This window comes from Senegalia sp. (in: firmicutes) (assembly GCF_052088025.1).
Taxonomy (GTDB): domain Bacteria; phylum Bacillota; class Clostridia; order Tissierellales; family SIT17; genus Anaeromonas.
This window is the reverse complement of sequence record NZ_JBQCYD010000010.1, coordinates 1-57,671: the sequence shown is the minus strand read 5'-3', so window position 1 is coordinate 57,671 and position 57,671 is coordinate 1. Positions and strand designations below refer to the sequence as shown.

Below are 57,671 nucleotides of genomic sequence, written 5' to 3'. Positions count from 1 at the left end.
TTTTAATGTATTTGGTAAAAAACAAGATCCTACATCGATATATGCAGCTGTAATACCTAAATTTGTGAAAGCGCTTATTAATGATAAAGCTCCTACAATACATGGAGATGGAAGACAATCTAGAGATTTCACTTACATTGAAAATGTAATACAGGCAAATTTAAAAGCCTGTTTAGCAGAAGAAGAAGCTTTTGGAGAAGTATTTAATATAGCATGTGGCGGTAGAGTATATCTTATTGATTTGTATAATAAAATTACAAATTTATTAGAAAAAAGTATTGAACCAAACTATGGGCCTTCGAGGCCAGGAGATGTGAAGCATTCTAATGCAGATATTAGTAAAGCTAAACAACTGTTAAATTATCAACCTGAGTATAGTATCGATATAGGGTTAAAGCTTGCTATAGATTGGTATATTCACAATTTATAATAATTTTATATTAAATTATCTAATAAAAGCATATTGGTTAATTCTCTCTTAATATAAAATTTTTACACATAAAATGAGGTGAAGGTTTGAAAAGAATATATTACGTTATGTACTATTTAATAGCTAAAAATTTACCAGAGTCAACATTAAAAGGCCACATAGTTAGACGATTTATAGCTCGTAAATTATTTAAGTATTGTGGAAAAAATGTAATGATTAGAAATGGTGTTGTTTTTGGTAATGGTAAAACTATTCAAATTGGAGAAAATTCACAGTTAGGAGTAAACGCTAGGATTATGTCTGCTAAAAGTGTGATTATAGGTAAGAACGTCTTAATGGGACCAGATGTAATAATCATGGACATAAATCACGCTTTTAAGGATAAAGAAGTTCCTATTATGTTTCAAGGCTATTCAGAATCTAAGGAAGTAAGAATAAAAGATGATGCATGGATTGGTGCTAGAGTAGTAATCCTTCCAGGAGTTACTATAGGCAGAGGTTCAATAATAGCGGCAGGTTCGATTGTAACTAAAGATGTACCGGATTATGCAATTTTTGGAGGCAATCCAGCTAAACTTATTAAGTATAGATAATCATACTAATTTTTCCATAATTAATAAATTAGAAAGAAGTGTTCACAATGTTATTAAACCTATACAATAAATATGAAAAAACATCTTCTAATATTCTAATAGTGGTAATTGGAGCCCTGATAGGAGTAGTGTCTTCAAGTAATTATTTAGTATACTTTATTATTTTGTTAATGATTACTCTAGGATCTATATATTTAATTAAAAGACCACTGCATATAGCAACTCTATATCTTTGTTCAATACCATTTTTTCCCATACAAATACTAGAACAACAATTATCGACATTATTAACACCGGTTATTTTCTTAGCTTTTATAGTCTCATTATTTAGAGAAAATGGCAAAGAAAAAATAAATTTTAAATATGTAGGTATTATAAATATATTTTTAATGTTAAACTTTTTAGGATTATTTCAATCTAGTAATATTCGATATTCTGCAATATTTATAATCAAATTAGTTATTTGTATAGGATTATACTATATAATTAGCAATTTTAATATAATTTCAAAATATGACGTTGAGAAAAATATTCATATTATCACAGGTACTATTATAATTGCTGCAAGTTTAATATTAGTGTTTTTGATTTATAAATATTTTTTTGTATTTAAAGTAGAGTATATTTCTATTAACACAGACTTTCCATCAAAAGAAGGAAGAAATCAGTTGGGTTTTTTTCTAGCTTTACTAGCACCTTATGCTATATATAGATTAATCAAAAACAAGTTAACAATAGAGAATTTTCTTATTAAGCTGAGTAGTTTAGTGCTAATTATAGGACTAGTATTGACTTTGTCTAGAGGGGCTTGGATATCTACAATTGTAGGATTATTAGCTATTATTGCAATAAGAAAAAATTATAAACTACTTATACTAATTATAATATTTAGTTTGATTATAGGGGTATTTATGCCAGATAGTGTTAGAGATAGATTTCTAAGTATATCTAACTTATTCTATAAGAATGAAGCTCAAATAGGCCAAGACTATAGTTCTACTACTGTAAGAAAAGAATTAGTTAAGATATCTCTTGATACAATACAATCTAATCAACTGAGAGGAATCGGACTTGGGAACTATTATATGATAACAAGAAGTATGGGCCTACATGATGTTGGAGTATCTCATAATGATTACTTGCAAATTGCTACAGAACTAGGAGTACCAGGGTTACTTGCTTTTCTTATCTTTTTATCGAGAATTATAAAAAGACTAGTAAATACTCCATTACAACATTATAAGGAGAGTAAGGATATTTATGAGCCAGTGCTTGCATCTATAGTTACATTATGTGTATATTTAATGCTAATTAATGCTTACAATAGTCCACTCATGTGGCTAATCCTCGGGATAGGGACACAATATATAAACTCTATACCTAAAGCTATTAAATTGAAATAGGAAAGGAGGATATGTATAGGATGGAATTAAGGGTAGTGCCATTTACTAAAAATGACTTAGATGACATAGTAAAAACTCACATACAATGTTTTCCAGAAAGTTTCTCATCAGAATTAGGATCAGGTTTTTTGAAATATATGTACTTATTTAGCATTGAAGATAAATATAGCATAAATCTTTTAGTTAAAGATGAAAGCAACAAGGTTATAGGATTTGTAGATGGGACTTGTAAGCCGAATGGTTATAATAGCAGGTTGCTCGATAAATACAAATATAGACTGATTTTTAATGCAGTTAAAAAGTGTATATTAAAGCCATCTTTAATAAATAAACTTATAAGCCAGAAAATGGGGAAAATAGCTAGATTTATGGGGATTTCACCCAAGATTAAAAATAAAATTGATTATTTTCATCATATAGAAGGGAAATGTAGTTCAATAAAATCAATTTGTGTAGCTCCCCAATATAAAGGAAAGAATATAGCAAAATTATTATTTAATAAATTTGAAATCAAGTCTACTGAAGTAGGATGTGAATATTTAATTTTATCAGTAAAAAAAGAAAATATAAGGGCAGTTAATTTTTACAAGAAAATGGGAATGGATTTACATTGGCAAGGCATCAACACAGAAGGAACATACTCACAAGGATATTTTAAAAAGTTAGGAGAAATAAAATGAGAGAATTAAATATTTACTACAGTATGACTTTTTACAAGTATGATTCTAAATATTATTGTAATGGTGCATTTGGAAGATTTTTAGATAGTTTAGCTAAGGAATATGATCATATAACAGTGTGTGTGCCTGTAAATAGAGATATAAAGAGTCTTAAATTAGATTATCAAATCAAATCTAATAATATAAAGTTTCAAGAGTTACCTAACTATAGAAATATGATAGGTTCTATAAGATATATGTTTGCATCAATTAAAAAGCTAATCAGATTTTCTAAAACTTGGACAAATGTTTATATCCGCTGGCCCTCACCCTATAGCTATATAGTATACTTGTTATCTAAGATAAGAAATACACCAACTACAGTTCATCTAGTAGGTGATACAAAAGCCATTGTTATGAAAGGTAATAAATATGAAGGGGTCATAAAGCTTGCAGCTATTTTATTGGCCAATCATCAAGAATGGGTTCTGAAAAAAATAATGAAAAAGTCTAAAGTTATTGCAAATGGCAGTGGACTTAGAAGACTTTATTCAAAAAATAGCAGTAAGGTAAAAGAGATTAGAACTAGTACATTTATGGAAAAAGAAATTTATTCAAGATATGATTCATGTGAGAAAGAAACATTAAAGCTATTATATGTAGGGTATTTAAGGCATGAGAAAGGTATTCAATACTTAATAAATGCTATAAAGATGATAATTAATAAAAATCTTCAACAAGACATTTATTTGTATTTAGTAGGAGATGGAGAAGAAAAAGAAAAGTTAAAAACTTTAGTTAAAGAGAAGGGATTAGAAAAAAGAATTATATTCAAAGGGTATGTGCCACTAGGGGAGATGTTATTTGAAATATACAGAGAATCAGATATATTTATTTTACCATCAATATCTGAAGGGACTCCTAGAGTACTGATTGAAGCTATGGCTAATGGAATGCCAGTTATCGCAACTGATGTTGGGGGTATTCCTTATACTATAAAAGATGGATATAATGGACTTTTAATTAAACCAGAGGAAAGTAATGAACTTTTTACTGCAATTACTCGAGTAATATTAGATAGAGAATTAAGAAAAAAACTAATATATAATGGATATAAATTTGCATATGAAAATACACTAGAAGCACATATAAATGAACTTGTTGAATGGGTGGAGGCGAAAAAGTGTGTGGAGAAAAATTAAAAATATTTTATTTTATCACTGGCCTATTCACTTAATTAATATAGTATTACTTTTATTGCCAGATTGTATGCCTGTAAATAAAGTGAGAGGGACATTAATGAAACCTTTTTTCAAAAGATGTGGAAGAAACTTACAAGTATGTTCGAATGTATATTTTACACATATAGAAAACATTAGTGTAGGTGATAATGTATTCATAGGGAGAAATTCATGGATTGGTGGATATGGAGAAGTGATAATAAGTGATAATGTAATGATAGGGCCAGGTGTTTTAATAGCTAGTGCTAACCATAAATATACAAATGAAACAATTAGGTTTGGAGGATATGAACAAAGTACTATACAAATAGGGAAAGAAGTCTGGGTTGGAGGAAACACGTCTATATTACCAGGCGTAAATATCATAAACAATACTGTTGTAGCTGCTGGATCGGTAGTTAACAAATCTAATTTAACACCTTACAGTCTTATTGGAGGAGTACCAGCAAAGGAACTAAAGAAAAGTATTTAGAAGTTTAAATTATATCTATATAGGAGGCGATTATGTTCTTTCCATATGTATCGATAATCATTCCAGTATATAATGAAGAAAAGTATATTGAAGAATGTATAAGAAGTTTAGATAATCAAAGTTATCCTAAGGATAAGTTAGAAATTTTAGTAGTTGATGGAATGTCAACCGATAGAACTCTAGAAAAAGTTAATAAATTAAGTAATGAGTTGAATATAAATATAAAGGTAATTGAGAATACAAAACGAATTGCTCCAACTGCAATGAATTTAGGGATTAAGAATTCAACAGGCGATATTATTATTAGAATAGATGGACATGCATATGCACATAGTGATTTTATCTCTACAAGCGTAAAACTACTTAGAGAAAAAGAAGTAGCATGTGTAGGAGGACCTATTGAGACAATTAGCCAAAATTTTGTTGGAGAGTCGATTGCATTGGCTATGGCTTGCCCTTTTGGTGTAGGGAATTCTTTATTCAGGTATAGTAAAAAAGAAAAGTATGTGGACACATTAGCATTTGGTGCATATAAGAGAGAAGTTTTTGAAAAAATTGGATGCTTTGATGAGGAACTAGTTAGAAATCAAGATGATGAATTAAATTTTAGATTAATTAAAAGTGGTGAAAAGATATTATTAAGCCCTAAGATTAAATCTTATTATTACAGTAGATCCTCACTCAAAAAGTTGTGGAAGCAGTATTTTCAATATGGATATTGGAAAGTTAGAGTTATTCAAAAACATAAGATGCCTTCATCGATTAGGCAATTAGTACCTATGACATTTGTAATATCATTATTAGGTAGTGTTATTTTAAGTTTAGTTAATGAATTAGGAATTAAAATACTACTTGCAATTACTCTTACCTATTTAGCTAGTTCACTATTTTTTAGTGTGAAGATATCTTATAATAAAACTCCTAGATTTATTGCTATATTACCTATAATATTTTTTATACTACATTTTTCATATGGATTAGGGTTTATAAATGGTATTATAGACTTTCTTATTAGGAAAAAACTAGTAAATAATTTTCATATAAGTAGATAATTTAATCAGTAAAAAGCAGTTTGATAGAAGTATATTATTAGAAATAATTAAACGAATTAGATAGAGGTAATTAAATAAAACTAAATTTTCTTTATTAAAATTGATAGTGAGGAATAATTAAATGAAAAAAACAGCATTAGTTTTAATGTTACTAACTATAGTTTCAAAATTAATTGGATTTTATAGGGATATTACACTATCATATTTTTATGGAGCATCTAGCATAAGTGATGCATACCTTATATCTCTTACTATACCATTAACAATATTTTTGTTTATAGGAACAGGTATATCAACTAGTTATATACCTTTATTTAGTGATATTGAAAAAGAATTTGGACAAATACAAGCAAACAGGTTTACAAATAATTTAATTAACTTATTACTTATTTTATGTAGCCTCATAATTATTTTGGTATGGTTATTCTCAGTGCCAATAGTAAAGATTTTTGCAGTAGGATTTGATAGGCATACTCTAGATATGGCAGTTAACTTTACAAGAGTTAGCATATTAGGAATATATTTTACAGGAGTTTTATATATATTTAAAGGGTATTTACAAGTAAAAAATAACTTTGTAATTCCAGCTATTATAGGTCTACCTTTGAACTTTTTTACAATAATTTCTATAGTCCTTAGTTCTAAAAGTGATATTATGATACTATCAGTAGGAAGCGTTATAGCCACTGCTTCTGCATTATTAATACTGCTACCATCAATATACACTAACGGATATAAATATAATCTAGTATTAAATTTGAAAGATAAATATTTAAGGAAACTTATATATCTATCTATGCCTGTAATAATAGGAGTTTCGGTTAATCAAATAAATGTGCTTGTAGACAGAACTATAGCATCTCAAATAGCTGTAGGAGGAATATCAGCTCTAAATTACGCAAATAGACTTAACTTATTTATTCAAGGAATATTTGTAATGTCTATAGCAACTGTAATGTATCCAATGATTTCAAAAATGTCATCCGAAAAAAATATGGTTGGATTTAAAAAATCAGTAATAGAATCAATAAGTGGAATTAATCTATTAGTTATACCAGCTACAGTAGGATCTATGATATTTGCAAAACCAGTTATCAAATTGTTATTTGGTAGAGGAGCATTTGATGTTCAAGCAATTTCAATGACATCATATGCGTTATTCTTTTATTCCATAGGAATGATTGGTTTCGGCCTTAGAGAGGTACTATCTAGAGTGTTCTATTCTTTACAAGATACAAAGACTCCAATGATAAATGCAGCCATAGGCATGAGTTTAAATATTGTATTAAACTTTACTCTTTCAAAATACATGGGTATAGGTGGATTAGCATTAGCAACGAGTATAGCTGCAATATTCACTACTGGTCTTATGTTTATAAGTTTAAGAAAGAAAATAGGCCCATTCGGTATGAAGAACATTAGTATTTCATTTATAAAAATCTTATGTGCTTCATTAGTTATGGGGTTAATATCTAAACTAAGCTTTAATTATTTAACTACGATAATTAGTCAAAATTTTTCACTGCTAATATCAATTGCTTTAGGAGCAGTAACTTACTTTATTATCATATATTTTATGAATATAGAGGATGTGGATGTTATCGTAAATGCTATAAAAAGAAAGTTGAAGAGAAATAAAACACTTTAATAATAGAGATAGTCCCCCCTAAAAACTAGACAAAAAAATCATGTGAGAACTATCATTTTTCACATAAAAAGAAGCAAAAATTATACTAATAAAGTAGAGATAAGACTCTTAATAAGGATAATATGTCAGAAAAAGAAGTAAAAATGAATACAAAACAACTTATAATTTAAGTGTTTTTAGTGGGGTTTATTTTGAATTTTAAAACTAGACAAAAAAATCAGCTTCATATTATAGTTTTGGCCATAAAAAATGCCTGCTAAAATTGAGATTATAAGCAGTTTTAGAGCTGTTAGAGAGTGAAAAAAAGTGAAAGAAGTGTAAATGAATATGAAACTATTTAATTTACTTTAATAAGTTGGGAAAAGAGGTTAATAGACTGTTTTAATTATTAGGGATAAAATACAAATATTATATTAATTATAGGAGTTTTAAATTTTATGTTAATACAAGCAACAAAGAAATTATTAGATGAACTAAATATTAAGCCTGAATTACAGGCAAAAGAAGAGCCACTTTTTTCCTGGCATGCAAATGTCATTGCAGTTTACAGGAAAAAAGCGGTTGTGCTTATTAATGATAAAAACAATTATGTCATTGTTCTTCGAGGATTGAAATCAAAGGATTTTAAAAGCTTAGATGAACATATATTAAAGGCTATTCGTGATGCATTTAAAGGTGAATATATTAAGGATGAAGTCATAGATGAGTTTATAAATTATTCTAAGGATATAGTGTATTCAAAAACAAGTAGTAGATCTATAATATCAAAGCTAAATAATGCATGTAAAATTTTGCCTTATCATGAAGAATTACTAGAGGGTACATCTATCTATAAAAGTGCTATGAGTATAAAGGCAAGTCAATATTTAGTTGGTGATGGTAAGGGTGGATATATTACTCCTATTGAAGAGATGAAAAAAGATATTAATAACTTTTTTAGAGATAGAGAAAAAAAAGAATAATAATTTTAATGAAAAACTAGACAAAAAAACTAACTGTATGTTATAATTTTGACCATGGAAAATAATAAAAAATACTCACCAGAATTGAGAGCAGAAGCAGTTTTAGAGCTATTAGATGGAAAAAGAAAAGTAAAAGAAATTGTAAAACAGCTTGAGAAAACAAAACGTAAGCTGAATTTTTTAAAAAGAAGAGATTTTTGATAAAACTATAATTTAAATATTAATATAGTAACTTTTCCATCCTATTTCTATATATGAAGTAGGAGGTGGGAAAGATGAAATTTGAAGAATTAGAGAAATGTCATCAAGAATTCTTAATGTATTGTTTATGGAACTATATTAAAGGTAAGGTTAAGAGGCAACAAAGAGATCAAGTCATTGAACCAACATATGAAGAATATAAGGATTTCTTTGATGAGTTTGATGAGGAATATGAAATAGTTGATGGACTTCCAGAGTCAAATGCTTGTAACCCTTTTTCAGTAAAGTTTAAAGTGGTTTTAGAAGTAGATAAATAAAATAGCACCCCGGCTAGACTGGCTTCTCTTATAAATTGAGAAGAAGTCTAGCTGGGGTGCTTTGGTTTACTCATATTTACATATCTGTTCTTCTTTAATAACAGTCCTATTTTCTGTGTCCACTAGCATTATATATAAGTTAGCTCTTAAATTTATTGGTGGTCTTCTAAATAAAAAATCAAAAGCTTTCTCATTATCTATTACTAATGTAAATTTATCTGTAGGAGTTAATTCAAAAGTAAGAAGCCTACTATAGAAGTGATGGATTATTGGAAATGGCATAGAAGCTCGACCTCTGATAACTTGAAACTCAAAGAACCATTTTTTATAAACTTCATCTTCTAGACTAATCATAAGATCTGGAAATCGCATCATACCTTCTGGCTTTTCCATACTCCACTTAAATTCTTGATTCATTAAATATGAAATAACGATATTTGTTATGTCTTGTTCTATTTTTCTAATTTCTTCTCTTCTATTTTTAGGTGAGTACTCTTCTACCATATTTTCTTCTACAACGATATATCCTGCTGCGGACATCATATCTTTATAGGTAACATCATTATAGGCTTTATCTGCAAATTTAGATATGGTTTCAGGCGTAGGTGGTGCATCTATCATCTGTCTAAGGAATCTAGATATATGGGCTGCACTTACACTAGTTTCCTCAGCATATTTATTTATAGATCTATCACCTTTAGCTTTCTCAAGTAAAGCTGCAAAAACTTCTTTATTAAAATTTGTTTTTTTATTCATGTATTTCACCTCTTTATCATTTACTATATATACTATAATATATTAAACGTTGTTTATAGTCAATAAGAAATTGAAATAAATTTAAAATATTGCTTGTACTTATTATCTCGGTATGATATTATATTTATTAATAAAGATAGTAAATAGTTTATAAAGCTTAGGTTTTAGCCCTAGGTCTATATTTTTATATTTTTTTACTTACACTGTTTAGTATAAACAATAGTCAAAATGAAATACATTATAGACTATAGTCTATAAATAAAGAGGGGGATTCTAATGATAAGAAAAGAGATAAGAAAAAAAGTACAAGATAAAAAAGGTAAAACACATGATAAATTAGTTTGTACAACCTTAGTAAAAGAAGATAATATCTACATATCTATTAAAAATAAAGGTTTTGCAGACCCTGTTTTAGTGGACATGCTAGATTTAATAGCACCCTACACAGAAGAAGAAAATATAAGAGACATAAGAGCTAATATAAGTTCAATCTATAAAAAAATTAAAGATAAAGCTTCGTAAAAACAATCACAGAGCTGCTTGATGGCCAGATTGAAATGTAATTGTGAGAAATCACAGTGCATTTTAGTCTGGTCATTTTTTATTGTAAAAATAGAAAATATGTTCTAAATCCAATAGTAAGAATTGCTTTTTAAATCTATTTAAGTAGTAGAGAGCAAATTTTTTAAACATGTAAAAAACCCGCATATTTAAATTTTAATATATCAGTAAGCAGTCGAAAGGCTCACTTAATAAAAAAAAGGTGAGTTTTTTGGCTGATTGTTATGCCCTTTTCTCTCCGAGAGAGGGGTTAATTTTATGTCAAGAAAAGAGTACAGAATTCAAGGACAAAAAGTAACAGAGGAGCTATACAAGGAGTATTACAGAATGGATAGAAGACGCAGATACCTAGAAGATGATGTTAAAGCTGGAAGCATAGACATTGATATGGAAAAAGAAAAAGTAACTTTTAATCCAAACAAAGAGGATTCCTATGACAGATTAAAAGATGAAGGGGTTCAATTTGAGAATATACAAGCTGTGGAAGACATCGTATTTGATAAGGCAACTTTACTGATACTCACCGAAGCTTTAAAAGAGTTAGATGAAGAAGAAAAACAAATTATTGATAGTTTATATTATGACAAGTTATCTGCTAGGAAAACTGGAGAAAAGATAGGAAGATCCCATCAAACAGTAGGAAAGAAACGTGACAAGGCCTTACAAAAGCTAAAGAAACATTTTAATAAAAAAGGCTACCAAGATAGCTCTTTTACACGTTAATAAATAGAAAATAAAAAAACTTTCAAAAAAGGGTTACCAAAACACCTTTCAAATTGGCTAGTAAGTGAGGGGGAAAATAAATTTTTAAAAAAAGGTTACCAAAACCCTCTCCAAATTGGCTAATAAGTGAAGGGCTTTATTTAAAAATCGGAGGTGAGAAGATGCAAAGTGATAAAGAAGAAATGGTTGGTGTTCTTACAGCAATGAGCATTGTATCTAAAAGACTGGCAAAGCAACTACAAAAATTAGAGGAGGAGAGTAAACATGATGAAGAACAAGCATCTAGATGTAGTAAAAAATCTAAGGAACCTTGCAGACAGTATTGAAGTTTTAGCTGGGACTAGAGAAGAAGTAGAAGCACCAGAAAACATTAAAACTGAAACAAAACCTAAGAAAACAAAAATAACTTTTGAAGATCTTCGAGCAGTCCTTGCAGGTCTAACAAGAGAAGGAAAGCAGCAAGAAGTAAAAGAGCTCATAACAAAATATGGAGCTAAAAAGCTATCAGATGTTCCTGAAGAAAGATATTCTGAACTTCTAGATAAAGCGAGGGAACTTTAATGACACAGCATGCTCTTTTAGGGGCATCAAGTTCACATATTTGGGGTGCGTGTCCTCCAAGTGCAAGGCTTGGGGAGCATGAAGAGAACAAGTCAAGTATTTATGCAAAGGAAGGGACATTTGCACACAACCTATCAGAACTTAAGATACTCAGCCATTTAGGAGAAATATCAAAAGCAGACTTTAATAAAAAGCTAAAAGTCATGAAACAAAATGAGTTCTACACCAAAGAACTAGAAATGTATGTTGACGTTTATGTAGATTTTGCAATTGAAAAGATAAATGAACATAAAGCTGGAATGGTATTTGTAGAAAAGCGAGTCGACTACAGCTGTATATGCAAGGAAGGTTTTGGAACCTGTGACCTTTTAATATTAGATAAAGACACTATTGAAGTAGTAGATCTTAAGTTTGGAAAAGGACTAAAAGTAGATGCTAGAGATAATAGTCAGCTTAAGCTCTATGCTATAGGTGCAGTAGATAACTTCAACTTTATATTTGAAGCTAAAAAAGTAAGAATGACAATAGTCCAACCAAGACTAGATAACATTTCAACAGATGAAATAGAAGTAGAAGACCTACTGAATTGGGGCGAGAAGGAAGTAAAGCCTAAAGCAGACCTAGCTTATGAAGGTAAGGGAGAATTTAGTCCTGGAGAACATTGTAGGTTTTGTAGGGCCAAAAATAGATGTAGAGCTAGAGCAGAAGAAAACATGAAACTTGCAAAACTAGACTTTAAAGCTGCACCCCTTCTAACAGATTTAGAAGTAGTGATGGTATTAGAACAAATAGATGAATTAGTAAAATGGGCTAAGGATGTAGAAAAATACGCCTATAAAGAAGCAGTTAATAATGAAAAAGAGTGGCCAGGCTTTAAGCTTGTAGAAGGAAGAAGAACTAGAAGATATTCAAGTGAAGAACAAGTAGCTAAAAGGCTTCTTCAAGCAGGATATGAAGAAGAGAAGATATTCTCTAAGTCTTTACTAAGCCTAACAAAGCTCGAAAAAGAACTAGGTAAAAAAGACTTTGAAGAAATAATAGGTTCACTTATAGAAAGACCACCAGGCAAATTAAAACTGGTGAAAGATGATGATAAAAGAATAGAAGTGTCAAGTTCAGCAGAAATAGACTTTAAAAACTAAAAGGAGAGTAGATTATTATGACAAAGATAGTTACTGGAAAAGCGAGATTAAGTTATGCAAATTTATTTACACCAAAAGCAGGTATAGCTGGAGGAGATGAGAAGTATTCGGTTTCTCTAATAATACCAAAAGGAGACACAGCTACAATACAAAAAATAGAAAAGGCAATAGAGAAAGCTACCAAGGAAGGCGTATCAAGATATGGTACAAAGTTTGGTAAAAGTGCTAATTTCAGAATTCCTCTAAGAGATGGAGATATAGACAAACCAGATGATGCAGCTTATAAAAAGAGCTACTTTTTAAATGTAAATTCAAAGACTAAGCCAGGAGTAGTAGATAAAGATGTCAATCCAATATTAGATCCATCGGAAGTTTATTCAGGTTGCTATGGTAGAGCTAGTATAGTTGCATTTCCATATTCAGTTAATGGGTCAACTGGAGTAAGTTTTGCACTTCATAATATCCAAAAGTTAGAAGATGGAGAGCCTTTAGGTGGCAAGGCAAGAGCTGAAGATGACTTCTCGGCATTTGATGATGAAGACGACTTACTAGGGTAGTGGATATGAAAACTTTAGCAATAGATATTGAAACATATAGTAGTATAGACCTCAGAACTTCTGGGGTCTTCAGCTACACTGAAGCAGATGACTTTGAAATATTATTATTTGGATATGCATTTGATGAAGAGCCAATAAAAATAGTAGACCTAGTACAGGGAGAAAAAATACCCACTGATGTGATAGAAGCAGTAACAGATAAAGAAGTAATTAAAACCGCATTTAATGCAGCATTTGAAAGAGCATGTATATCAAAACACCTTGAAAAAGAAATACCACCAGAACAGTGGAGATGTAGTATGGTTCATTCTTTATCATTAGGACTACCTGGAAACCTTAAAGGAGTAGCTAGAACACTAAGACTCGAGTCACAAAAGATGGATGAGGGGAAAGCCTTAATAAGATACTTTTCAATCCCCTGTAAGGCTACAAAGGCTAATGGAGGAAGAACTAGAAACCTACCAAAGCATGATATAGAAAAGTGGGATCTGTTTAAAAAGTATTGTAAGAGGGACGTGGAAGTTGAAAGAAGCATTAGAAAAAAGTTAGATAACTTCCCAATGACAAAGAGTGAATTAAACCTATGGTTCTTAGACCAAAAGATAAATGATTTAGGAGTAAAAATAGATAAAGAACTGGTAGAAAATGCAATGGAATGTGACTCTTTATACCAAGAGAAAATATACGAAGAAGCAGTAGAACTAACAAAACTAGATAACCCAAATAGTCCAATGCAACTAAAAAAATGGCTTGGAGTAGAAACAGGATTTGAAGTAGACAGCTTAACAAAAAACACAGTATCAGAACTATTAGAGAAAGATATAAGTCCTAAAGCAAAAAGAGTATTAGAGCTAAGACAAGATATGTCTAAAACTTCAGTTAAAAAGTATGAAGCTATGGATAGGGCAATGTGTAGTGATGGAAGGATAAAAGGACTCTTACAGTTCTATGGGGCATCAACCGGAAGGTGGGCAGGAAGAATTATAAATCCACAAAACCTCCCTAGAAATAATATGAGTGATTTAGATCTAGCAAGAAATCTATTACTTGAAGGAAATTATGAAGCCTTAGAACTACTCTTTGATTCAGTACCAGATGTATTATCTCAACTTATAAGAACAGCTTTTATTCCATCAGAAAATTCTAGATTTATAGTATCAGACTTCTCGGCTATTGAAGCAAGAGTTATAGCTTGGCTTGCAGGAGAGAAATGGAGAATAGATGTATTTAACAGTCATGGAAAGATATATGAAGCATCAGCATCTCAGATGTTTGGGGTTCCAATAGAAGATATAACAAAGGAAAGTGAGCTAAGGAGAAAGGGAAAAATTTCAGAATTAGCTCTTGGTTATCAAGGATCTGTTGGAGCTCTTAAAGCTATGGGTGCAATAGATATGGGGTTAGCTGAAGGTGAACTTAAACCATTAGTAGATACTTGGAGAAGATCCAATCCAAATATAGTAAAGCTTTGGTGGGACATTGGCGCTGCAGCAATAAAAGCAGTGAAGGAAAGAACAGTTGTAAATATGCAGTATGGGCTTAAATTCCTATATAAAAGTGGAATTCTATTTATAGCACTTCCATCAGGTAGAAGTCTAGCCTACGCACGACCAAGAATAGAAATAGATGAAAGATTTAATAAAGACAAATTAACCTTTGAAGGCATAATGCCTGGAACTAGAAAATGGGGCAGAGTAGACACATATGGTGGGAAATTGACCGAGAATATAATACAAGCTATAGCTCGTGATTGCTTAGCAGAATCTATGATAAGGCTTGAAAAGTATGGATACAAAACAGTATTCCATGTGCATGACGAAGTGATACTAGATGTTCCAAAGGATAAAGGAAGTCTTAAAGAAGTGGAAGCTGTTATGGGAGAGAGTATTTCTTGGGCTCCAGGACTTCCTTTAGGAGCAGAAGGATTTGAGTCGGAATATTACAAGAAGGATTAAGGTGATATGGGTGGATAGAGAAACCATTGAATTTATAAAGCACTTAAAGAAATACAGAGGTAAACTTCATAAACAAACTATAAAAACACTAAAAGGCCAGGCCCTTTCAGGAAATGTGAAAGGGGCTAAGCTAGGCCTTAATAAACTTCTAAGAAAGGAGTAGATGCCAGTGGTTGAGCCCAGCGGAAAACCAATCAATAAGCTAAAACATGACCATCTCCTTACAATAGCAGTAGGAAGAAGCAGAAAAGAAATGAACTGGAAAAACCAAGAAATGCTATGGTCAGTGTTAGTAGAAAAGTTAAGTAAAACCCAAAGAACTATAGAAACCTATGATGAATATAAGAAGATGAGTAAATCAAAGAAAGATGAAATAAAAGATGTCGGTGGTTTTGTAGGTGGATCTCTAAAGGGAGGAAGAAGAAAAGCTGACAACGTAGGCTGGAGACAAATTGTAACTCTAGATGCAGACTTTGTAAAAGGCGATCTTTGGGCAGGAGTTGAGACTATGTTTGGATATGGCTGTGTGATGTATTCTACTCATTCTCACACTTTCAGAAGTCCTAGACTTAGACTTGTAATTCCTCTAAAAAGGCCAATATCTCCAGATGAATACGGAGCAGTTTCAAGAAGGATTGCAGCTGATCTTGGTATAGATTTCTTTGATGATACAACTTATGAGCCGCATAGGTTAATGTACTGGCCTAGTACCTCAAGTGATGGAAAGTATGTATTTAAAATATTAGATGAAGAATGGATAGATCCAGATGAAGTTTTAGAAAGGTATGAAGACTGGACTGACTCATCTTATTGGCCAGAGAGTTCAAGAACCAAAGCAAAGAGAAAAAGAGAAGCAGACAAGCAAGGAAACCCAAGAGAAAAGAAGGGAATAGTAGGGGGCATTCTGTAGGACTTATGACGTAGTAGATGTAATAGAAAAGTATCTTAAAGACGTTTATACTCCTTGCTCTACCCCTAGTAGATACACGTATATAGAAGGAAGCTCAGCAGGGGGACTTGTGATATATGGGAATGGAGACTTTGCATACTCCAATCATGGAACAGACCCCATAAGCGGAAAACTTTGTAACGCTTTTGATCTTGTAAGGCTTCATAAGTTTGGTGATTTAGATATAGATGCTAAGGACGGAACACCAATAGTAAGGATGCCTTCATATCTTGAAATGCAGGAATTTGCTGAAAAAGATGAAGAGGTAGTAAAGACATTAGACAATGAAAGATTAAATGCTATGAAAAAAGACTTTGAAGGGATAGAGGTAAATCCTCTAGATATGTTCTTTGAAAAGAAAAAGTTCATATCAATGCATCTGGCTAACTGGTTCTTAATGCAGCATGAAGTGATGGTATTACAAGAGGATTTATATATCTATAAAGATGGAAAATATGTGGAGGGTGACAGAGTATTTAGAGAAGAAACAACTAATGCTTTAAAATCAGAGTTTCAAACTAATAGGTTAAATGAAACCTTAAATTATATAAAAAATACAGTAACTGAAGTAGACCCAGATGAAGCAACTTCTACTGGAGAATATTTAAACTTAAAAAATGGTTTGTTAAACCTTGAGATCTTAGAGTTTACACCTCATACACCAGAACTTAAAACAATTATACAGCTACCAGTAGAATATAATCCTGATGCAAAGTGTCCTGCAATAGATAAGTTTCTAAACTCAGTAGCAAAAGACAGCATACCTGTAATTGAAGAAATGCTTGGCTACTGTTTAATACCAAGTATGAAGTATGAAGCCACTTTTCTACTTTATGGGGAAGGTGGAAACGGAAAGGGAACTTTAATAGCTTTAATGGGAGAATTGTTTGGGGCTAAGAACACATCAAATATAGCACTTCAATCCTTAACAGAAAATAGATTTTTAACAGCTGAGCTTTACGGGAAAATGGTAAATCTCTATGCAGATATTCCAAACAGGAGGGTAGAAGATTCATCTCTATTTAAAATGCTAACATCGGGAGATAGGATACAAGCAGAAAGAAAGCATAGGCAGCCCTTTGGATTTTGTAATAGAGCAAAGCTTGTATTTAGTGCAAATGAGCTTCCAACATCAAATGATAATTCAGAAGGATACCATAGAAGATGGATTGTTGTTCCTTTTAATACTAAATTCAATGATAGAGAATTAAGAAAAACACTATTCAGACAAGAAGAACTAGAAGGATTGCTTTTAAAAGCTATAAATGGTCTTAAAAGATTAAGAATGAAAGATGACTTCTCAGATGTTGAGGCAGTTAAAAGTATGAATGAAGAGTATAGAGAAAAGAGTGATAGTGTCTATAAATTCTTAAAAGAATACTGCATTAAAGATGAAGATGAAATGGTAGGAAAACAAGACTTATATGACGCGTATAGAAGAAAATGTGGTGATTGGGGGAATTACCCAATTAATCAATCTAACTTTAATAGTAAATTAATGACTGTCTATCCATCTGTAAGAGAGTATAGAAAAACATCTCCAAGAAGGTGGAGGGGCTTAAAACTAGATAATAAAATAGATGATATTTTTGGAGAAATAGTGGACGACTAGCCTAAAAAATATCTGTCAACCCGTCCACCCCTATTATTAAAAGTGGACGACTGGGGACGGGTAGGTGGACAAGAAAAATGACAAGGCAAATGTTCATTTATCAATATAGTGGACGAGGTGGACACCTTTTTATACTTATTAGATAAAAAAAGAAATATAAGAGTATAGAGAGTATATAGATTCTATAAACAAGGGTTATATATAAATAATTTTAAACCCTGTCCACCGTCTACCCATTTGAAATGAGGAGGAAATAAAATAATGATAGATAAGATTATAGAAAAGATATTCAAAGACGATTTTGTAAGTTTTCTAGAGGTAGAAAGGATATTTGATGAACATAAATTTGACTATAAAGGGAGTAAAGTTATCAGACATCCAAAATACCACAACTTAGTTATATGGGCAGAGTGGAGTGAGGAAGCTGTAGAAATATTAGAAGAAATAGTTACAAATAGAGATATATGCCTTCAAACTACTCATACACTAATCTACTTTATAGATGGTAATGGACTAACAATACCAGTGGCCAAGAATATTAGAGATTACAAGATTGAACGCTGGCTTCCTATGGTATTAAGGCCCGATAAAAATGTTAGAAAGTAAAATAGAAAAAAGACTAAAAAGGGAAGTAGAGAAGTTTGGTGGTATTAGCTTAAAGTTCACCTCTCCTGGAATGAGTGGAGTACCAGACAGACTGGTGCTTCTTCCGGGAGGCAGATTATACTTTGTAGAACTAAAAGCACCAGGTAAAACCTTAAGACCCCTTCAACTTAAAAGAAAAAGGCAACTAGAAAACTTAGGATTTAAAGTCTATGTAATAGATTCATATAAAAGAATAGATGAATTCCTCCGGGATGTGATGAGATGAAATATAAGCCACACAGCTATCAAGCATTTGCTAAAGATTTTATAATAGAAAATAAAAAGTCAGGTCTGTTTTTAGATATGGGCTTAGGAAAAACAGTAATTACTCTAACAGCTATATTTGATTTAATGTTTGATTACTTTGATATAGCAAAAGTTTTAGTAATAGCACCACTTAGAGTAGCAGAATCTACCTGGGATGCTGAATTATATAAGTGGGATCATTTAAAGGACCTTAAAATATCAAAGGTGCTTGGAAATAAAAAGAAAAGGATAGAAGCACTTAATGCAAAGGCTGACATCTATATTATAAATAGAGAAAATGTGAAATGGCTTGTAGATATGCTTGGTAAAGATTGGCCATTTGACATGGTAGTAATAGATGAACTATCAAGTTTTAAATCTCATAGAGCTGCAAGATTTAAAGCATTAAAGAAAATTAGACCTTGCATGAAAAGAGTAGTGGGCCTTACTGGAACCCCAAGTCCAAATAGTCTACTGGATCTATGGGCTCAAGTTTACCTGCTTGATGGTGGGGAGAGACTTGGAAGAACTGTAACAAGCTATAGGGATAAATACTTCTTACCAGACAAGAGAAACCAACACGTAGTCTTTTCATACAAGCCAAGAGAATATGCTAAAGAAGAAATACACCAAAAGCTATCAGATATATGTGTAAGCATGAAAGCTGAAGATTATCTCAATATGCCAGATAGAATTAATAACAAAATAGAAATTAGTCTTCCTGAAAAGATAAAAGAGAAATATAAAAGGCTTGAAAGAGACTTACTTCTACCGCTTAAAGAAACGGACATAGTAGCAAATAATGCTGCAGCACTTACTAATAAACTTTTACAATTTTCAAATGGTGCTATCTATGACGAGGATGGAGAAGTAGAAGTAATACACGATGAAAAGCTTAAAGCACTAGATGAATTAATAGAAGCTGCTAATGGAAAACCAGTATTAATCTTTTATTCGTACAAGCATGATAAAGATAGAATTAAAGATCACTTAAAAAATGTAAGAGTTCTTGAAACTAGAAAAGATATTGATGAATGGAATAAAGGAAAAGTAGAAGTAATGCTAACACATCCAGCTTCAGCGGGACATGGACTTAATCTTCAAGCTGGAGGAAACATTATAGTCTGGTTTGGACTTACATGGAGCTTAGAGTTGTACCAACAAGCCAATGCAAGACTGCATAGACAAGGACAAAAGGAAAATGTAATAATTCATCACATAATATCAAAAGGAACAGTTGATGAAGATGTAATGAGAGCACTTGATAAAAAGCATATAAACCAAGAAGAACTACTAAAAGCTGTAAAAGCTAGAATAGGGGGAAAAGAAAATGTTATATAACAATGAAGGATATTTAGATCCAACAGCACATGAAGCTATAAAAAATATAGAAAATGAAAAGAAAATAGTATTTATATGTAGTCCGTATAAAGGAGATATTGAGGTAAACACAATAAGAGCTAAAAGATACGGTAGATACGCTACAAGTAAAAGACAAGTTCCAATAATACCACATCTCATGTATCCTAGATTTTTAAATGAGGACGTGCATGAAGAAAGACAACTAGGACTTGAAATGGGACTGATACTTCTTTCAAAGTGTCAGGAATTATGGGTGTTTGGAAGTAGAATATCTACAGGAATGTCTATAGAAATAGAAAAAGCTAAAGAAATGAAAATACCAATAAGATACCATGATATACACTGTAGACCTATAGGAGGAGATAGATAATGGAGAACTGTTTTGCTTATAAGATTGGTAGATGTAAAGCTTTAAAAATTAGAAAATGTGGAGGAATAGAATGCGGATTTTATAAAACCAAAGAACAATTAAAAATAGATGAAGAAGAAGTTATTAAAAGAATAAAGTCCTTAGATAAGGAGAAACAAGAGCATATCACCGAGAAATACTATGGTACTCATTTGGAGGTGTAGCTATGGAGGCTAAAGAATATCTATCTCAAGCTTTATGGCTTAATAGAGTTATAAATAATAAGCTAGAGCAAAAAGAAGAAATAGAAGCACTAGCTAAAAGGACTACTGTAGATTTTACTCAGGAAAAGGTATCAGGAGGAAAAGTTACTATAAGCTCTATGGAAGATGCAACTGTAAGACTAATAGACTTAAGTAATGAGATAAATGATGACATAGATGAATATGTTGATTTGAAAAAGGAAATAACAGGAACTATTAAACAGGTAAAGGATATAAGATATAGATTAATTCTTAAAATGAGATATATAACAGGAAAAGAGTGGGAAGATATAGTAACAGCTATGGGGTACGATAGAAGTACGGTATTTAGAAACCATAAGAAAGCTTTAAAGGAGGTTGATGAGGTTTTAAAAATGCGACCTAATGCGACTAGACAGAGGGGTTGATGAGTGTTATAGTATAAAGTGTAAAGATGTATAGAAAATTAATAATTGATATTCAAATAGCCCCAGTTAATTCTGTCGGGCTATTTTTTTATAGGAGCGATAGAAGTGAAAAAGATAAGGATATGTGAATATGATGGATGCAGAATGGAAGCTGAAAGGCACAGCACATACTGTAAATATCATATTCGAATGGTGGAATCTTATAAGAAGATGCCACCAGAATTAAAAGAAGTCTATAAAAGAATAAAAAAAGAAAGATATGGATAGCCTTAGAGAATTTGCTTTAGGGCTTTTTCTGTGTTTATTCTTCAAAAAAAGATATTTTATTTGTAAAAAGTATCGATTAATAGTATATTGTTATTATAACCTTAGAATCGGAATGCAAAAAATAACCTGATAGGTTAATAATTTATTGACATTGGGGGTATAATAACATATAATGAAAGTAGAATATAGAACACAAAAGCTTAAAAAACAGTGCGAAAATCCTAAAAAAGCACAGAAGCAATATGGAAAAGATATTGGAATAAAGCTAACTCAAAGAGTATCAGAATTACTAGCAGCAACTAGCTTATTAGATATTCAGTATATTCCATCGGCTAGACTTCATAGGCTAAAGGGAACAAGATCAGATGAATATGCTATAAATTTAGTCCACCCTTTTAGATTAGTTATTAAACCTATTCTAGGAGAAAATGGAGATTTAAATGAATTAAAGAGTATTGATATCGTAAGAATTGAGGAGGTGACTGATTACCATGGCAAACAAAAAAGATAATAATAATTTTATACCTACTATTGCTATTGCTCCAGGAGAAACTATCAGAGAGAATATGGTTTTTTTAGGTATGAATCAAAAAGAATTAGCAGCTAGATTAGATATAACAACAAAGCATTTAAGTAATATTCTTAATGGTAATGCTCCAATCACCTATGATACAGCTCTAAAGTTAGAATCAGTTATAGGGCCAAGTGCACAATTCTGGATGAACTTAGAAACTAACTATCAATTAAATAAAGCTAGATTAGAAGAACAAGAGAAGCTAACGGATGATTTAAATAAATTAAAAGATATACCATATAAAGAGATGAGTGAATTTGGATGGGTAAAAGAAACATCAGATAGAAGAGAAAGGGTATTTAATTGTAGGAGCTTCTTTGGTGTTGCTGAACTAGGCTCTGTGGAACCTTCATATAGTGTTGCTTTTAGAAAACAGAAGGAGATAAAGGAAATATCTGATTTGGGAGTATTAGCTTGGATAAGAAGAGCTGAGACAGAAGCATTAAATATTGATGTAGATAAGTTTAATAGAAGAAAGCTTAAAAGTTTAATACCAATATTTAGAGAAATGACTATGAAACAACCGGATGAATTTTTCCCAGAAATGCAAAGATTATGTGCTGAATGTGGCATAGTTTTACTTTTAATACCTTATATTCCTAAAACATATATATGTGGAGCTACAATCTGGAGAAATGATAAAGCAATTTTAGCTTTAAGTGGAATGGGAAAAAGATCAGATGGGTTTTGGTTTACTTTATTTCATGAGCTAGCTCATTTAATTAACCATTCAGGCAAGAAATCTCATATTAGCTATGATAATGACAAACAAGAAGATGAAGCTGATTTGGAAGCCCGTAATTACTTGATTTCAGAGGAACAGTATAGGTTTTTTATCGATAACTATAATTGTAAATTAAAAAGTAATATAGTTGAATACTCAGAGGAGATTGGGATAGCTCCCTTTGTATTACTAGGTAGATTACAATATGATCAATATGTAGGCTATCAACATCATCGAGAATTAATACCCCCATTTGATATAAACGATATTATTGGGAAAGTTCAGTGACAATGATTTAAATAAAGACAGAGATAAGCATTAAAAATGATAAAATAGTATGGAACAAAAACTTAATAGTTTTTCGCGAGAGGGTGCCTGCACCAACTCGTATTTTTTATAACATCAAGCCTTAGAGCATTTAGCTTTAGGGCTTTTTCTATGCCCAATTTTAGGAGGTAGCTTATGATTAAATGCATATCATGTAGGTTTGCTAAAGTAGATAAAGACGCATCAGATTCAAAGTGGGATGCATATGAATGTAGTAACCCCAAGAGCCAGTACCATAAGGCCCTATTAAATACAACACCAAACGGAGGGAAGCTTAAAAGAATATCGTGGTCGGGATGTCCTCATGGAAAAAGGAAGGTGAAATCAAATGCCAAGAAAACCACTGAAACCTTGTAAGCATCCAGGGTGTCCTGAACTAACTGACAAGAGATTCTGTGAGGAACATAAGAAGCTATATGAAAGAAAGAGTGCAAGAAGGAGAGGATACGATAGTAGATGGAGAAAAGCTAGGAGAAGATTTCTTAAAGCTAATCCACTGTGTGTCCAGTGCCTTGAAGATGGTAAACTTATTGAAGCTGCAGTGGTAGACCACATCACTCCACATAGAGGAGACAAAAAACTATTCTGGGATGAAAGTAACTGGCAAGCCTTATGTAAGAGCTGCCATGATAAGAAGACGATGACAGAGGATAGGTATGAAGAATATAAATACTAAAAACAAAACACAACCCTCCTCACTGGGGGTTCAAATCAAATAATATATTAAAAACAAACCTCTATACATCAGTAGTTACAATGATTATAGACTTATAATTATTTTTTATTTACGCGTAATAGTATTAAAAATCTAATAAAGTGTATCACTTTTGCTATACTATTTGGCGAAACTAAAAACTCTCTAGGGTAGGGGGTATCTAATCTCTACAACTTTAACACATCAGGACCGCCGCCCCCTAACGCGTGTGATTTCGCACAATTAAAGGGGTGGGGGTGTAGAAAATATAAAAAATATATCTGTAAGTATTGTAACCACTACATTTGATAGTGGTTTTTATTTTGCCAAATAGTATAAAAAAACTCCATAAAAAGCTTGTAGCCTTTACACCCCATAGGCTATGAGCTTTTTATGCTTATATATATTTACACAAATATAGGAAGTGAATTCTTATGACTGATTATGAAAGACAAGAAATATACAAATTAAGAAAAGAAGGTCTAGGATATAAAGCCATAGGAACTATGCTAGGGTTAACCAGAGATACAGTTAGATCCTTTTGCAGAAGAAATAACTTAGGTGGAAATGGGAAGATAGTTAGTTTAAATATCGAAGTGATGAAAGATAAAAAACTTCTCTGTCTTAACTGCGGTAAATTTATGAAAGTCAAAAATAAAGGTAGACCTAGAAAATACTGTTCAGATAAATGCAGGAGAACTTGGTGGAAAGAAAATCAAGATAAAACAGTTCAAAGAGAAGCTTCAACATATAAACACACTTGCCTTTATTGCGGAGAAGAATTTAGTGTTTATGGAAATAAGAAAAGAAAATTCTGTAGCCATGATTGCTACATAAAATATAGATTTTGGAGTGAAGAAAATGAAATTTGAAAAAAGAGATATAAATAAATTAACACCAGCTGAGTACAATCCGAGAAAAGATTTAAAGCCTGGAGATAAAGAATATGAAAAAATAAAAAATAGTATTACTGAGTTTGGATATGTAGATCCAATAATAATAAACTCGGATGATACTATAATTGGCGGGCATCAAAGATTAAAAGTATTAAGAGATTTAGGTTTTACAGAAGTTGATTGTGTAGTAATTGAAATAGATAAAACGAAAGAGAAGGCATTGAATATAGCTCTTAATAAAATCAGCGGATCTTGGGATGCAGCTCTATTAAAAGATTTGATTGATGATTTAAAGGATTCAAATTTCGATATAGAATTTACTGGATTTGAGCCACCAGAACTAGATGAGATGTTTAGTCAGCTTCATGATAAAGATGTTGAAGAAGATGATTTTGATGTTGATGAAGAATTAAAAGAGCCGGCAATATCTAAGCAAGGAGACTTATGGCTACTCGGTAGGCACAGACTTATTTGTGGTGATAGTACAGATGAAGAAACATATAAAATTTTAATGGATGGAAAGAAAGCAAATCTAACAGTAACAGATCCCCCATATAATGTTGCCTATGAATCTAAAGCTGGGACAATTCAAAATGATGATATGAAAGATAAAGATTTTTATAGTTTTCTTTTATCTTCTTTTAAAAATATGTTTAATGTAATGGAAAAGGATGCTTCAATATATGTATTTCATGCAGATACAGAAGGACTTAATTTTAGAAAAGCTTTTATAGATGCTGGGTTTTATCTCTCTGGAGTATGTATCTGGGCCAAGCAAAGTCTAGTTCTTGGAAGAAGTCCATATCAGTGGAAACATGAACCTGTTCTTTTTGGCTGGAGAAAAGATGGAAGACATAGATGGTACTCTGATAGAAAGCAAAGTACAATATGGAATTTCGATAGGCCTTCAAAGAATGAACTACATCCAACAATGAAGCCAGTAGCACTGTGTGCTTATCCAATACAAAATAGTAGCATGAGTAATTGTATAGTTTTAGATCCCTTTGGAGGAAGTGGTTCTACACTTATTGCTTGTGAAGAAACTAATAGAATATGCCATACTATAGAACTTGATGAGAAATATACAGATGTAATTGTTAAAAGGTATATAGAAAAAGTAGGGACAGAAAAGGAAGTATATCTTTTAAGAGACGGAAAGAAAATTAAATACAGTGAAGTTATAAAAAACAATGAGTAATCGGGGCCCACAGTTTGCCCTGTGTGGCTTTTAAATTTAACTTTCCTATAAACCCTCGATGTATTTTAAAATATAACTTGCTTAATACATGACTTTGAGTGATATATGTAAGTAACAAAAATATAGGAGGGTTTGAAATGGATAGAAAAGAAAAAGTTAAAACCATAGGTAAACATCTAGGCATAAAACCTAAATATCTGGGAGTACCAAGTTTCTCATACCAAGTTGGAGAATTCATAGTAGGTAGAGAAGGAAAAATTAAAAACGGAACAGGCGAAGAAGTGGAGCTAGAAGAAATTCTAAACCCAGCAGAAGAAACTGCTACTACTGTAGAGATAGCTATTCCGCTAGAAGGATATAATGAAAACACTTTAAAAAATCTAGTCAATATGATTTACAGCAGACAAGTATTAATTAAGAAGTCATTTCAACTTGATAAAGATATATTAGAAACTGAAATCATAGAAAAGCTTAATAAGATAGATTCACTAGAAGAATTTAAATCTACACTAGAAAGTGAAAACATAAGAATTGAAAATGAAAACATCATATTTACAATAAAAACAGATTTAGCTAGATCTGCAACCTTATTCTTTGGACTTCTAAACGAGAAGTCAAAGGAATTAAAGTATGCTTCTAAAAAGCCAGTAAATACAGATAATGAAAAATACACCTTTAGAGCATGGCTTATGAGGCTTGGGATGATAGGTGATGAATATAAAGAAGCTAGAAAAGAACTTCTTAAAAATCTTTCAGGAAATTCTGCTTTTAGAAAGCCAGGTGAAAGTGATGAAGCCTAAGTGCAAATTAATAGGAGAAGACGGAAACATATTTAATTTAATGGGCATTGCTTATAAAACACTAAAAGAAGCAGACTTAAAAGAAAATGCAGATGAAATGATTAAAAGAGTAACAAGTTCAAAATCATATCTAGAAGCGCTAGCTACAATAAGTGAATATGTAGAAATATATTAAGATAATGTGTTTATTTAAAAAATAGTACTTGCTATTTACCTCCTTCTGAGTGATATATGTACATAAGAAAAACACACCAGAAGGAGGTAAATACAATGCTTACAAGGAAATTTGGGATTGAAATTGAACTAACAGGAATCACAAGAGAAAAAGCAGCAAAAGTAATAGCCGAACATCTACAAGGAAGCTCACGAAGACAAGGTGGAAACTTTAGGGTAAGTGATAACGAAGGAAGAACTTGGAGTATAGTTTATGATGGAAGCTTGAGATGTCAAAGAAAAGTAAATGGAACTAGGACAACAGCGGGAAGAGAATACAGCGTAGAAATTGTAAGCCCAATCTTAACCTATGAAAAAGACATAGACACTCTACAAGAGATGGCAAGAAAACTAAGAAAGGCTGGAGGATTTCCAAACTCCACTACAGGCATACACATACACCTAAACGGCAGAGACCATAGCCCAAGAAGCCTTAGAAATTTTATGAACATAATTTATTCAAGAAACGACCTACTATATACAAGCCTACAGATAAAACAAGAAAGAATAAGATACTGTAGAAAAATGGATGAGACTTTAGTCCAAAAGATGAACAAGAAAAAACCTAAAACTTTTAAAGAGATAGAGGATATTTGGTACGAAGGTTACTATGGTGGCAGAGGCAGGCATTACCATGATAGCAGATACCACTTCCTAAACCTACACAGCTTTTTCAACGGAGTAGGGACAGTAGAACTTAGGGGATTTAATGGAAATCTTCACGCAGGAAAAATAAGAAGCTACATCCTTTTATCCTTGGCAATGAATAACCAAGCTTTAACCCAAAAATTCGCAAGCAGTAAAAAGCCACAGATAGACAACCCAAAATTTGCAATGAGAACTTGGCTTAATAGAATTGGCTTTATAGGAAAAGAATTTAAAAACCCGAGAGACCACCTTTGCAAGCACCTAGAAGGAAGTGCAGCGTGGAGATTTCAGGAACTAGCCTAAAGCCACAGAGGGGGAAACCCCTCTTAAGACTTAAAGAAGGGTAGTTTTATACCAAGGCAAGATATAAAGCCAACACAGGCGAAACTGTTGGGCAGTAAAGGAATATGAAAGGGTGATAAAGGTGAAAAGATTGTATATAGCTTATGGATCTAACTTAAATCTAAAGCAAATGGAGTACCGCTGCAGGACAGCAAAGGTTTATGGAAAGGGAATTCTTAAAGGATATAGATTGCTTTTTAAAGGTTCACCTGGAAATGCATATTTAACTATAGAACCTAAAGTAGATAAAGAAGTGCCAGTAGTAATCTGGGAGGTACAGCCTAGTGATGAAAAAGAACTAGATAGGTATGAAGGATATCCAAACTTTTACTATAAAGAAAATATTCCAGTAGAACTTGAAACGGGTGAATTAATAGAAGCTTTTGCTTATATTATGACTAACAAAATGAAAGACAGAATTCATTTAAACCTTCCAAGTAAAAGATATCTTGAAGCTGTAAAAGAAGGATATGAAGGTTTTGATTTTAACTTAAAATATCTTGATAAAGCCTTGGAAACAAGCAAATCAAAGAAAGTCTAAGCCCACAGTTTCCCACGTGACGGCTGTTAAAAAAGGTCTAGGGGCAATTACCCTTTGAATTATTCGAATCAAAGACCGGGGAGGTGTGTTTAGTTGGATAAGTTTTTTAGCAAGAAATATCGTGACAGATGCAGAAAAAGCTTAGAAAGCGGAAGGATAATGTCAATGTTTAATGAAGATTGCATCTGCTTAGAGTGTAAAGACAAAGAAATCAAAGATCCAAGATATGAAGAAGCTAGAGATGCTGAAGCAGAAGAAGTAAAGAAAGGAAAATACAATTTTAAAGGAATAGGAAAATAGAACATACAAAGGAGTCCAAAGTTGGGCTTCTTTTTGATTGGGAGGTGATACTTATGGCTACAAGAGGAAGGAAACCAAAGCCTACTGCAATAAAAGAACTTGAAGGAAATCCAGGAAAAAGAGCACTTAATGAAAAGGAACCAAAGCCTGAAAAGAAAGCGCCAAGATGCCCAACATGGCTTGAACCAGAAGCAAAGAAAGAATGGAAAAGACTAGCTAAACAATTAGAGCATCTAGGAATATTAACTGAAGTAGATATGGCTTCTTTTGCTGGTTACTGTCAAGCTTATGCTAGATGGAAAGAAGCTGAAGAATTTATATCTAAACATGGAACTATAGTAAAAACACCATCAGGCTATTGGCAACAAGTGCCGCAAGTATCCATCGCCCAAACATATATGAAAGCTATGAATAAATTCTCCGAGCAATTTGGACTCACTCCATCATCAAGAAGTAGATTGTCTATTGATAATGGAAGTGAAGCCTATGATCCAATGGAAAAAATGCTTAGAGTAGTTGATAAATAAACATTTTAGGAGGTGGAAGTATAATGAATGAAGAATTTATTCCAACTAAATTTATGCTACCCACATCTTATTATGATAGTGAAAAGTCAGAGTATGTAATAAATTTTATAGAAAATTTAAAACACACCAAAGGTGAGTGGCATAACAAGCCATTTATATTACTACCATGGCAAAAAGAAATAATTCGTAACCTGTTTGGAGTAATAAAAGAAGATGGATACAGGCAGTTTAATACAGGGTATGTAGAAATACCTAAAAAACAAGGTAAGACTGAACTGGGAGCAGCCATAGCTTTATATATGTTACTTGCAGATGGGGAATGGGGAGCTGAAGTTTATAGCTGTGCAGCAGATAGAGCACAGGCCAGTTTAATATATCAAGTAGCAGTAGATATGATAGGACTTTCCCCAGCACTTAGGAAAAGACTTAAAATAGTAGCATCTCAAAAGAGAATAGTGTATCCTGCTATGAACTCATTTTATCAAGTATTATCTAGTGAAGCATTTTCAAAACATGGTATAAACCCTCATGCAGTATTATTCGATGAGACACATGTTGCCAATAGGGAAATGTTTAATGTAATGACTCATGGTGCTGCTGATGCAAGAAGGCAACCTATTAATTTCTTAATAACTACAGCAGGAAATGATAGACATAGTATTGGATTTGAAATACATCAAAAGGCAGAAGATATAATAGAAGGCAGAAAACATGACCAGACATTTTATCCAACAATATACGGAGCAAAAGATGATGAAGATTGGACTGATCCTAAAGTTTGGAGAAAAGCTAATCCTTCACTGGGGGTTACTGTACCTGAAGAAAAGATGGCTATAGCTTGTGAGAATGCTAAACAAAACCCAGCAGAGGAGAACCTATTCCGCCAACTTAGACTTAATCAATGGGTAAAACAATCTGTAAGATGGATGCCTATGGAAAAATGGGATTTATGCAACTTACCAGTTAATCCAGAAGAACTTGAAGGTAGAATTTGCTATGGAGGATTAGACCTTTCAAGTTCAATAGATATAACAGCATTTGTATTAGTATTTCCAGCAAGGACTGAAGATGAAAATTATATTATTCTTCCGTACTTTTGGATACCAGAGGAAAACCTAAGACTAAGAGTGAGAAGGGACCATGTACCTTATGACACCTGGGAAAGGCAAGGATATATTAAAACAACAGAAGGAAATGTAGTTCACTACGGATTTATTGAAACTTTTATAGAGGAACTTGGAACTAAATATAATATTAGAGAAATAGCCTTCGATAGATGGGGAGCAGTTCAGATGACACAAAACCTAGATGGCATGGGTTTTACTGTAGTACCATTTGGTCAAGGGTATAAGGATATGAGTCCGCCTACTAAAGAACTTATGAAGCTAACACTTGAAAAGAAACTATCTCATGGAGGAAACCCAGTACTAAGATGGATGATGGATAATATTTATATAAAAACTGATCCTGCTGGAAACATAAAGCCAGATAAAGAAAAAAGTACCGAGAAGATAGACGGTGCAGTAGCTACAATCATGGCACTTGATAGAGCTATAAGGAATGAAGGAAATAATGGCGGGAGTGTGTATGATGAAAGAGGGATACTTGTACTATAGGAGGTGATCAAAATATCAATATTTTCAAGATTGTTTAAAGCAAGAGACAAACCGACAAATAGCTTCTTTGGAAGCACATATAGTTTTTTCTTTGGATCTACTACTAGTGGAAAAACTGTAAATGAAACAACAGCTATGCAAACAACAGCAGTTTATGCCTGTGTTAGAATACTAGCTGAAACAATAGCTTCACTACCCTTACACACATATAAATCGAAAGCTGATGGTAAGGAAAAAGCAAGAGACCACCCAATATACTATCTGCTTTCAGATGCACCAAACCCTGAGATGACTTCATTTGTGTTTAGAGAAACACTTATGGGTCATCTTTTATTATGGGGAAATGCCTATGCACAGATTATTCGTGATGGAAGAGGAAAAGTAATAGCACTTTATCCCTTAATGCCAGATAAGATGACAGTAAATAGAAGTGAAAATGGTGATATTTACTACATTTATAATAAAAATGGAGAAGAATATATCCTTCATTCTCACGATGTTTTACACATTCCAGGCCTAGGATTTGATGGTCTTATTGGATATTCTCCAATTGCTATGGCTAAAAACACTATTGGAATGGCACTAGCAACTGAAGAATATGGAGCTAAGTTCTTTTCAAATGGAGCAAACCCAGGCGGTGTGTTAGAACACCCTGGGGTTGTAAAAGATCCAGCTAGAGTAAGAGATAGCTGGAATGCAGTATATCAAGGAAGTTCTAATTCTCATAAAGTAGCAGTTTTAGAAGAGGGTATGAAGTTTCAATCTATAGGCATTCCTCCAGAACAGGCACAGTTTCTTGAAACTAGAAAGTTTCAAACTGAAGAGATATGCAGGATATTTAGAGTCCCACCTCACTTGGTAGCAAGTCTGGATAAGGCTACATTTTCTAATATAGAACATCAATCGATAAGCTTTGTGGTCCACACAATAAGGCCTTGGTTGGTCAGAATAGAGCAGTCTATAAATAAGGCTTTATTTACCGATTCTGAAAGAAAAAAATACTTTGTTAGCTTTGTAGTAGAAGGGCTTCTTCGAGGTGACTATAATTCAAGAATGCAAGGATATGCAACTGGCATACAAAATGGTTTTATGTCTCCAAATGATGTAAGAAGACTAGAAAACATGAATCCTATTCCTGAAGGAGAAGGAGGAGACACATATATGGTTAATGGAAATATGCTAAAACTTAAAGAAGTTGGAGCATTTGTAAAAGATAAAACTGGGGGTGATGAAGATGAAGAAGTTTTGGAACTGGATAAAGAATGAAGATGAAAGAACACTTTTTCTAAATGGAGTAATATCTGAGGAAACCTGGTATGGAGATGAAGTTACACCCCAAATATTTAAGGATGAATTAAATAGTGGAGAAGGAAATATTACTGTATGGATCAACAGCCCAGGTGGAGATTGTATAGCAGCTTCACAGATATATAACATGCTTATGGAGTATAAGGGAGATGTTACTGTAAAGATTGATGGAATCGCAGCTAGTGCGGCATCAGTAATTGCTATGGCTGGAACAGAAGTTCAGATTTCACCAACTGGTCTTATGATGATCCACAATCCACTAACTATGGCTTTTGGAGATGCATTTGAAATGGAAAAAGCAAAAGCTATGTTATCAGAAGTAAAAGAAAGCATAATAAATGCTTATGAAATAAAGACTGGGCTTTCAAGAGTTAAGCTATCTAATCTAATGGATGCAGAAAGTTGGTTTAATGCTAAAAAGGCAATAGAACTTGGATTTGTAGACAATATAATGTTTTCAAAAGAAGAAGAACCTGAAGAAGTAGAAGGTTTGACATTTAGTAATATGGTAGCTGTAAATTCACTACTTGATAGGCTACCCAAAAAAGAGAAACCAATAATTAATACTGGTACAACACATCAAGAGTTAGAAAAAAGATTAAATCTAATAAAATAATGGAGGGATAAATTTGAATAAAATAATTGAATTAAGAGAAAAGAGAGCTAAGCTTTGGGAGTCTACCAAGGCTTTTTTAGATTCAAGAAGAAATGAAAATGGAATGCTTTCAGGAGAAGACACTGAAACTTATGAAAGAATGGAAGCTGATGTAGTAAATCTTGGTAAGGAAATAGAAAGACTTGAAAGACAAGCAGTGGTGGATTTAGAACTATCAAAGCCTACTTCAAATCCAATAAGAAATACTCCAAATAACAATATAGATGATGAGAAGACAGGAAGAGCATCTGATGAGTATAAAAAGGCTTTCTGGAATCAAATGAGAAACAAGGATAACTATGAGATTAAAAACACACTAAAGATAGGAACAGATAGTGAAGGAGGATATTTAGTTCCAGATGAGTTTGAAAGGACATTAGTTGAAGGACTTCTTGAAGAGAATATCTTTAGACAACTTGCTAAAGTAATAACTACATCATCAGGAGATAGAAAAATACCAGTAGTAGCTTCAAAGGGTACTGCATCATGGGTTGATGAAGAAGGTGCAATCCCAGAATCAGATGATGCTTTCACACAAGTTTCAATAGGTGCATACAAACTAGCCACTATGATTAAGGTTTCAGAAGAACTCCTTAATGATAGTGTTTTTAATTTAGAGAGATATATTGCTAAAGAATTTGCAAGACGTATTGGATCTAAGGAAGAAGAAGCATTCTTTATTGGGGATGGAGTAGGAAAACCTACTGGAATATTTAATACAACTGGTGGAGGAGAAATTGGTGTAACAGCTGCTACTCAATCTGTTATAAAACTTGATGAGATACTAGATTTATTCTATTCTCTAAAATCTCCATATAGAAAAAAGGCAACATTTGTAATGAATGATTCAACTGTAAAAGAAATTAGAAAACTAAAAGATGGAAATGGACAGTATCTATGGGTTCCTTCAATAAAAGCAGGAGAGCCAGATACTATTCTTAATAGGCCAGTAAAGACTTCGTCTTATATTCCAACAGCTCAAGCAGGAACTAAACCTATAGCTTTTGGTGACTTTGGATATTATTGGGTTGCAGATAGACAAGGTAGATCTTTCCAAAGACTTAATGAGTTATTTGCAGCAACTGGTCAAGTAGGGTTTAAAGCAAGTCAAAGAGTAGATGGAAAACTAATTCTTCCTGAAGCTATTAAAATATTAAAGATGAAAGCCTAGGTGGTTAGATGAGTAATATAAAGAACTATAAAGAACGTGGCGGAGAAAAGTGGATTGTAAATGGAGTACTTGAAGTAACCGAAACAGGGGTACTTCTATTAAACGGTAAGCCTTTAATTAGAGCAGCAGCTCAACCTGATAGCACAGCTACAACAGTAGCAGAACTAAAGACAGATTTTAATTTACTTCTTGAAAAGTTAAAATATGCAGGGCTTATGGATATGGAGTAAAGAAAGGGGATGAGCATTATGACGGCTTTACTTGAAAGGGTTAAAAAGAACTTAATACTAGATCACAATGAAGATAATGATCTTATTTTAAGTCTTATAGGAGCTTCCATATCTTATGCAGAAAACTATCAGAAAAAGCCATCAGGATTTTATAAAGAAAACCCAATGGATCCTACAACAGAACAAGCTGTCATAATGCTATCGTCTCACTTCTATGAAAGTAGAGATGGTAGTACTGCTGGCTTTTTCCAGGATAAAGTAGATGCAAGTAATCAAGTATGGAAAGTGGTTAATATGCTTCTTCATTTAAATCGGGATGTGGTCATATGAGTTTTGGTAAGATGCAAAGCTTAATTGATATATATGAAGAAAAAGTAGTTAAAGATAGTGAGGGGTTTTCTAAAGAGAAACCTAATTTGATAGTTAAAGTAAGAGCATATAAAGAAGAAAGACATGGAAGTGAAATGTGGAAAAATAGAGCAAGTTTTACAAAGGCCACTACAATGTTCCAGTTCAGAAAACCTCCAAACATAGATATTACAACAGATCAGTTTATTGTGAGTAAAGGAATTAAATATAACATTATAAGCGTAGATGATATAAGAGACAAAGGAATGTATATTGAAGCGTTAGCTGAAAAGATTACTGGTTCAAAGGGGTGATAATGTGGCAAAAGCATCTTTTAAAATGCCTGAAGATTTTCTGAAAAAAGTCTCTGGGTTGAATAATAAATTGGATGATATTGTACCAAGAGTACTTGAAAAGGGAGCTGAGCCTGCAGTAGAAAAGGCAAAGAATAATCTATCACTTAGAATTGGTCAGGGTACAAAAGAACCTTCAGAGTCTACTGGGGAACTTTTAAAAGCTATTGAAAGCACAAAGCCAGAGCAAGACAACAAAGGTAACTGGATGTTAAGAGTTGGAGCGCCTAAAAGCAAAGATAGTAAAGGTGTATCAAATGCACTTAAAGCTGCAGTTATAGAATACGGAAAATCTGGTCAACCTCCTAAACCTTGGTTAAAAACAACAAAGTCACAATCAAGAAAACCTTGTATAGAGGCTATGAAGACTGCACTTGATAAGGAGATAGAAAAGATATGAGTTTATTAAAAGACATAAATACAATATTAAATCCTCTAAAGATCTCAATAGAAACCGGAACTTTTTCAGAAACACCACCAGATGAATATATTGTCCTAACTCCCGTAGTAGATAGATTAACCCTATATGCAAATGACAAGGCCCACAGTGAAATATCAGAAGCAAGGATTTCTTTATTTACTAAAAATAACTATATAAAAAGAAAAAAAGAAATAACAAAACTACTATTAAATAATGACATTACCGTAACGGGTCAGCAGTATGTAGGTTTTGAAAGTGATACAAAATATTTTCATTACGCTATAGATGTAATGAAACAATATGAAATGGAGGTATGATTAAATGGCAACAATAGGACTTGACAGTCTATATTATGCAAAAATAACAGAAGATGAAAATGGAATAGAGACATACTCGACACCTAAGGTTCTAGCAAAAGCCATGACAGCGGAACTAAGTGTAGAGCTAATTGAAGCAATTCTTTATGCTGATGATGGTGCATCTGAAGTAGTGAAAGAATTTAAAAGTGGAGCCTTAACCCTTGGAATCGATGATATAGGTTCTTTAGTAGCCCAAGATTTAACGGGATGTAAGATAGATAGTAATAATGTAGTAGTATCAAGAAGTGAAGACGGAGGAAATCCAGTAGCTATTGGGTTTAGAGCAAAGAAGGCAAATGGAAAGTATAGATATTTCTGGTTATATAGAGTAATGTTTAGCGTTCCAGCTACAAGCCTTGCAACTAAAGGGGACTCTATTACTTTTTCTAGTCCAGTTATAGAAGGTGCAGTATTTAGAAGAAACAAACTAGATACAGAAAATAAGCATCCTTGGAAAGCAGAAGTAACTGAAGGAGATAATGGGGTAGCGGTATCTACAATAACCAGCTGGTTTACTAAGGTCTATGAACCAGACTTTACACCAATAACTCCACTAATTACGATTACAACTCAACCAGCAAGTTTAACTGAAGTTACAGCTGGAAGTATTACAGGAAGTCTATCTGTTGTTGCAACTACAAATACAAGTGATCCAGTAACTTATCAGTGGTATGAAAATACGACAAATAGTTCTACGGGAGGAACTGAAATAAATGGAGAAACATCAGCAAGCTTTGATATTCCAACTGATCTTTTAGCAGACACTTATTACTATTATTGCAAATTAAACTCAAATGGTACAACAAGTGTAACAACTGATGTAGCAACAGTAACAGTATCTTAATGGAGGGGTTTAAATGGTAGAAGAAAATAAATTAACACTTGATGAAGCAGCAGAAGATAGAAGTACAAATATTAATATAGGTGGAAGGGAATTTAAAATGATCCTTACCACCAAAGCTACAAAAGAGATATCTAAAAGATACGGGGGACTTGAAAATTTAGGTGAAAAGTTAATGAAATCTGAGAACTTTGAGCTCGCAATTGATGAAGTTGTATGGCTTATTACACTTCTTTCAAATCAGTCTATTAAGATTCACAATCTAAAGAATAAAGAAGAAAAAAAAGAACTATTAACTGAGGAAGAAGTAGAACTTTTAACTACACCATTTGATTTAGCAAATTACAAAAATGCCATTATGAATAGTATGATAGTTGGAACAAAGAGGGATATAAAGAGTGAAGAATCAAAAAACGAAGTAGTCGAGTAAGCGATGGGGAATTGTTTACTCGACTTATTTATTTTGGAACAGCTCATTTAAATAGAAAAGAAAAAGAAGTATGGCTAATGCCTATGGGATACTTAATGGATCTTTGGGAATGCCATAAACAGTTTATTGGTATTTCAAAACCTAAGAGAGATATATCTATTGATGATGTAATTCCATATGGATTGTAGATCTGATGGCACTTCAAATATAGGTGTCTTTTTTCATGCCTAAAAGCAGAAGGGAGGTGAGGTAGTGAGTGATAATTTTGGTTTTAAGATAGGAGTTGAAGGTGAAAAGGAATTTAAAAATTCCCTAAGAGATATTAATAGAAATTTTAAAGTATTAAAATCTGAAATGAATCTAGTTACATCAGAGTTTGATAAACAAGATAAATCAGTTCAAGCAATAACAGCTAGAAATGCCGTATTAAATAAAGAAATAGATACTCAAAAGAATAAAATAGGAACTCTTGAGAATGCACTTAAAAATGCAGCAGAGTCCTTTGGGGAAAATGATAAAAGGACTCAAGCTTGGCAGATGAAGTTAAATTACGCCAATGCTGATCTTAATAAAATGGAAAAGGAACTTGATAAAAATAATAAAGCCCTTGATGAATCTAGTGATGAGTTTGGTGAAGCTGGAAAAGAAGCTGATAAGTTTTCAGATGAATTAAAGGATGCTTCAAATGTAGCAGATGAAGCTGGTGGAAAGTTTGAAAAACTAGGTCCTGTAATGAAAGGTTTAGCAGTTGGAATTGGTGCGGCTATGGCAGCAGTAGGAACAGCAGCAGTTACTGCAGGTAAAAAGTTATATGATATGGCAAACGATGCAGCAGAAGCAGGAGACAATATAGATAAGGCTAGTCAAAGAATTGGACTTTCAAGAAAAGGATATCAGGAATGGGAGTATGTATTATCTCAAAACGGAGCCAGTATTGATTCTCTTGATAATGGACTTAAGAAATTAAATACTTCAGTAGATGATGCTATAAATGGAAGTTCATCTGCTACTGAAAAGTTCGGAAGACTTGGAATATCTATAGATGATTTAAAAGGTAAAAGTAGAGAAGAAGTATTTGAAATGACTGTAGCTGGACTGCAAGGGATGGAGGATGAAACTGAAAAAGCAGCTGTAGCTAATGACCTTCTAGGTAGATCTTCAGTTGAACTTGCAGCACTCTTAAATCAAACCTCTGAAAGTACAACAGATCTAAAAGAAAAGGCCAATGAATTAGGAGTTGTAATGAGTGATGAGTCAGTAGATGCAGCAGTAAATTATACAGATGCTATGGATAATTTAACTCGTTCATTTACAGGAGTTAAAAACAATATTACAGCTGAACTTCTTCCAGGATTTACTATGATTTTAGATGGACTAACAGGTTTAATTACAGGGCAAGAAGGAGCATCAGAAACCCTTATGGAAGGTGCAAGAGAAACTGTAGGACAGATCACTGAGATACTACCCCAGATTCTTGATGTAGTAACTGGACTAATATCTGCCATAGCAGAAGTTGCACCTGATTTAATTATTGCTCTAGTAGATGGTATACTAGAAAACCTTCCAACACTAATTGAAGCTGCTACTAATATAATAATGACTCTTGTAGGCGGTCTTATTGAAGCACTACCTCAAATCACAGAAGGAGCACTTCAGCTTGTGCTTGCTCTTGTAAATGGAATAGTAGAAAATCTTCCATCACTTGTTGAAACAGCACTTCTTATGATAGTAACTCTAGCAACAGGACTTGCTGAAGCCTTACCTGAACTTATTCCATCCATTGTAGAAGCAATAGTTTTAATAGCTGAAACTCTTATCCAAAATATGGACTTAGTTCTTGATGCAGCATTTCAAATAATAACTGGACTAGCAGGTGGACTTATAAACTCACTTCCCACATTAGTAGAAGCATTACCAAAGATAATATCTAGCATAGTTACATTTATAGTATCAAATCTACCAAAAATTATAGAGATGGGAATTAAATTAACAGTTCAGCTTGCAGCTGGAATTATTAGAGCAGTACCGCAACTCGTATCTAGTCTTCCACAAATAATATCAGCTATTGTCCAGGGGTTAGCTAGAGGAATACCATCAATACTTGGAATTGGTAAGAATATAGCCAGGGGATTATGGGATGGTATATCTTCTATGATCGGCTGGTTAAAAGGTAAAGTAGATAGAATGGTAGGTGGAATTGTAAGAGGAGTTAAAAGTGTACTTGGCATAAGGTCACCATCTAAAGTGTTTGCAGGCATTGGTGCAAATATGAGTGAAGGCATTGGCGAAGGTTTTACTGAAGCCATGAGTGGAGTAGAGAAGGATATGAAGGATACCATTCCTACAGATTTTGATTTGGATTTAAATTCAGAGGTTTCAGGAAGTGTAGGAAGAAGTGATGGTTCTCTACTTGATGTAACAATACCACTTACTATTGATGGAAATATATTAACTCGTGTTATTGCACAGCTTCAGTGGAATCAAAATACTGTCACCGTTAGAAACCTTGGTGTAGCAGGTAGTTAAAACAGAGAGGAGGATAAGCCTTGATTGAAATCTATGCAGGAAACACTTTACTTCAAAGTATTAAAAAAGTCATGAGTGCGGGTGTTAGAGAAACACTAGAAGGAGAATATACACTTTCTTTTACAGTACTAGCTAAATCAGCCCTAGCATTAAAAGTAAAACAAATCGCTAAACTAGATGATCAGTATTTTGAAATCGTTCAAATTTCAAAAAGTCTTCAGGGTAGCCTTCCTGTCTGTTCATTGACCTGTGAGCATGTTTCTTATGTATTAAACCATGAAATGTATAACATAACCCAGTTTGACTTTACAGGAGATCCAGCAACAGGGCTGGAGCAATTATTAATGGGTACACCATTTAATGTAGGTATAGTTGATTTTACAGAAAGCGTCACCATGAAAATTAATCAAGAGGTATCAAGAAGGGCAGCCCTTATGCAGTATATAGCTATTCTTGGTGGAGAAATAGAATATGATGGATATAACATTAATATAAGAAGTCATAGGGGAAGCACCGACTATATTCCAGTGATGGATTCCAAGAATGTTACAAATGTGGCGGTATCTCATGATTCTAGAGAAAATGCTTCATCTTATGATATTTCATTCTTTAAGCTTTTAAACCTTACTGTTGGAGATAATGTACAGATCGTATTTAAACCCCTTGGAATCAATGTGAAGACAAGGATTATATCCCTGGAGTACAACCCATTTTATCGGTACAACATCCGGGTGGAAGTTGGAAGATATAGACCGAGTATTTCTGATACCTTTTATAGGATTGAAAATTCCCTTTCTACTGTGGGTAATTCAGTGGATAATATTCAAACTCAGGTCAATGACCTGGGGATATCTTATACCATCGTTTCTGATTTGGTGGTGACGGATACAACTATTGATGTAACTTATACAGTTGAAAAGGGAGATACCCACCAATATCATGCCCAGTACCAATATACTACTGATAGTGGAGGTCGTATCACAAGCATTACCCTAGACAATATTTTCTCGGAGCTACTGTTGAAAGAAGTAGCCACTTTAACAGTGGATATGATGAGTTTTTATATTGAATATGCAGATGGAACGACTGCAACATATAACTATACTACTGATAGTGGTGGAAGAATTACCAGCGTAACGAAAGTATAAAGGAGGACTGAACCTATGAGCTATGATCATATTTTTAATAATACATTGGCCATCTGGACAGCCTTTGGAGGAAGAGGAGAAGTTCTCTTTACTATACCGACCTTAAGCTGGTCCAAGAAAAATTATAGCGATTTTGGATATACCAAGTATGGTAGTGAAACTCAAATTAATATTTATGATAATGGAAACGCACAGATAGCGGTTTATTATGCAAAAACACCTTATATGTCTTACTGGAACAAGAACACAAAACAGTGGACTGTAGTCAGTGTTCCATGGTGGAGCTATGGCCAGCCTGAAATTCTTTATGCGGCGAATGGTGTGTTTATTGCTAAGATTGTAGGTATGGCAAACATCATCGCATCCTTTGATGGTATTACTTGGCATAATGCAGGATACTGTGCAGGAGCTCATAACGCTATGACCTGTGGTGCTTATGATATGGACAGAGGCTCCGGTATAGTTAGCTGGTGGTACTATAAGTCACCAGTCTATTATAGTTTCGATTCTCTAGAGGAAAGAACTGCTTGGACCTTAGTTGGATCAGACGGAACTTCTGTACCAATCTTTAAATATTTAACCACCCATAAAGGAAACTTTGTTGGCGTAGTTGGTGGAGATAAATCTATTGCAATAGCTAGTTCAGCAAGCCCTGGTCAATGGAGCACGACTATACCGGAAGATGTTAATGATACCAGATATATGTTTATTCGGTCCATCAATGATGTACTCTTTGTAATGAAGTTTAATTACACCAATGTAGGAGGCGATTATACCTACTATGTGAAGCTCTGCGTTATGAGTGATGATGCCACACAAATTACAGAGACCAATCTTTCATGGGTAGGGGATCTAGCCAATAACAATATTCCAAACCCAAGGAATATCATCTGGATGGAGGACTGGGGGAAATTTGCTCTTTTAAAAGAGAGCATGCTTTGTGTCTCTAATGATGGCATCACTTGGGAAGGTGTGGAGCAACCAGGTTTTACTACCAGTGAATATGATACTTTTGATGGAGCTATGTATATTCCAGGAGACGGTTTCTATGCAAAAGCCAGTGGCTATGTTTACTATGCACCATATTAATGAAAAACAATGGCGCCCTTAATCGGGCGTCTTTATATATACAAATCTATGAAAGTGAGGGATTTCAATGAGAGATATTTGGAACATTGTTCAGATAATAATTGCAGCTGTGGGCGGTTGGTTGGGTTACTTCTTGGGAGGATATGATGAATTTTTATATGCACTTATAGCGTTTGTTGTTATAGATTATTTACTTGGGGTTATGTGTGCTATTTTAGAAAAGCACCTTTCAAGTGATATAGGGGCCAAGGGGATATTTAAAAAGGTAGTGATTTTTTCTTTAGTCGCTGTAGCTCATATTATAGATAAAAATATTATAGGAGATGGAAGTGCTATAAGGACTGCAGTAATATTCTTTTATTTATCAAATGAAGGAATTAGTATTATTGAAAATTCTACAAGACTTGGACTTCCAATTCCAGCTAAATTAGTAGATGTACTCGAACAACTTAAAGATGGGGGAGATAAGGATGGTACTAAATAATTTAAAGAGAAAATATATGACTAGAAATGATTGTTATACAGTGGGAAGAAAGATTAAACCTAAAGGAATTATGGTTCATTCAACTGCTACTCCTGGTGTTATGGCAGCTGATTGGTTTAGTAGATGGAACAAATCATACAAGTCTAGGGAGATCAATCGACAAGTCTGTGTTCATGCCTTTTTAGATGATAAGGAAATATGGCAATACCTACCTTGGAATCACAGAGGTTGGCATGCTGGAGGAAAAGCTAATAATACCCACATCGGTTTTGAGATTTGTGAACCGGGTGGGTTTTCTTATTCTGGTGGAGCTACAATGAAAGGATATGATGTTAAAAAGAATGAAGCCTATTTTAGGGCAGCCTGGAACAATGCTGTGAACCTTTGTGTACATTTTTGTAAGAAATATGGTCTTACTGAAAAAGATATAATTTGTCACTCAGAAGGAAATAAGAAGGGGATTGCTTCTAACCATGCAGATGTAATGCACTGGTTTCCAAAGCATGGTGAGAATATGGATACCTTTAGAGCTGCAGTAAAGAAAGAGTTAAATAAGAAGGCCAAACCTACTACTTCACCTAATAAATATTATAGAGTTCAAGTAGGAGCTTTTTCAAAAAAGTCTAACGCAGAGAAAATGCTTAAGAAGGTAAAGACTAAAGGATTTGATGGGATTATTAAGTACTACTAACACAAAACTTAAATATTAGAGTGGGTAGATTAAACATTTACCTGCTCTTTTTTTTATCCAAAAATACTTAGAATTAACTTGCTATATAACTCGTTCTGAGTGATATATGTAATGAACAAACCCTTGAAATAACTGAATTAGGGAGGTTTTGGGGGATTATATTTTTTAAAAATCTGATTGAATGGTAGCTAAATATTATTTTTAAAAAGGCTAACTAAGAGAAAGGAGGATAAAAAATGGAAAGTACAGTATTCGAACAGGCTAGAGATATAGATTACAATTTTAGGATGAATAATGCCGCACTAAATCTTAATAGAACATCTAGTTTCAGGGATGCAGTAGATATAGCTGTAGAACCTAAAAAGCTTAAAGTGGCGAGTTACTGTAGAGTCAGTACAGAAGAAGAATTACAACTAAATTCTTTAGAAAACCAAATAATCCACTACACTAACTACATTAGGTCAAACCCACACTGGAAGTTTGCAGGAATATTTACAGACAGAGGAAAGTCAGGAACTAGAACCAAAAAGAGAACAGGCTTTAATAAGATAATAAAGTCTGCTTTAGACGGGAAAATAGACATTATCATTTGTAAATCAATTTCTAGATTTGCTAGAAACGTAATAGATACTCTAGGAACCGTAAAACTTTTAAGGGAAAAAGGAATTAGAGTAATATTTGAAAAAGAAGAACTTGATACTGGAAACATGCAAAGTGACTTTGTACTAACAGTATTATCCCTAATGGCCCAGGAAGAAAGTAGAAGCATTTCAGAAAATATTACATGGGCTAATACAAAGAGGTTTGAGATGGGAAAGCCAATCTTCGCTAGATTATTGGGATATACCAAAGAAGATGAAGAAGCCTGGATTATTGTTGAAGAAGAAGCTGAAATAGTAAGAGAGGCTTTTAACGAAGCTTTAAAGGGAAAGAAACCATATCAAATTGCTAAAAGCTTTATAAGAAAAGGATATAAAAAAGCTAACGGAAGAGTAGATTGGTCAGCCATTGCTGTTAGAGATATTTTGAAAAACGAAAGATATAAAGGTGATGCACTCTGTCAAAAGACTTATACTAAGAACTATTTAAGCCATGAGATTAAAATAAATGAAGGAGAGAGAAACCAGTATCTATTAAAAGATAATCATGAACCGATTGTTGATAAAGAGACATTTGATAAGGTTCAAGATATACTTTCAAAGGCGAATCCTAAAACTAAGATTAAAAGAGGAGCAAGAAAATCTTATCCTTTATCAAGTAGATTAGTATGTGAAGAGTGCGGGGCAAACTTTCAAAGATATATCTGTAGAGGCAAAGTCACTTGGAGATGTGGAAATCATATGAAAAGCAATCTACTTTGTAAAGCGGAAGGTATTCCAGAGGAAAATGTAAAAAGGGCATTAATTAAAGCATTTGATAAAACTTATAAAATCTTCACAGAAGGAGCCGGAAAACACCAAGTATTAAAGCTGATAAAAGTACTAGTGAACGCTGAAAACAACAAAGAAAACAGTCAAAGCAGACTAAGATTAGAACTTGAAAAAGCCCTTCTAAAAGAGAATACTGCTATTATTAATCTTGAAGATACAACAGATATTACTCTAAAGCGAAAACAAATAGAAAAGGAAATTGAGAAAAGTGAAACTTGGTGGACCTTCTTTGATGAAGATGATAATTACAGAAAAAGAGCAATAGAAACATTAGAAAATATAAAAAAATCTTCAGTACTAAAGGTAGAACTAAAAAAGAATATAGAAGATATAGAGTTTCTAAGGGCATGGGTGACACTTATTAAAGCGGTGTCACCTTATGTATTTTCTATAACACTTTTAAATGGAGATGAAATAAAAATAAAAATAGAAAAAGGAGACGATAGCTAATGGAAAACTATAATAGAGAGCCATCAAGAGTTAGTGTTATTCCTGCAAGAAGAAGGACATCGAGAAATGAAGAACACTTTGATGGGCAGAAAAAAAGAATAGGAGTTTATGTTCGTGTTTCCACTGAAATGGAAGGCCAAGCTTCAAGTTATGATATCCAAGTTTCATACTTTAAAGATTACGTAGAAAAAAATCCCATGTGGGAGCTAGTTGAAATATTTACAGACGAAGGTATATCAGGAACTTCAACAAAGAATAGAGCAGGGTTTAATAGAATGATTGAAAAGTGTAAAAACAGAGAAATTGACTACATTATTACAAAATCAATTAGTAGATTTGCTAGAAACACTCTAGATTGCTTATCCCACATAAGAATGTTAAAAGAACTAGGGATTGGGATATATTTTCAAAAAGAAAACATCGATACATTAGACAGCCAAGGGGAAATGCTAATAACCCTTATATCATCACTTGCCCAAGAAGAGAGTCACTCTATATCTGAAAACACTAAGTGGGGAGTTCAGAAAAGATTCCAGCAGGGAAAAGTTCATATACCCACCACTTACTTTTTAGGATATGATACAGATGAAGAAGGAAACATTGTTATAGATGAGGAAGAAGCAAAAGTGGTAAGAAGAATATTTAGAGAGTATTTAAAGGGAAGTGGCACCCAAGTAATAGCTAGAAAGTTAATGGAAGAAGGAATTTTAACAGCAAGAAAAAATACTACATGGACTTCTGACTCAGTATATAAAATCCTTAAAAATGAAAAATATATGGGAAATTGTCTAGCTCAAAAGAGTGTAACACTTGACTTTTTAACTGGGAAAAGAGTACCAAACAAAGGACATCAACCTCAATACTATGTAAAAGACAGTCACCCTGCAATAATTTCAGAAGATGACTGGAATGCAGTCCAGGAAGAATTAAAAAGAAGGAGCAAGATGTTTAGAGATCCCGAAGGAAAATACAGCATTCGTTATAGCGGAACATCCGTATTTTCAAATAAGATATTTTGTGGAGAATGTGGAAGACCTGTAACAAGAAGAAGACTAAGATCTAATAGGGGAGGAAAGAAGTTTATCTTTACAGCTTGGCAGTGTAGAGTACCAGCTAAAAGAGACTCAACATTTACAGACTGTAAATCAAAATATGTATGGGAAGAAGCATTAGAAAGAGCATTTATGAGAACTATAATAGAGCTTAAGAAAAACAAAGATAAGACAATTGAAGACGCTAAAGAAGTTATAGATGAATTCTCACCTACAAAACAAGAACAAGATAGACTAGAAGAACTTAACCTTCAACTAGCAAGAATCACCAATAGGATAAGTGAAATGGCAGCAAGAGAGCCTTCAAGAAATGATGCTATTTACGAAAGTACAATGAAACATTTAATTTATGAGCAAGAGATTTTACAGCTTGAATATGAAAGATTAGATGAGAACAGACAGGACAGTATTTACCTTCAAAAGCACCTTGATGAACTTCTTAAATATCTAGATAACTTGGAAGCATCAGAAGAAAAGTTTGAAGAAGATATTTTCTTTAAAGTTATAGAAAAGGTAATACTTTATGACAACCACAGAGTAGAATTTAACCTCAAATGTGGCATCTCAAGGATAGACTGGGCGAAACATAAAAGAAAAAACTAAATAGGGAATAAAGAAGTTATAAAGAAACCCACTGAGTAAGCTGATTGGAATTATCTAGCTACTTGGTGGGTATTTTTATTGTTACCAGAGCATTTGAAATTTGATTATGATATAATATATATTAGAATAAAAAAGGTAGTTTTTGATTTAGTATTTAGTATCATTGGAGTGGATTATATGAAAAAACTTAAAAGCGAAAAGAAATTATGCTTAATTTGTATGGAAGAGCATGAAGTAGATATTGTAGAAATGATAGATACTGAAATATTTAAAGGTGAAGAAGTTACTTTTAAAGCGATATATGAATATTGTAATGTTGGAGATGAGCTTCTTGAAACGGAAGAAATGATAAGAGCTAATAGTCTTGCCATGAAGGATGCTTATAAAATTATGGATGGGTATAAAAAGTTATAAACAAACCCACTGAGTAAACTGATTGCAATTATCAAGTCACTTGGTGGATATTTTTTTATTGCTTATAAATATAAAGTAGTTGATTTTTATTATTATTTATTATAAAATTAAAAATATAATTTGCTAATGAGTTATTTCACAGAAAATAAATTTTATTGACAAAGATATAAATTAATAGTATAATTAATGTATAGTAAGAGTATATGAAACATATAATAATAGTGATCATACTCCGGTGACCTACGGGCCCGGGGTTTTTATATTTTAATGGAGGCTAATATGGATAAGTTATTTTCAACAATTGAAGATCAAATTAAGAAATTAGACTCTAGAGGACTAAATGTATCAGATCCTAGGATTAAAGATATTCTTGAAATGGAAAATTATTATAATATAATTAATGGATATAAAGAATTATTTATTGATAAAACTTATAAAGGTACTGATGAGAAGTATAAAGAAGGTACTGATTTTTATGAGTTGTATAATCTTTATTTATTTGATCGTGAATTAAAGAATATATTTATAAAATACATATTAGAAATAGAAAACAATATTAAATCAGTAATATCACATGATTTTTCAAAAAAGTATGGGCATGATAATTATTTGAAAATATTCAATTTTGACATTAGGGTCAAGCATTGGGAGAAAAAGACAGCAGCTCAAAAGATAGGCGATGTGTCAAGCCTTATCGCAAATATTCAACGAGAAATCTCTAGACAACTTTCTAAGAACAATTCAATGATTTCCCACAATATGCTAACTTATGGATATATTCCTTTATGGGTATTGATTAATTCTCTGACATTAGGTACAATCAGTATTTTCTATAGTTATTTAATAGATAAAGACCAAAATGATATAGGCAGAAAGTTTAGATTAAGACCTGACGAAATGACAAAAATTTTATTTGTTCTTACTATTTATAGAAATGCCTGTGCACATGATGAACGTTTTTATAACCTTAAAGCCTTAAAAAATGATACTAAACCGAATATGATTAAAACAAATTCAATTCATCATAAATTAAACATTCAAAAGGATAAAGCAAATAATCCTATATATGGAAAGAATGATTTGTTTTCTGTAGTAATAATGTGTAAACTTATTCTTAATGAATATTCGTTTAATAAATTTGTAGATTCAGTTAAATCTGAAATAGATGATTTATCTGGGAAACTTAAAACAATAAGCATTACAGAGGTTCTTGAAGAAATGGGTTTTCCGTTAGATTGGTATAATATTAAGAAAATATAAAGATGCCGAGGTCATATAATTTGATCTTGGTATTTTTTTATAATAATTTAAAATAGCTACCCAATCAATAGGTCCCGATTTTAATTTAAATCGCTTACAGGCCATTTTAAGGGCTTGTTTTTCATCAACTTATATTTGAAATGTTTTGATTTCTTAAATACGTGAACATGCTGGTGAACAAGCTACCGTCCAAGCTCGTGAATAGATAAAAAAGATATAAAAAAATCTCCATCTACATTAGATAGAGATACAAATTTCTTTACTTATTTAGGGCCAATTACTTAAGTTATCGTGTAATTCGAACTTAGTTCGAATTATATATTAGTTATATACATTTGTCAAGTTTCTTAATATTCTGAAAATATTTGATGGTTGTAAATAATCTGAATGGAAAAGATTTATTTTTATAAAAATAAGGGATATCTTAGAAAAATCTACCCGATGATTAGGTCGAAAACAAAAATTAAAAGCCTTAGAAACGAATCTAAGGCTTTTAATTTTTAGCTCATCACAATGTGGTGGGCTTTTTTTGTGTCTATTTTTATAATTTATCTCTTTACCATACTCACCTTAAAAATCTACATATTGTGGTTTTTGAAATCAAAATACAATAACGCATACTACATATAGATATCTTATCCATCTCGTATCATGGCGACGTGAGTATGGTGAAGGGATAAGAGTCTTGGAAGCCTATTATAGCAAGGGGCTCGACAGAATGTACATATACATAGATAAATTAAGAAATAAAAAGCTTGGATGTTAATTATAGAGGAGGAAATATTGTGTCTTTAAAGTTAATGTATATAACAAATCAGCAAGATGTTGCTAAAATAGCCGAGAAAAGCGGTGTGGATTGGATATTTATAGACCTTGAGATTAATGGTAAAGAAGATAGACAAGGTCATTTAGATACAGTTATATCACGTCACAGTATTGAAGATGTAAAAAAAATTAATAAGGTATTGACTAGTGCAAAATTACTTGTAAGAGTTAATCCTATATATGAAGGTTCGAAAAAAGAAATTAATAGAGTAATAAACGATGGAGCAGATATTGTGATGCTTCCATTTTTTAAGAATAAAGAAGATGTTAAAAAGTTTATTGACTATGTAGATGGCAGATGTAAAGCATGCTTACTATTAGAAACACCGGAAGCATCGGAAGATATTGATTCAATTCTATCCGTAAAAGGAATTGATTATATACATATAGGCCTTAATGATTTACATCTTGGTTATAACATGAAGTTTATGTTTGAATTATTAGCTGATGGAACAGTAGAAATGTTATGTAACAAGATAAGACAAAAAGGTATTGAGTATGGATTCGGTGGTATTGCACAGTTAGGTGAAGGTGTTTTAAGAGCTGAAAAAATTATTACTGAACATTATCGTTTATCTTCGAGTATGGTTATTTTATCAAGAAGCTTTTGTAATGTAAATAAAGTAAGTGATTTAAAAGAAGTAGAAGAGTTATTTGCAAAAGGCATAAAAGATGTAAGACAGTTTGAAGCCGAGCTTAATAATAAATCTGAAGGATTTTATAAAGCAAATCAGTTAGAAGTTATTCAAAAAGTTTTAGAGATAGTGGGAGAGAAAGAAAAAGTTGTAATTTAAGTCAACAAGTATTTATATATTGTACACGTAAAAGGAGGGGAAAACATGAATCTATCAATCGATAAGTTGCAAGAAATCAGTAATATATATGGTGATTCTTTTTACATATTAGATACTGAACAGTTCAAAATAAATTTCAATGAATTACAAGAGGCGTTTAGAAATATTTATCCAAATACATACATTGCTTATTCGTATAAAACTAATTATACACCTAGACTTTGTAAAGTTGTAGATCGGCTAGGTGGTTTTGCAGAAGTTGTTTCAGATATGGAATATGATATAGCAAAGAAATTAGGAGTAGAACCTGAAAAAATCTATTTTAATGGTCCATATAAAAAAGCAGAGGCTGTAAAAGAACTTTTATTAGCTGGCGGGACTGTAAATGTTGATTCGGATTATGACCTTGAAATAGTAAAAGAAGTTGCTATTAACAATCCAGAGCATAATCTTTCGGTTGGAATAAGATGTAATTTTGATGTTCAAGATGGGGTATTATCAAGATTTGGTTTTGATGTAAATAGTAAAGAATTTGAAGACGCTATAGATACAATTCGTCAAATTTCTAATTTGAAATTAGATGGATTACATAGTCATTTTGCTACAAGAAGTATTAAGACTTGGCCACAAAGAGCGACTGGAATACTTGAATTAGTTGATAAATATTTTGAAGAAGCACCTAGATTTTTGAGTCTTGGTGGAGGGCTATATGGTAAAATGGCAGATTCATTGAAAGCTCAATTTGATGTAGAAATTCCTACATATGAAGATTATGCAAATGCTGTAGCTAATCAATTTAAAGCGTACTTTAAAGAAAAAGGTAAACAACCTATGTTGCTTATTGAACCTGGAAGTGCTTTGGTTGGAGATGCTATGAAGTTTGCAGCAAAAGTTGTGAGTATAAAAGATGTTAGAGATAAGAAGATAGCAACACTTTTAGGTAGTATTTACAATATTAACCCAACACTTAATAAAAAAAATCCTCCAATAAAAGTTTATCATAATGAAGATAACGATAAAGAGCAATTAACATATGAAGATTTAGATTTTGGTGGATTTACTTGTATTGAGTCAGATTATCTATATAGAGGATTTAGTGGAGAGTTAGCAGTTGGAGATTATGTTGTTTTCGGTAATGTAGGTTCATATTCAGTAGTATTAAAACCTCCATTCATACTTCCAAATTTTCCTATGGTTGAATGTAATAATGATACAGATGAAATATACTTGATAAAGAGAAAAGAGTGTTTTGATGATTTATTCCACACTTTTAAATTTGAGTTTTAGTAATGTTATGGAGGGATAGATTATGAATTTAGTTAAGAGAGGCATTGATATTCTTCTTTCACTAATAGCAATAATAATATTATCACCGTTATTATTAATTATTGCAATTGCTGTAAAAATTGATTCTAAAGGAGTTGCTTTATTTAGACAAGGTAGATTAACTGAGAATGGTAAGGTTTTTACGATGTATAAATTTCGTACAATGGTGGAAAATGCTGAGCAAATGGGTACGGGACTCTTTAACTATGCCAATGATTTTCGTGTTACAAGAGTTGGAAAATTTCTCAGAAAAACAAGTCTAGATGAATTACCACAATTATTCAATATTATAAAAGGTGATATGTCAATAGTAGGACCTAGACCACCTGTATCTTATGAACTTGGTGAATATGAAGATCTTAGTGATGAGTATAAAAGAAGATTTACTGTATTACCCGGAATAACAGGATTAGCTCAAGTTAGTGGTAGAAATGAACTACCATGGGATGAAAAGGTGAAATATGATAATCAGTACATTGATTTGTTTAAGAAATATGGAATTCTGATAGATTTCAAAATTATTTTTTTAACAATAGTTAATGTCTTTAAAATGAAAGATATTTATGAAGTTAAAGAAGAAGATTCAGAAGGATTATCAGATGAAGAAATCGCTAAAAGAGCTACTGATGCTGTAACGGAAAAAGCCCGTTCCTCACAAAAGTAGCAAAATGTTTCAATGTAGATTACTTGATTGTGGGTTCTTATATAAATACTCATTGGAGGAATAGAAATGAAGACAAGTATTAAAAATAGATTTATTTGGTTAAACGGAAAAGTTGTACCTCTTCAAGAAGCAACAATAAATGTACTATCACCAACATCTCAGTTTGGCGCTAATGTATTTGAAGGTATTCGATGTTATTGGAATGAAGAAGAAGAACAACTATATGCATTTAGATTAGACGACCATTTCAACAGATTAAAGAGATCTCAAAGACTATTAGAATTAGATGATACATATACAATTGAAGAAATGAAAAAAGCATTTGTGGATGTAATAAAAGCAAATGAATATAAAGAAGATATAGCAGTAAGACAGACTTTATTTGTTGATGGGTTTGGCACTTGGCATTCGTCAGGACCAGTCGGTATGTTTGTAGCACCTATACCAAAAGCAAAGACAAACCCAGAATACAATAAAAAAGGATTAAATTGTTGTGTTAGCTCATGGCAAAGAATAAATGATAACAGTATGTCACCAAGAATTAAATGCGGAGCTAATTATATTAATAGCCGTATGGCCCAAAGAGAAGCTGTTAAAAATGGATATGATACAACAATTATCTTAAATAAAGATGGAAAAGTATCAGAAGGTCCTGGTTCTTGCTTATTCATTGTTAGAGACGGAAAACTTGTAACACCTCAAATTACTGATAGTGTATTAGAAAGTATTACTAGAGATACAATTATTCAGATTGCAAGAGATGTATTGAAACTAGAAGTAGAAGAACGCAGTGTAGACCGTACAGAATTATATATGTGTGATGAAGCTTTTCTTTGTGGATCAGCAATGGAAATCACCCCTGTTTTCTCAGTTGACAGATATCAAGTAGGAAATGGAGAGTGCGGAGAAATCACAAGTGAACTTCATGTTGAATATTTGAAAACTGTAACAGGTAAACAACCAAAACTTGATAATTGGAGTACAGGAATTTATTAAGGTAAAGGAGTTCTATATGTATAACAACAAAACAGTATCAGTTATAACACCAGTGTATAATTGCGAGAAGTATATAGGAGAAACTATAGAATCTGCTTTATCTCAGACATATCAAGATATTGAAATTGTATTAGTAGATGATTGTTCAACAGATCAGTCGGCTGATATTATTAATAATTATATTAAAAGATATACTGATAAAATTGCATACCATAAACAGGAGAAAAATATGGGCGCGGCGGTCGCAAGAAATACTGCGTTGGATATTGCAAAAGGTAGATATGTGGCTTTTTTAGATAGTGATGATTTGTGGTATTCGGAGAAGATTGAAAAACAGATGGAATTAATAGAGAAAAATGATGCTGCCATTTGTTACGCTGCTATAGAGATGATTGACGAGGGAAATAATCTTATAAAAGGGAAAAGAAGTATCAAAGAAAAGATTGATTATAAGTTTCTTCTGAAAAATACTATGATAGCTACATCCTCAGTTGTAATAGATAGAAACATTACAGGTGATTTTCAAATGCCTTTAGTAAGATCAGGACAAGATTATGCCACTTGGCTGCAGTTAATGAGAAATGGGTTAGATGCTTATGGAATTAATGAGGTGTTGGTTCAGTATAGGAAAAGTAATAATTCTTTATCATCTAATAAATTGAAAAGTGTAAAGCAAGTAAGGGATACACAGATAAAGAACGAAAATATTAATTCTTTAGTTGCTACTTATAATTCAATTTGGTTTGCAGTTAATGCGTTTAAGAAGCATTATTTATAAATTGTATGAGGAATGGAGATGGTTCGTTTGTATGAGCTATACGAATATACGGGGGAAGATGGGGGTGCGAAAAATTCAAATATTAATAAAGACTTTAAGTATGGATTATTTAAACCTACTATCTTAAGGTTATGTATTAAGAATGAGGGTTTTAAGCAATGGTTTAGAAATCTGTATTGGTTCATAATATCAAATGGAAAATTTAGTATTTATTATGTATATCGAGAAGACGAAATAATCCATACATCATATTGCCTACCTAAGTGTTATAAATTCCCATTTATGACTGAAAGCGATATACAAATTGGTCCATGTAACACCAACATCAACTATCGGGGATTAGGATTATACCCTTATATATTATCGAAAATAGTGAGAGATTATAATAATGATAAAACAAGGATCTTTATGATTATACGTAAAGAGAATGTTCCATCACAAAAAGGAGCAATGAAGATAGGGTTTAAAAAGATAGAGGCATTAAGAAAGAATAATTTTCTTAAGACGTATAAGATTTGATAATAAAAAATTCATTTAGATGTACTGGAAGAAGTATAGGGTGAGTTTAATAATAGTAGAGTTAAGGAAGTGATACTATGAAGAAAATTCATGTTGCAACGAATGGTAGAGGCTTTCTACTAAATTTGTTTGAATCAAAAATTAATAATCATGAATTTGTTTTTGAAAGAAGTAAGTTACATGAAATGAATACAAAGAATAGAAAAAGATTAGCTAAGATAGCCAAATCAAACTTAGCAGATTATCTAGGATTGATTCAAAGGATTAAGGTAAAAAATGAATCTGCTGATATTGTATTTAGTTATAATAGATTTCTTAATTCAAAAACTAGCTATGTAATATATTTAGAGAATCCTTTAGCACTAGTTCACTATTCGACAAAGAGAAATAAGTCTATTTTAAGTAAAATGAAATTAAAAAAGTATCTAAATGATTCTAACTTAAAAGCAATTATCTGTTTATCGAAAGCATGCTATGAAACCATCAGAAACTTTTACTCAATACCAGATAGTGTGAAGTTAGAACAGATATACCCTATTGTTAAAAATAACAAGCTCACTAGTATAGAAAGCATAAGGATGAAGTGTAGTAAGCCAAATATTCAATGTTTATATATTTCTTCTAACTTTAATTTAAAAGGTGGCAAGGATATTCTTGAAGCATTTAATAAATTAAAGAAGTTAGATAAAAATAATATTAAACTAAATATTATAACTCCAATAGATCAATTGGATAGAGAAACTAGAACGAAAATCAAAGCTAATGATAACATCTTATTATACGATTTTAAATTTAGTAAAGATGAGTTGAATAAATTTTATAACAATTCGTGCATACTTTTAAGCCCAACTAGACAGGATAGCTTTCCGCTTGTAATTTTAGAAGCAATTAAATCTGGAAATGCAGTTATTACAACTAATTTATATGCCCTTCCTGAAATGGTACAAGATAATTATAATGGTTACCTAACAAGTCCTAAATATAGGTTTTTTAATTACGATAGTATGCCAAATGAATTAGTGTGGAATAATAGAGAAGATACCATTTATTCAGACTATCTTGATGATGAAGTAGTGGATTTTCTAGTTAAAAAAATAATACATTTAGATTCTAATCGTAAAGAGTTAGAAAGAATGACCCTGAATTCTTATGAGAAGGCTCAAACGGGAGAATTTAATGAAGAATTTATAATAAACAAATGGACACAAATATATGATATTATTTCGTAGGGGTAGTGGCGTGATGAATTTAAAAATGTTTTTATTTTGAAACTCAATTTAATTTTGCAAAACAAAGGTTTTTTGAAAAACAATTCAAAAAAGTAAAGGGGTGATTAAATGAAGATTTGTCATATCTGCTCGAATTATGATAAATTCTATATCGATTTAATGGAGGAACAGATTGCACAAGGGTTGGATTTAAAGGTATTCTATTTTCGTGCTAAGGAAAGAGGTTTGCCTGATGTGAAGGCTCCGTATTTAGATATTAGATTAAATTATAGAAATTGGCACAGAGCCTTTTTTTATTTGAAAGAAAATAATGTACTCAAAGACTTTTTTAATCTATATAGTGATAATCAGTTTGATTTGCTTCATGCACATACATTGTTTTCAAATGGTTATATTGCATTGAAAGCAAAAAAACGTTGGGGGACACCATATATAGTCGCAGTACGTGATGTAGATATTAATATTTTTCTTAAGTATAGATATCATTTAAGAAAATTAGGTATGGAAATATTAAATGAAGCTGAAAAAATCATATATCTATCTGAGTCTTATTTGGAGATGTTGAATTCAAAGTACATTCCTAAGAATTTAAAAAATAAGTTTTTAGCAAAAAGTTTCATAATTCCTAATGGTATAAACCCTTACTTTTTAAATAACAGATACTTTAGAGATAACATAGAAAATCAAGAAACATTAAATATCATTACTGTAGGGTATATTGGCAAAAGAAAAAATCAGTTAACTGTTTGTGAGGCGGTAAAGGCACTAAATGAATCTGGGGTAAAAGCAAAATATACAGTTATAGGTAAGGTGCTAGATGATAAAATTTTCGATATAATTAAGAGTTATTCATTTGTAAACTATATCCCATTTTTATCACGTGAAGAGCTAATCGAAGAATATCGTAAAGCTGATATTTATGTAATGGCATCTTTAACAGAAACGTTTGGTCTAACTTATGCAGAGGCAATGAGTCAAGGTCTACCTGTTATCTATTCAAGAGGGCAAGGATTTGATAAGCAATTTGATGAAGGGACTGTAGGCTTTCACGTGAATAGTAAGGACCCTTATGAAATTAAATTACGCATTTTAGAAATTTTAGATAACTATAAAGGCATTTCTAATAATTGCACTTTGCTATGTAGCAATTTTAACTGGAAAGATATATCAAGGAAATATATAGATATATATGAAGATGTTTTAACGAAGTGCTAAACAAAATGTATACCCCTTTTATTAATGGCCTTACGAGAAGGAAGTGAACTGAATGATAAAAAACGCACAAAAAGTTATTATTTGGCAGATGATAGCTATTATTGGGTTAAATCTAGCATATGTGTTCGTTATATCAGATAGATTTAGCTATATGGGATTTACATTTACATTTAATTTGTCAAAATTGTTGGTTGGAACAGTGATATTAACCATTATGCTGTTACTAAATTACCTCATAAAAGATAAATTTATATTTGCTGTGTGGAATATCATGTTTATCTATTTGTTTGCAGGAGAGGTAATTTACTATCAATATACAAAACATTCTAGTATTGTACAATTGGGTACTATTGCGATGACGTTGATATTATTGGTGTTTGTCTCTAGAACGAAAAAAGTATTTAGTGAAAATAGAAGATTTAAACATATAGATCAACTTTTAACCCCTCTTAGTATAATTCTTATAACACCATTTATTGTATTATATTATAGATATATCGATATTAAGAACTTATTTTTGATAGATGTATACAAGACGAGAGCTTTATTTAGACATATTAGTACACCGTTGACTGGATATATAAATGCTCCTTTGGTTAGGATTATTTTACCGTTTTTAATAGTTGAGAATATGGAACGTAGAAAATGGTTTAAAGTTACACTTTTCTTTTTGATGATTATTTACATTTATTTGTGTGGAGCACTAAAAAGTGTATTTATGGGACTGTTTGCTTTACTTTTATTTTATAAAGGAGATTATGTGTTGAAAGTTGTAAATTTCCTTAAAGCTATTAGTTTCCTAACATTTTTCGGTATTTTAGTCGAGGCAATATCCGGAAGTGTTTTTTTACTAGATAGCTTTATTAGAAGAGTCTTCTTTGTCCCTCCTTATCTGAATAATATATATATAAAATACTTTACTGGTAATTACACATATATGTCTCATTCGCCGCTTGGTCTGGGCCTAGTAGAAAGCAATCTTGATAGGTCTTTATCAATGTACGTAGGTGAAGTTGTTATGGGATTGAAAGGTCTTAATGCAAATGTTGGTTTGTTCACAGAGGGGTATATATCGTTTGGTTTTTTAGGTAGCATAATCTTTTCGATGTTGATTTGTGGAATATTTTTATATATAAAGATGATTAAAATTTCGCCGAAATATTTTGGAATTGTATTTGTTTATATATACTATCTTAATACATCTTTTCTATCAACTTTATTATTAACACATGGGTTGTTTTTGTTTTTAGTTTTTAGCACATTATTCCTTAGACATAGTGCTAGTATATAAATAGGTCAACCTAAACATAATAAATTCTATTTCTGATA

General features: G+C 32.2%; 68 protein-coding genes and 3 pseudogenes (1 of these 71 running past the window's edge). 70 read left to right on the top strand and 1 reads right to left on the bottom strand.

Annotated features, from left to right (window positions below; genetic code table 11):
• The 12 genes and pseudogenes from ACTHUW_RS04225 to ACTHUW_RS04170 form a co-directional block, all read left to right on the top strand.
• A protein-coding gene (locus tag ACTHUW_RS04225; protein WP_442212663.1) for an SDR family oxidoreductase crosses the window boundary here: on the top strand, positions 1–430 show its 3' end. 545 nt of this gene lie to the left of the window's left edge; 430 of the gene's 975 nt are visible here — the last part of the coding sequence; its start codon lies beyond the left edge, outside the window; its stop codon occupies positions 428–430.
• A 107-nt stretch (positions 431–537) separates the two neighbouring features.
• Positions 538–756: pseudogene (locus ACTHUW_RS04220) on the top strand (hypothetical protein); the annotation flags it as partial.
• 114 nt (positions 757–870) lie between these two features.
• Positions 871–1,020: pseudogene (locus tag ACTHUW_RS04215) on the top strand (DapH/DapD/GlmU-related protein); the annotation flags it as partial.
• Between the two features lie 50 nt (positions 1,021–1,070).
• Complete coding sequence (locus ACTHUW_RS04210) at positions 1,071–2,426, top strand: O-antigen ligase family protein (protein ID WP_442212661.1); 1,356 nt, start codon at positions 1,071–1,073, stop codon at positions 2,424–2,426.
• 20 nt (positions 2,427–2,446) lie between these two features.
• Positions 2,447–3,106 carry a GNAT family N-acetyltransferase gene (locus ACTHUW_RS04205; protein WP_442212659.1) on the top strand — a complete coding sequence of 220 codons (660 nt, stop codon included), beginning with the start codon at positions 2,447–2,449 and terminating at the stop codon, positions 3,104–3,106.
• Positions 3,103–4,287 carry a glycosyltransferase gene (locus ACTHUW_RS04200; protein ID WP_442212657.1) on the top strand — a complete coding sequence of 395 codons (1,185 nt, stop codon included), beginning with the start codon at positions 3,103–3,105 and terminating at the stop codon, positions 4,285–4,287. Before ACTHUW_RS04205 ends, ACTHUW_RS04200 begins: the two co-directional genes overlap by 4 nt.
• On the top strand, positions 4,271–4,798 hold the full coding sequence (locus tag ACTHUW_RS04195; RefSeq protein ID WP_442212655.1) for an acyltransferase: 528 nt from the start codon (positions 4,271–4,273) through the stop codon (positions 4,796–4,798). The genes ACTHUW_RS04200 and ACTHUW_RS04195 overlap by 17 nt, the downstream gene beginning before the upstream one ends.
• Before the next feature lie 32 nt (positions 4,799–4,830).
• Positions 4,831–5,850, top strand: coding sequence for a glycosyltransferase (locus ACTHUW_RS04190; protein ID WP_442212653.1), 1,020 nt, complete (start codon positions 4,831–4,833; stop codon positions 5,848–5,850).
• A gap of 121 nt (positions 5,851–5,971) precedes the next feature.
• The gene (murJ, locus tag ACTHUW_RS04185; RefSeq protein ID WP_442212651.1) at positions 5,972–7,498 is read left to right on the top strand and encodes a murein biosynthesis integral membrane protein MurJ; all 1,527 of its coding nucleotides are present in this window, start codon (positions 5,972–5,974) and stop codon (positions 7,496–7,498) included.
• A 437-nt stretch (positions 7,499–7,935) separates the two neighbouring features.
• The gene (locus ACTHUW_RS04180; protein ID WP_442212649.1) at positions 7,936–8,460 is read left to right on the top strand and encodes a DUF6933 domain-containing protein; all 525 of its coding nucleotides are present in this window, start codon (positions 7,936–7,938) and stop codon (positions 8,458–8,460) included.
• Positions 8,461–8,514: 54 nt separating this feature from the next.
• On the top strand, positions 8,515–8,661 hold the full coding sequence (locus tag ACTHUW_RS04175; RefSeq protein WP_442212647.1) for a transposase: 147 nt from the start codon (positions 8,515–8,517) through the stop codon (positions 8,659–8,661).
• Between the two features lie 74 nt (positions 8,662–8,735).
• A complete protein-coding gene (locus ACTHUW_RS04170; RefSeq protein WP_442212645.1) occupies positions 8,736–8,978 on the top strand; it encodes a hypothetical protein in 243 nt (80 codons plus the stop codon).
• Between the two features lie 66 nt (positions 8,979–9,044).
• On the opposite strand, the gene ACTHUW_RS04165 is transcribed toward ACTHUW_RS04170, so the two are convergent.
• On the bottom strand, positions 9,045–9,734 hold the full coding sequence (locus ACTHUW_RS04165) for a hypothetical protein (RefSeq protein ID WP_442212643.1): 690 nt from the start codon (positions 9,732–9,734) through the stop codon (positions 9,045–9,047).
• A 276-nt stretch (positions 9,735–10,010) separates the two neighbouring features.
• On the opposite strand from ACTHUW_RS04165, the gene ACTHUW_RS04160 reads away from it, so the two are divergent.
• From ACTHUW_RS04160 to ACTHUW_RS03875, 58 genes and pseudogenes are all read left to right on the top strand, one after another.
• A complete protein-coding gene (locus ACTHUW_RS04160) occupies positions 10,011–10,256 on the top strand; it encodes a hypothetical protein (protein ID WP_442212641.1) in 246 nt (81 codons plus the stop codon).
• A 297-nt stretch (positions 10,257–10,553) separates the two neighbouring features.
• Positions 10,554–11,018, top strand: a complete 465-nt coding sequence (locus ACTHUW_RS04155) for a sigma factor-like helix-turn-helix DNA-binding protein (RefSeq protein WP_442212639.1) — start codon at positions 10,554–10,556, stop codon at positions 11,016–11,018.
• 161 nt (positions 11,019–11,179) lie between these two features.
• Positions 11,180–11,344 (top strand): hypothetical protein, encoded by a 165-nt coding sequence (locus ACTHUW_RS04150; protein WP_442212637.1) that lies wholly within the window; start codon positions 11,180–11,182, stop codon positions 11,342–11,344.
• On the top strand, positions 11,286–11,579 hold the full coding sequence (locus tag ACTHUW_RS04145; protein ID WP_442212635.1) for an rRNA biogenesis protein rrp5: 294 nt from the start codon (positions 11,286–11,288) through the stop codon (positions 11,577–11,579). The genes ACTHUW_RS04150 and ACTHUW_RS04145 overlap by 59 nt, the downstream gene beginning before the upstream one ends.
• Complete coding sequence (locus ACTHUW_RS04140; protein ID WP_442212633.1) at positions 11,579–12,721, top strand: DUF2800 domain-containing protein; 1,143 nt, start codon at positions 11,579–11,581, stop codon at positions 12,719–12,721. The genes ACTHUW_RS04145 and ACTHUW_RS04140 overlap by 1 nt, the downstream gene beginning before the upstream one ends.
• 17 nt (positions 12,722–12,738) lie before the next feature.
• Positions 12,739–13,278: a DUF2815 family protein gene (locus ACTHUW_RS04135; protein ID WP_442212630.1), complete on the top strand. Its 540-nt coding sequence runs from the start codon at positions 12,739–12,741 to the stop codon at positions 13,276–13,278.
• Positions 13,279–13,283: 5 nt separating this feature from the next.
• Positions 13,284–15,233, top strand: a complete 1,950-nt coding sequence (locus ACTHUW_RS04130) for a DNA polymerase (RefSeq protein WP_442212628.1) — start codon at positions 13,284–13,286, stop codon at positions 15,231–15,233.
• Positions 15,234–15,402: 169 nt separating this feature from the next.
• Positions 15,403–16,143: a hypothetical protein gene (locus ACTHUW_RS04125; RefSeq protein WP_442212626.1), complete on the top strand. Its 741-nt coding sequence runs from the start codon at positions 15,403–15,405 to the stop codon at positions 16,141–16,143.
• A 109-nt stretch (positions 16,144–16,252) separates the two neighbouring features.
• Positions 16,253–17,794: a DNA primase family protein gene (locus ACTHUW_RS04120; protein ID WP_442212624.1), complete on the top strand. Its 1,542-nt coding sequence runs from the start codon at positions 16,253–16,255 to the stop codon at positions 17,792–17,794.
• A gap of 261 nt (positions 17,795–18,055) precedes the next feature.
• A complete protein-coding gene (locus ACTHUW_RS04115) occupies positions 18,056–18,400 on the top strand; it encodes a hypothetical protein (RefSeq protein WP_442212622.1) in 345 nt (114 codons plus the stop codon).
• Positions 18,387–18,665 (top strand): VRR-NUC domain-containing protein, encoded by a 279-nt coding sequence (locus tag ACTHUW_RS04110; protein WP_442212620.1) that lies wholly within the window; start codon positions 18,387–18,389, stop codon positions 18,663–18,665. Before ACTHUW_RS04115 ends, ACTHUW_RS04110 begins: the two co-directional genes overlap by 14 nt.
• A complete protein-coding gene (locus ACTHUW_RS04105; RefSeq protein ID WP_442212618.1) occupies positions 18,662–20,026 on the top strand; it encodes an SNF2-related protein in 1,365 nt (454 codons plus the stop codon). Before ACTHUW_RS04110 ends, ACTHUW_RS04105 begins: the two co-directional genes overlap by 4 nt.
• Positions 20,016–20,417, top strand: coding sequence for a DUF7768 domain-containing protein (locus ACTHUW_RS04100; protein ID WP_442212616.1), 402 nt, complete (start codon positions 20,016–20,018; stop codon positions 20,415–20,417). Before ACTHUW_RS04105 ends, ACTHUW_RS04100 begins: the two co-directional genes overlap by 11 nt.
• Complete coding sequence (locus tag ACTHUW_RS04095) at positions 20,417–20,620, top strand: hypothetical protein (protein ID WP_442212614.1); 204 nt, start codon at positions 20,417–20,419, stop codon at positions 20,618–20,620. The genes ACTHUW_RS04100 and ACTHUW_RS04095 overlap by 1 nt, the downstream gene beginning before the upstream one ends.
• Positions 20,621–20,622: 2 nt before the next feature.
• Positions 20,623–21,066 carry a DUF1492 domain-containing protein gene (locus tag ACTHUW_RS04090; RefSeq protein ID WP_442212612.1) on the top strand — a complete coding sequence of 148 codons (444 nt, stop codon included), beginning with the start codon at positions 20,623–20,625 and terminating at the stop codon, positions 21,064–21,066.
• A 105-nt stretch (positions 21,067–21,171) separates the two neighbouring features.
• Positions 21,172–21,333 (top strand): hypothetical protein, encoded by a 162-nt coding sequence (locus ACTHUW_RS04085; protein WP_442212610.1) that lies wholly within the window; start codon positions 21,172–21,174, stop codon positions 21,331–21,333.
• A 172-nt stretch (positions 21,334–21,505) separates the two neighbouring features.
• Positions 21,506–21,844: a hypothetical protein gene (locus ACTHUW_RS04080; protein ID WP_442212608.1), complete on the top strand. Its 339-nt coding sequence runs from the start codon at positions 21,506–21,508 to the stop codon at positions 21,842–21,844.
• The gene (locus ACTHUW_RS04075) at positions 21,825–22,919 is read left to right on the top strand and encodes a HigA family addiction module antitoxin (RefSeq protein ID WP_442212606.1); all 1,095 of its coding nucleotides are present in this window, start codon (positions 21,825–21,827) and stop codon (positions 22,917–22,919) included. The genes ACTHUW_RS04080 and ACTHUW_RS04075 overlap by 20 nt, the downstream gene beginning before the upstream one ends.
• Before the next feature lie 174 nt (positions 22,920–23,093).
• Positions 23,094–23,315 carry a hypothetical protein gene (locus ACTHUW_RS04070; protein WP_442212603.1) on the top strand — a complete coding sequence of 74 codons (222 nt, stop codon included), beginning with the start codon at positions 23,094–23,096 and terminating at the stop codon, positions 23,313–23,315.
• The gene (locus ACTHUW_RS04065; RefSeq protein WP_442212601.1) at positions 23,287–23,634 is read left to right on the top strand and encodes an HNH endonuclease; all 348 of its coding nucleotides are present in this window, start codon (positions 23,287–23,289) and stop codon (positions 23,632–23,634) included. The genes ACTHUW_RS04070 and ACTHUW_RS04065 overlap by 29 nt, the downstream gene beginning before the upstream one ends.
• A gap of 452 nt (positions 23,635–24,086) precedes the next feature.
• Complete coding sequence (locus ACTHUW_RS04060) at positions 24,087–24,524, top strand: helix-turn-helix domain-containing protein (RefSeq protein WP_442212599.1); 438 nt, start codon at positions 24,087–24,089, stop codon at positions 24,522–24,524.
• The gene (locus ACTHUW_RS04055) at positions 24,514–25,746 is read left to right on the top strand and encodes a site-specific DNA-methyltransferase (protein WP_442212597.1); all 1,233 of its coding nucleotides are present in this window, start codon (positions 24,514–24,516) and stop codon (positions 25,744–25,746) included. The genes ACTHUW_RS04060 and ACTHUW_RS04055 overlap by 11 nt, the downstream gene beginning before the upstream one ends.
• A 137-nt stretch (positions 25,747–25,883) precedes the next feature.
• The gene (locus ACTHUW_RS04050; protein ID WP_442212595.1) at positions 25,884–26,546 is read left to right on the top strand and encodes a virulence-related protein; all 663 of its coding nucleotides are present in this window, start codon (positions 25,884–25,886) and stop codon (positions 26,544–26,546) included.
• Entirely contained in the window at positions 26,536–26,721 is a 186-nt protein-coding gene (locus ACTHUW_RS04045) for a hypothetical protein (protein ID WP_442212593.1), read from the top strand. Before ACTHUW_RS04050 ends, ACTHUW_RS04045 begins: the two co-directional genes overlap by 11 nt.
• A gap of 95 nt (positions 26,722–26,816) precedes the next feature.
• Complete coding sequence (locus tag ACTHUW_RS04040) at positions 26,817–27,710, top strand: amidoligase family protein (RefSeq protein ID WP_442212592.1); 894 nt, start codon at positions 26,817–26,819, stop codon at positions 27,708–27,710.
• Between the two features lie 121 nt (positions 27,711–27,831).
• Positions 27,832–28,290, top strand: a complete 459-nt coding sequence (locus tag ACTHUW_RS04035) for a gamma-glutamylcyclotransferase family protein (RefSeq protein ID WP_442212590.1) — start codon at positions 27,832–27,834, stop codon at positions 28,288–28,290.
• Positions 28,291–28,383: 93 nt separating this feature from the next.
• Entirely contained in the window at positions 28,384–28,590 is a 207-nt protein-coding gene (locus tag ACTHUW_RS04030) for a gamma-glutamylcyclotransferase (protein WP_442212588.1), read from the top strand.
• Positions 28,591–28,643: 53 nt separating this feature from the next.
• On the top strand, positions 28,644–29,117 hold the full coding sequence (locus ACTHUW_RS04025) for a phage terminase small subunit P27 family (protein WP_442212586.1): 474 nt from the start codon (positions 28,644–28,646) through the stop codon (positions 29,115–29,117).
• A 23-nt stretch (positions 29,118–29,140) separates the two neighbouring features.
• On the top strand, positions 29,141–30,733 hold the full coding sequence (locus ACTHUW_RS04020) for a terminase large subunit (RefSeq protein ID WP_442212584.1): 1,593 nt from the start codon (positions 29,141–29,143) through the stop codon (positions 30,731–30,733).
• Positions 30,734–30,745: 12 nt separating this feature from the next.
• Complete coding sequence (locus ACTHUW_RS04015) at positions 30,746–31,999, top strand: phage portal protein (RefSeq protein WP_442212683.1); 1,254 nt, start codon at positions 30,746–30,748, stop codon at positions 31,997–31,999.
• Positions 31,968–32,657, top strand: coding sequence for a head maturation protease, ClpP-related (locus ACTHUW_RS04010; protein WP_442212582.1), 690 nt, complete (start codon positions 31,968–31,970; stop codon positions 32,655–32,657). The genes ACTHUW_RS04015 and ACTHUW_RS04010 overlap by 32 nt, the downstream gene beginning before the upstream one ends.
• A gap of 13 nt (positions 32,658–32,670) precedes the next feature.
• Positions 32,671–33,867 (top strand): phage major capsid protein, encoded by a 1,197-nt coding sequence (locus ACTHUW_RS04005; RefSeq protein ID WP_442212580.1) that lies wholly within the window; start codon positions 32,671–32,673, stop codon positions 33,865–33,867.
• A gap of 8 nt (positions 33,868–33,875) precedes the next feature.
• The gene (locus ACTHUW_RS04000) at positions 33,876–34,097 is read left to right on the top strand and encodes a Head fiber protein (protein ID WP_442212578.1); all 222 of its coding nucleotides are present in this window, start codon (positions 33,876–33,878) and stop codon (positions 34,095–34,097) included.
• Positions 34,098–34,106: 9 nt separating this feature from the next.
• Positions 34,107–34,427, top strand: coding sequence for a head-tail connector protein (locus ACTHUW_RS03995; protein ID WP_442212576.1), 321 nt, complete (start codon positions 34,107–34,109; stop codon positions 34,425–34,427).
• Positions 34,424–34,759: a head-tail adaptor protein gene (locus ACTHUW_RS03990; RefSeq protein ID WP_442212574.1), complete on the top strand. Its 336-nt coding sequence runs from the start codon at positions 34,424–34,426 to the stop codon at positions 34,757–34,759. Before ACTHUW_RS03995 ends, ACTHUW_RS03990 begins: the two co-directional genes overlap by 4 nt.
• 4 nt (positions 34,760–34,763) lie before the next feature.
• Positions 34,764–35,198: an HK97 gp10 family phage protein gene (locus ACTHUW_RS03985; RefSeq protein WP_442212572.1), complete on the top strand. Its 435-nt coding sequence runs from the start codon at positions 34,764–34,766 to the stop codon at positions 35,196–35,198.
• Entirely contained in the window at positions 35,195–35,536 is a 342-nt protein-coding gene (locus ACTHUW_RS03980; protein WP_442212570.1) for a hypothetical protein, read from the top strand. The genes ACTHUW_RS03985 and ACTHUW_RS03980 overlap by 4 nt, the downstream gene beginning before the upstream one ends.
• A gap of 4 nt (positions 35,537–35,540) precedes the next feature.
• A pseudogene (locus ACTHUW_RS03975) lies at positions 35,541–36,116 on the top strand (major tail protein); the annotation flags it as partial.
• Positions 36,117–36,435: 319 nt separating this feature from the next.
• On the top strand, positions 36,436–36,849 hold the full coding sequence (locus ACTHUW_RS03970; protein ID WP_442212568.1) for a hypothetical protein: 414 nt from the start codon (positions 36,436–36,438) through the stop codon (positions 36,847–36,849).
• An 11-nt stretch (positions 36,850–36,860) separates the two neighbouring features.
• Positions 36,861–37,037, top strand: coding sequence for a hypothetical protein (locus ACTHUW_RS03965; protein ID WP_442212566.1), 177 nt, complete (start codon positions 36,861–36,863; stop codon positions 37,035–37,037).
• 64 nt (positions 37,038–37,101) lie between these two features.
• Complete coding sequence (locus tag ACTHUW_RS03960; protein WP_442212563.1) at positions 37,102–39,375, top strand: phage tail protein; 2,274 nt, start codon at positions 37,102–37,104, stop codon at positions 39,373–39,375.
• A gap of 20 nt (positions 39,376–39,395) precedes the next feature.
• Positions 39,396–40,523: a hypothetical protein gene (locus ACTHUW_RS03955; RefSeq protein WP_442212560.1), complete on the top strand. Its 1,128-nt coding sequence runs from the start codon at positions 39,396–39,398 to the stop codon at positions 40,521–40,523.
• 15 nt (positions 40,524–40,538) lie between these two features.
• Entirely contained in the window at positions 40,539–41,612 is a 1,074-nt protein-coding gene (locus tag ACTHUW_RS03950; protein ID WP_442212558.1) for a hypothetical protein, read from the top strand.
• 67 nt (positions 41,613–41,679) lie between these two features.
• Entirely contained in the window at positions 41,680–42,096 is a 417-nt protein-coding gene (locus tag ACTHUW_RS03945; RefSeq protein ID WP_442212556.1) for a phage holin family protein, read from the top strand.
• Entirely contained in the window at positions 42,083–42,787 is a 705-nt protein-coding gene (locus ACTHUW_RS03940) for an N-acetylmuramoyl-L-alanine amidase (RefSeq protein ID WP_442212553.1), read from the top strand. The genes ACTHUW_RS03945 and ACTHUW_RS03940 overlap by 14 nt, the downstream gene beginning before the upstream one ends.
• Before the next feature lie 236 nt (positions 42,788–43,023).
• Positions 43,024–44,667: a recombinase family protein gene (locus ACTHUW_RS03935; protein ID WP_442212551.1), complete on the top strand. Its 1,644-nt coding sequence runs from the start codon at positions 43,024–43,026 to the stop codon at positions 44,665–44,667.
• Positions 44,667–46,322, top strand: coding sequence for a recombinase family protein (locus ACTHUW_RS03930; protein WP_442212549.1), 1,656 nt, complete (start codon positions 44,667–44,669; stop codon positions 46,320–46,322). The genes ACTHUW_RS03935 and ACTHUW_RS03930 overlap by 1 nt, the downstream gene beginning before the upstream one ends.
• A 78-nt stretch (positions 46,323–46,400) precedes the next feature.
• Complete coding sequence (locus ACTHUW_RS03925; RefSeq protein WP_442212547.1) at positions 46,401–46,736, top strand: hypothetical protein; 336 nt, start codon at positions 46,401–46,403, stop codon at positions 46,734–46,736.
• A gap of 279 nt (positions 46,737–47,015) precedes the next feature.
• Positions 47,016–47,996, top strand: coding sequence for an Abi family protein (locus ACTHUW_RS03920; protein ID WP_442212545.1), 981 nt, complete (start codon positions 47,016–47,018; stop codon positions 47,994–47,996).
• 800 nt (positions 47,997–48,796) lie between these two features.
• A complete protein-coding gene (locus ACTHUW_RS03915; protein WP_442212681.1) occupies positions 48,797–49,615 on the top strand; it encodes an aldolase/citrate lyase family protein in 819 nt (272 codons plus the stop codon).
• A 45-nt stretch (positions 49,616–49,660) separates the two neighbouring features.
• A complete protein-coding gene (locus ACTHUW_RS03910) occupies positions 49,661–50,902 on the top strand; it encodes a pyridoxal-dependent decarboxylase (RefSeq protein ID WP_442212543.1) in 1,242 nt (413 codons plus the stop codon).
• Positions 50,903–50,924: 22 nt separating this feature from the next.
• Positions 50,925–51,605 (top strand): sugar transferase, encoded by a 681-nt coding sequence (locus ACTHUW_RS03905; RefSeq protein WP_442212540.1) that lies wholly within the window; start codon positions 50,925–50,927, stop codon positions 51,603–51,605.
• Positions 51,606–51,671: 66 nt separating this feature from the next.
• Positions 51,672–52,601, top strand: coding sequence for a branched-chain amino acid transaminase (locus tag ACTHUW_RS03900; protein WP_442212538.1), 930 nt, complete (start codon positions 51,672–51,674; stop codon positions 52,599–52,601).
• A 16-nt stretch (positions 52,602–52,617) separates the two neighbouring features.
• Positions 52,618–53,379 (top strand): glycosyltransferase family 2 protein, encoded by a 762-nt coding sequence (locus ACTHUW_RS03895; protein WP_442212535.1) that lies wholly within the window; start codon positions 52,618–52,620, stop codon positions 53,377–53,379.
• Positions 53,380–53,397: 18 nt separating this feature from the next.
• Complete coding sequence (locus ACTHUW_RS03890; RefSeq protein ID WP_442212533.1) at positions 53,398–53,898, top strand: hypothetical protein; 501 nt, start codon at positions 53,398–53,400, stop codon at positions 53,896–53,898.
• Between the two features lie 77 nt (positions 53,899–53,975).
• Positions 53,976–55,127, top strand: coding sequence for a glycosyltransferase family 4 protein (locus ACTHUW_RS03885; protein WP_442212531.1), 1,152 nt, complete (start codon positions 53,976–53,978; stop codon positions 55,125–55,127).
• A 108-nt stretch (positions 55,128–55,235) separates the two neighbouring features.
• A complete protein-coding gene (locus ACTHUW_RS03880; protein WP_442212529.1) occupies positions 55,236–56,342 on the top strand; it encodes a glycosyltransferase family 4 protein in 1,107 nt (368 codons plus the stop codon).
• Between the two features lie 52 nt (positions 56,343–56,394).
• On the top strand, positions 56,395–57,633 hold the full coding sequence (locus ACTHUW_RS03875) for an O-antigen polymerase (protein ID WP_442212526.1): 1,239 nt from the start codon (positions 56,395–56,397) through the stop codon (positions 57,631–57,633).
• The last annotated feature ends 38 nt before the right edge of the window (positions 57,634–57,671 follow it).

Bases quoted from the DNA above. Each gene is read 5' to 3' on its own strand.
- ACTHUW_RS03885 (WP_442212531.1), top strand. From the start codon at position 53,976: ATGAAGAAAATTCATGTTGCAACGAATGGTAGAGGCTTTCTACTAAAT.
- ACTHUW_RS03930 (WP_442212549.1), top strand. From the start codon at position 44,667: ATGGAAAACTATAATAGAGAGCCATCAAGAGTTAGTGTTATTCCTGCA.
- ACTHUW_RS04075 (WP_442212606.1), top strand. From the start codon at position 21,825: ATGGCAAACAAAAAAGATAATAATAATTTTATACCTACTATTGCTATT.
- ACTHUW_RS04165 (WP_442212643.1), bottom strand. From the start codon at position 9,734: ATGAATAAAAAAACAAATTTTAATAAAGAAGTTTTTGCAGCTTTACTT.
- ACTHUW_RS04170 (WP_442212645.1), top strand. From the start codon at position 8,736: ATGAAATTTGAAGAATTAGAGAAATGTCATCAAGAATTCTTAATGTAT.
- ACTHUW_RS03905 (WP_442212540.1), top strand. From the start codon at position 50,925: ATGAATTTAGTTAAGAGAGGCATTGATATTCTTCTTTCACTAATAGCA.
- ACTHUW_RS04055 (WP_442212597.1), top strand. From the start codon at position 24,514: ATGAAATTTGAAAAAAGAGATATAAATAAATTAACACCAGCTGAGTAC.
- ACTHUW_RS04100 (WP_442212616.1), top strand. From the start codon at position 20,016: ATGTTATATAACAATGAAGGATATTTAGATCCAACAGCACATGAAGCT.
- ACTHUW_RS04080 (WP_442212608.1), top strand. From the start codon at position 21,506: ATGAAAGTAGAATATAGAACACAAAAGCTTAAAAAACAGTGCGAAAAT.
- ACTHUW_RS03995 (WP_442212576.1), top strand. From the start codon at position 34,107: ATGAGCATTATGACGGCTTTACTTGAAAGGGTTAAAAAGAACTTAATA.
- ACTHUW_RS04115 (WP_442212622.1), top strand. From the start codon at position 18,056: ATGATAGATAAGATTATAGAAAAGATATTCAAAGACGATTTTGTAAGT.
- ACTHUW_RS03915 (WP_442212681.1), top strand. From the start codon at position 48,797: ATGTATATAACAAATCAGCAAGATGTTGCTAAAATAGCCGAGAAAAGC.
- ACTHUW_RS03880 (WP_442212529.1), top strand. From the start codon at position 55,236: ATGAAGATTTGTCATATCTGCTCGAATTATGATAAATTCTATATCGAT.
- ACTHUW_RS03920 (WP_442212545.1), top strand. From the start codon at position 47,016: ATGGATAAGTTATTTTCAACAATTGAAGATCAAATTAAGAAATTAGAC.
- ACTHUW_RS03990 (WP_442212574.1), top strand. From the start codon at position 34,424: ATGAGTTTTGGTAAGATGCAAAGCTTAATTGATATATATGAAGAAAAA.
- ACTHUW_RS04150 (WP_442212637.1), top strand. From the start codon at position 11,180: ATGCAAAGTGATAAAGAAGAAATGGTTGGTGTTCTTACAGCAATGAGC.
- ACTHUW_RS04070 (WP_442212603.1), top strand. From the start codon at position 23,094: ATGATTAAATGCATATCATGTAGGTTTGCTAAAGTAGATAAAGACGCA.
- ACTHUW_RS04155 (WP_442212639.1), top strand. From the start codon at position 10,554: ATGTCAAGAAAAGAGTACAGAATTCAAGGACAAAAAGTAACAGAGGAG.
- ACTHUW_RS04190 (WP_442212653.1), top strand. From the start codon at position 4,831: ATGTTCTTTCCATATGTATCGATAATCATTCCAGTATATAATGAAGAA.
- ACTHUW_RS03875 (WP_442212526.1), top strand. From the start codon at position 56,395: ATGATAAAAAACGCACAAAAAGTTATTATTTGGCAGATGATAGCTATT.
- ACTHUW_RS04160 (WP_442212641.1), top strand. From the start codon at position 10,011: ATGATAAGAAAAGAGATAAGAAAAAAAGTACAAGATAAAAAAGGTAAA.
- ACTHUW_RS03970 (WP_442212568.1), top strand. From the start codon at position 36,436: ATGGTAGAAGAAAATAAATTAACACTTGATGAAGCAGCAGAAGATAGA.
- ACTHUW_RS04140 (WP_442212633.1), top strand. From the start codon at position 11,579: ATGACACAGCATGCTCTTTTAGGGGCATCAAGTTCACATATTTGGGGT.
- ACTHUW_RS03900 (WP_442212538.1), top strand. From the start codon at position 51,672: ATGAAGACAAGTATTAAAAATAGATTTATTTGGTTAAACGGAAAAGTT.
- ACTHUW_RS04000 (WP_442212578.1), top strand. From the start codon at position 33,876: ATGAGTAATATAAAGAACTATAAAGAACGTGGCGGAGAAAAGTGGATT.
- ACTHUW_RS03935 (WP_442212551.1), top strand. From the start codon at position 43,024: ATGGAAAGTACAGTATTCGAACAGGCTAGAGATATAGATTACAATTTT.
- ACTHUW_RS04020 (WP_442212584.1), top strand. From the start codon at position 29,141: ATGAATGAAGAATTTATTCCAACTAAATTTATGCTACCCACATCTTAT.
- ACTHUW_RS04175 (WP_442212647.1), top strand. From the start codon at position 8,515: ATGGAAAATAATAAAAAATACTCACCAGAATTGAGAGCAGAAGCAGTT.
- ACTHUW_RS04200 (WP_442212657.1), top strand. From the start codon at position 3,103: ATGAGAGAATTAAATATTTACTACAGTATGACTTTTTACAAGTATGAT.
- ACTHUW_RS04065 (WP_442212601.1), top strand. From the start codon at position 23,287: ATGCCAAGAAAACCACTGAAACCTTGTAAGCATCCAGGGTGTCCTGAA.
- ACTHUW_RS04110 (WP_442212620.1), top strand. From the start codon at position 18,387: ATGTTAGAAAGTAAAATAGAAAAAAGACTAAAAAGGGAAGTAGAGAAG.
- ACTHUW_RS04210 (WP_442212661.1), top strand. From the start codon at position 1,071: ATGTTATTAAACCTATACAATAAATATGAAAAAACATCTTCTAATATT.
- ACTHUW_RS03945 (WP_442212556.1), top strand. From the start codon at position 41,680: ATGAGAGATATTTGGAACATTGTTCAGATAATAATTGCAGCTGTGGGC.
- ACTHUW_RS03895 (WP_442212535.1), top strand. From the start codon at position 52,618: ATGTATAACAACAAAACAGTATCAGTTATAACACCAGTGTATAATTGC.
- ACTHUW_RS03950 (WP_442212558.1), top strand. From the start codon at position 40,539: ATGAGCTATGATCATATTTTTAATAATACATTGGCCATCTGGACAGCC.
- ACTHUW_RS04040 (WP_442212592.1), top strand. From the start codon at position 26,817: ATGCTTACAAGGAAATTTGGGATTGAAATTGAACTAACAGGAATCACA.
- ACTHUW_RS04145 (WP_442212635.1), top strand. From the start codon at position 11,286: ATGAAGAACAAGCATCTAGATGTAGTAAAAAATCTAAGGAACCTTGCA.
- ACTHUW_RS04105 (WP_442212618.1), top strand. From the start codon at position 18,662: ATGAAATATAAGCCACACAGCTATCAAGCATTTGCTAAAGATTTTATA.
- ACTHUW_RS04090 (WP_442212612.1), top strand. From the start codon at position 20,623: ATGGAGGCTAAAGAATATCTATCTCAAGCTTTATGGCTTAATAGAGTT.
- ACTHUW_RS04135 (WP_442212630.1), top strand. From the start codon at position 12,739: ATGACAAAGATAGTTACTGGAAAAGCGAGATTAAGTTATGCAAATTTA.
- ACTHUW_RS03940 (WP_442212553.1), top strand. From the start codon at position 42,083: ATGGTACTAAATAATTTAAAGAGAAAATATATGACTAGAAATGATTGT.
- ACTHUW_RS04025 (WP_442212586.1), top strand. From the start codon at position 28,644: ATGGCTACAAGAGGAAGGAAACCAAAGCCTACTGCAATAAAAGAACTT.
- ACTHUW_RS04050 (WP_442212595.1), top strand. From the start codon at position 25,884: ATGGATAGAAAAGAAAAAGTTAAAACCATAGGTAAACATCTAGGCATA.
- ACTHUW_RS03910 (WP_442212543.1), top strand. From the start codon at position 49,661: ATGAATCTATCAATCGATAAGTTGCAAGAAATCAGTAATATATATGGT.
- ACTHUW_RS04045 (WP_442212593.1), top strand. From the start codon at position 26,536: ATGAAGCCTAAGTGCAAATTAATAGGAGAAGACGGAAACATATTTAAT.
- ACTHUW_RS03980 (WP_442212570.1), top strand. From the start codon at position 35,195: ATGAGTTTATTAAAAGACATAAATACAATATTAAATCCTCTAAAGATC.
- ACTHUW_RS04060 (WP_442212599.1), top strand. From the start codon at position 24,087: ATGACTGATTATGAAAGACAAGAAATATACAAATTAAGAAAAGAAGGT.
- ACTHUW_RS03890 (WP_442212533.1), top strand. From the start codon at position 53,398: ATGGTTCGTTTGTATGAGCTATACGAATATACGGGGGAAGATGGGGGT.
- ACTHUW_RS04095 (WP_442212614.1), top strand. From the start codon at position 20,417: ATGGAGAACTGTTTTGCTTATAAGATTGGTAGATGTAAAGCTTTAAAA.
- murJ (WP_442212651.1), top strand. From the start codon at position 5,972: ATGAAAAAAACAGCATTAGTTTTAATGTTACTAACTATAGTTTCAAAA.
- ACTHUW_RS04180 (WP_442212649.1), top strand. From the start codon at position 7,936: ATGTTAATACAAGCAACAAAGAAATTATTAGATGAACTAAATATTAAG.
- ACTHUW_RS04010 (WP_442212582.1), top strand. From the start codon at position 31,968: ATGAAGAAGTTTTGGAACTGGATAAAGAATGAAGATGAAAGAACACTT.
- ACTHUW_RS04205 (WP_442212659.1), top strand. From the start codon at position 2,447: ATGGAATTAAGGGTAGTGCCATTTACTAAAAATGACTTAGATGACATA.
- ACTHUW_RS04130 (WP_442212628.1), top strand. From the start codon at position 13,284: ATGAAAACTTTAGCAATAGATATTGAAACATATAGTAGTATAGACCTC.